Annotated in this window: 50 protein-coding genes and 1 pseudogene; 18 read left to right on the top strand and 33 right to left on the bottom strand. The window is 56.8% G+C overall.

What is annotated here, in order from left to right; all coding sequences use genetic code 11:
• The 4 genes and pseudogenes from pyrB to QZ725_RS11120 form a co-directional block, all read right to left on the bottom strand.
• Positions 1-469 (bottom strand): annotated as a pseudogene (gene pyrB, locus QZ725_RS11135) (aspartate carbamoyltransferase catalytic subunit); the annotation flags it as partial.
• Positions 462-974 carry a bifunctional pyr operon transcriptional regulator/uracil phosphoribosyltransferase PyrR gene (gene pyrR / locus QZ725_RS11130; RefSeq protein WP_293779491.1) on the bottom strand — a complete coding sequence of 171 codons (513 nt, stop codon included), beginning with the start codon at positions 972-974 and terminating at the stop codon, positions 462-464. The pseudogene pyrB and the gene pyrR, both read right to left, overlap by 8 nt.
• Positions 955-1,344: a Holliday junction resolvase RuvX gene (gene ruvX / locus QZ725_RS11125; protein ID WP_293779489.1), complete on the bottom strand. Its 390-nt coding sequence runs from the start codon at positions 1,342-1,344 to the stop codon at positions 955-957. Before ruvX ends, pyrR begins: the two co-directional genes overlap by 20 nt.
• A 21-nt stretch (positions 1,345-1,365) precedes the next feature.
• Positions 1,366-2,025: a YqgE/AlgH family protein gene (locus tag QZ725_RS11120; protein ID WP_293779487.1), complete on the bottom strand. Its 660-nt coding sequence runs from the start codon at positions 2,023-2,025 to the stop codon at positions 1,366-1,368.
• Positions 2,026-2,153: 128 nt separating this feature from the next.
• Here QZ725_RS11120 and QZ725_RS11115 point away from each other — a divergent pair, with 128 nt between their 5' ends.
• Positions 2,154-3,629, top strand: coding sequence for a deoxyribodipyrimidine photo-lyase (locus QZ725_RS11115; protein WP_293779485.1), 1,476 nt, complete (start codon positions 2,154-2,156; stop codon positions 3,627-3,629).
• A 163-nt stretch (positions 3,630-3,792) separates the two neighbouring features.
• On the opposite strand, the gene QZ725_RS11110 is transcribed toward QZ725_RS11115, so the two are convergent.
• The 6 genes from QZ725_RS11110 to QZ725_RS11085 all read right to left on the bottom strand — a co-directional run bounded on the left by QZ725_RS11110 (position 3,793) and on the right by QZ725_RS11085 (position 13,983).
• Positions 3,793-9,807: an Hpt domain-containing protein gene (locus QZ725_RS11110; protein ID WP_293779483.1), complete on the bottom strand. Its 6,015-nt coding sequence runs from the start codon at positions 9,805-9,807 to the stop codon at positions 3,793-3,795.
• A gap of 69 nt (positions 9,808-9,876) precedes the next feature.
• A complete protein-coding gene (locus tag QZ725_RS11105) occupies positions 9,877-12,168 on the bottom strand; it encodes a methyl-accepting chemotaxis protein (protein WP_293779481.1) in 2,292 nt (763 codons plus the stop codon).
• 54 nt (positions 12,169-12,222) lie between these two features.
• Complete coding sequence (locus QZ725_RS11100) at positions 12,223-12,780, bottom strand: chemotaxis protein CheW (protein WP_293779479.1); 558 nt, start codon at positions 12,778-12,780, stop codon at positions 12,223-12,225.
• Positions 12,781-12,789: 9 nt separating this feature from the next.
• Positions 12,790-13,155, bottom strand: coding sequence for a response regulator (locus tag QZ725_RS11095; RefSeq protein ID WP_293779477.1), 366 nt, complete (start codon positions 13,153-13,155; stop codon positions 12,790-12,792).
• A 20-nt stretch (positions 13,156-13,175) separates the two neighbouring features.
• Positions 13,176-13,574 carry a response regulator gene (locus QZ725_RS11090; protein WP_293779475.1) on the bottom strand — a complete coding sequence of 133 codons (399 nt, stop codon included), beginning with the start codon at positions 13,572-13,574 and terminating at the stop codon, positions 13,176-13,178.
• Between the two features lie 214 nt (positions 13,575-13,788).
• Positions 13,789-13,983 carry a rubredoxin gene (locus tag QZ725_RS11085; protein ID WP_293779473.1) on the bottom strand — a complete coding sequence of 65 codons (195 nt, stop codon included), beginning with the start codon at positions 13,981-13,983 and terminating at the stop codon, positions 13,789-13,791.
• A 54-nt stretch (positions 13,984-14,037) separates the two neighbouring features.
• On the opposite strand from QZ725_RS11085, the gene QZ725_RS11080 reads away from it, so the two are divergent.
• Together QZ725_RS11080 and hemL are read left to right on the top strand one after the other, a co-directional pair.
• On the top strand, positions 14,038-14,883 hold the full coding sequence (locus QZ725_RS11080) for a hydroxymethylpyrimidine/phosphomethylpyrimidine kinase (protein WP_293779471.1): 846 nt from the start codon (positions 14,038-14,040) through the stop codon (positions 14,881-14,883).
• Between the two features lie 15 nt (positions 14,884-14,898).
• The gene (hemL, locus tag QZ725_RS11075) at positions 14,899-16,182 is read left to right on the top strand and encodes a glutamate-1-semialdehyde 2,1-aminomutase (protein WP_293779469.1); all 1,284 of its coding nucleotides are present in this window, start codon (positions 14,899-14,901) and stop codon (positions 16,180-16,182) included.
• Between the two features lie 178 nt (positions 16,183-16,360).
• Here hemL and corA read toward each other — a convergent pair whose 3' ends face one another.
• The 8 genes from corA to mpl all read right to left on the bottom strand — a co-directional run bounded on the left by corA (position 16,361) and on the right by mpl (position 25,066).
• The gene (corA, locus tag QZ725_RS11070; RefSeq protein ID WP_293779467.1) at positions 16,361-17,326 is read right to left on the bottom strand and encodes a magnesium/cobalt transporter CorA; all 966 of its coding nucleotides are present in this window, start codon (positions 17,324-17,326) and stop codon (positions 16,361-16,363) included.
• Positions 17,327-17,756: 430 nt separating this feature from the next.
• Positions 17,757-18,461 carry a monofunctional biosynthetic peptidoglycan transglycosylase gene (mtgA, locus tag QZ725_RS11065; protein ID WP_293779495.1) on the bottom strand — a complete coding sequence of 235 codons (705 nt, stop codon included), beginning with the start codon at positions 18,459-18,461 and terminating at the stop codon, positions 17,757-17,759.
• Positions 18,462-18,483: 22 nt separating this feature from the next.
• The gene (gene aroE, locus QZ725_RS11060; RefSeq protein WP_293779465.1) at positions 18,484-19,323 is read right to left on the bottom strand and encodes a shikimate dehydrogenase; all 840 of its coding nucleotides are present in this window, start codon (positions 19,321-19,323) and stop codon (positions 18,484-18,486) included.
• Positions 19,324-20,211: a TonB family protein gene (locus QZ725_RS11055; RefSeq protein ID WP_293779463.1), complete on the bottom strand. Its 888-nt coding sequence runs from the start codon at positions 20,209-20,211 to the stop codon at positions 19,324-19,326.
• 153 nt (positions 20,212-20,364) lie between these two features.
• A complete protein-coding gene (locus QZ725_RS11050; RefSeq protein ID WP_293779461.1) occupies positions 20,365-22,434 on the bottom strand; it encodes a ribonuclease catalytic domain-containing protein in 2,070 nt (689 codons plus the stop codon).
• Positions 22,435-22,539: 105 nt separating this feature from the next.
• Entirely contained in the window at positions 22,540-23,115 is a 576-nt protein-coding gene (locus tag QZ725_RS11045; protein WP_293779459.1) for a chorismate lyase, read from the bottom strand.
• Positions 23,112-23,690, bottom strand: a complete 579-nt coding sequence (locus QZ725_RS11040; protein ID WP_293779457.1) for a YqiA/YcfP family alpha/beta fold hydrolase — start codon at positions 23,688-23,690, stop codon at positions 23,112-23,114. The genes QZ725_RS11045 and QZ725_RS11040 overlap by 4 nt, the downstream gene beginning before the upstream one ends.
• Positions 23,687-25,066, bottom strand: a complete 1,380-nt coding sequence (gene mpl, locus QZ725_RS11035; RefSeq protein ID WP_293779455.1) for a UDP-N-acetylmuramate:L-alanyl-gamma-D-glutamyl-meso-diaminopimelate ligase — start codon at positions 25,064-25,066, stop codon at positions 23,687-23,689. The genes QZ725_RS11040 and mpl overlap by 4 nt, the downstream gene beginning before the upstream one ends.
• Before the next feature lie 101 nt (positions 25,067-25,167).
• Here mpl and QZ725_RS11030 point away from each other — a divergent pair, with 101 nt between their 5' ends.
• The 8 genes from QZ725_RS11030 (at position 25,168) to QZ725_RS10995 (ending at position 32,165) form a co-directional block, all read left to right on the top strand.
• Positions 25,168-25,803, top strand: a complete 636-nt coding sequence (locus tag QZ725_RS11030) for a hypothetical protein (RefSeq protein WP_293779453.1) — start codon at positions 25,168-25,170, stop codon at positions 25,801-25,803.
• On the top strand, positions 25,803-26,324 hold the full coding sequence (locus tag QZ725_RS11025) for a TlpA disulfide reductase family protein (RefSeq protein ID WP_293779451.1): 522 nt from the start codon (positions 25,803-25,805) through the stop codon (positions 26,322-26,324). Before QZ725_RS11030 ends, QZ725_RS11025 begins: the two co-directional genes overlap by 1 nt.
• 84 nt (positions 26,325-26,408) lie before the next feature.
• Positions 26,409-26,846, top strand: a complete 438-nt coding sequence (gene aroQ, locus QZ725_RS11020) for a type II 3-dehydroquinate dehydratase (RefSeq protein ID WP_293779449.1) — start codon at positions 26,409-26,411, stop codon at positions 26,844-26,846.
• 77 nt (positions 26,847-26,923) lie between these two features.
• A complete protein-coding gene (gene accB / locus QZ725_RS11015; RefSeq protein ID WP_293779447.1) occupies positions 26,924-27,385 on the top strand; it encodes an acetyl-CoA carboxylase biotin carboxyl carrier protein in 462 nt (153 codons plus the stop codon).
• A gap of 66 nt (positions 27,386-27,451) precedes the next feature.
• Positions 27,452-28,813, top strand: coding sequence for an acetyl-CoA carboxylase biotin carboxylase subunit (gene accC, locus QZ725_RS11010; RefSeq protein ID WP_293779445.1), 1,362 nt, complete (start codon positions 27,452-27,454; stop codon positions 28,811-28,813).
• 177 nt (positions 28,814-28,990) lie between these two features.
• Entirely contained in the window at positions 28,991-29,911 is a 921-nt protein-coding gene (prmA, locus tag QZ725_RS11005) for a 50S ribosomal protein L11 methyltransferase (protein ID WP_293779443.1), read from the top strand.
• A 15-nt stretch (positions 29,912-29,926) separates the two neighbouring features.
• Positions 29,927-31,168 (top strand): DUF3426 domain-containing protein, encoded by a 1,242-nt coding sequence (locus QZ725_RS11000; RefSeq protein WP_293779441.1) that lies wholly within the window; start codon positions 29,927-29,929, stop codon positions 31,166-31,168.
• Positions 31,169-31,229: 61 nt separating this feature from the next.
• A complete protein-coding gene (locus QZ725_RS10995; RefSeq protein ID WP_293779440.1) occupies positions 31,230-32,165 on the top strand; it encodes a carbohydrate kinase family protein in 936 nt (311 codons plus the stop codon).
• Positions 32,166-32,353: 188 nt separating this feature from the next.
• On the opposite strand, the gene QZ725_RS10990 is transcribed toward QZ725_RS10995, so the two are convergent.
• Positions 32,354-32,893 (bottom strand): YggT family protein, encoded by a 540-nt coding sequence (locus QZ725_RS10990; protein WP_293779439.1) that lies wholly within the window; start codon positions 32,891-32,893, stop codon positions 32,354-32,356.
• Between the two features lie 96 nt (positions 32,894-32,989).
• Complete coding sequence (locus tag QZ725_RS10985) at positions 32,990-33,502, bottom strand: histone H1-like DNA-binding protein (protein WP_293779438.1); 513 nt, start codon at positions 33,500-33,502, stop codon at positions 32,990-32,992.
• A 157-nt stretch (positions 33,503-33,659) separates the two neighbouring features.
• Here QZ725_RS10985 and QZ725_RS10980 point away from each other — a divergent pair, with 157 nt between their 5' ends.
• A complete protein-coding gene (locus QZ725_RS10980) occupies positions 33,660-33,995 on the top strand; it encodes a hypothetical protein (RefSeq protein WP_293779437.1) in 336 nt (111 codons plus the stop codon).
• On the opposite strand, the gene QZ725_RS10975 is transcribed toward QZ725_RS10980, so the two are convergent.
• The 7 genes from QZ725_RS10975 to ccsA form a co-directional block, all read right to left on the bottom strand.
• Entirely contained in the window at positions 33,982-35,145 is a 1,164-nt protein-coding gene (locus QZ725_RS10975; protein ID WP_293779436.1) for a ribonucleotide-diphosphate reductase subunit beta, read from the bottom strand. The genes QZ725_RS10980 and QZ725_RS10975 overlap by 14 nt on opposite strands.
• 157 nt (positions 35,146-35,302) lie before the next feature.
• Positions 35,303-38,194: a ribonucleoside-diphosphate reductase subunit alpha gene (locus QZ725_RS10970; protein WP_293779435.1), complete on the bottom strand. Its 2,892-nt coding sequence runs from the start codon at positions 38,192-38,194 to the stop codon at positions 35,303-35,305.
• A 340-nt stretch (positions 38,195-38,534) separates the two neighbouring features.
• Positions 38,535-39,152, bottom strand: coding sequence for a 1,6-anhydro-N-acetylmuramyl-L-alanine amidase AmpD (gene ampD / locus QZ725_RS10965; RefSeq protein ID WP_293779434.1), 618 nt, complete (start codon positions 39,150-39,152; stop codon positions 38,535-38,537).
• Positions 39,149-40,600, bottom strand: a complete 1,452-nt coding sequence (locus tag QZ725_RS10960; RefSeq protein WP_293779433.1) for a sigma-54 dependent transcriptional regulator — start codon at positions 40,598-40,600, stop codon at positions 39,149-39,151. Before QZ725_RS10960 ends, ampD begins: the two co-directional genes overlap by 4 nt.
• Positions 40,601-40,602: 2 nt before the next feature.
• Entirely contained in the window at positions 40,603-42,315 is a 1,713-nt protein-coding gene (locus tag QZ725_RS10955) for an ATP-binding protein (protein WP_293779432.1), read from the bottom strand.
• A 3-nt stretch (positions 42,316-42,318) separates the two neighbouring features.
• A complete protein-coding gene (locus QZ725_RS10950; protein WP_293779431.1) occupies positions 42,319-42,579 on the bottom strand; it encodes a PP0621 family protein in 261 nt (86 codons plus the stop codon).
• Complete coding sequence (ccsA, locus tag QZ725_RS10945) at positions 42,576-43,385, bottom strand: cytochrome c biogenesis protein CcsA (RefSeq protein WP_293779430.1); 810 nt, start codon at positions 43,383-43,385, stop codon at positions 42,576-42,578. The genes QZ725_RS10950 and ccsA overlap by 4 nt, the downstream gene beginning before the upstream one ends.
• 217 nt (positions 43,386-43,602) lie before the next feature.
• On the opposite strand from ccsA, the gene ffh reads away from it, so the two are divergent.
• Both ffh and QZ725_RS10935 read left to right on the top strand, forming a co-directional pair.
• Positions 43,603-44,973 carry a signal recognition particle protein gene (gene ffh, locus QZ725_RS10940; RefSeq protein ID WP_293779429.1) on the top strand — a complete coding sequence of 457 codons (1,371 nt, stop codon included), beginning with the start codon at positions 43,603-43,605 and terminating at the stop codon, positions 44,971-44,973.
• A 280-nt stretch (positions 44,974-45,253) separates the two neighbouring features.
• Positions 45,254-45,697 carry an SWIB/MDM2 domain-containing protein gene (locus QZ725_RS10935; protein WP_293779428.1) on the top strand — a complete coding sequence of 148 codons (444 nt, stop codon included), beginning with the start codon at positions 45,254-45,256 and terminating at the stop codon, positions 45,695-45,697.
• A gap of 91 nt (positions 45,698-45,788) precedes the next feature.
• Here QZ725_RS10935 and QZ725_RS10930 read toward each other — a convergent pair whose 3' ends face one another.
• The gene (locus tag QZ725_RS10930; RefSeq protein WP_293779493.1) at positions 45,789-46,397 is read right to left on the bottom strand and encodes a lytic transglycosylase domain-containing protein; all 609 of its coding nucleotides are present in this window, start codon (positions 46,395-46,397) and stop codon (positions 45,789-45,791) included.
• Positions 46,398-46,429: 32 nt separating this feature from the next.
• The gene (locus QZ725_RS10925) at positions 46,430-48,160 is read right to left on the bottom strand and encodes a proline--tRNA ligase (protein ID WP_293779427.1); all 1,731 of its coding nucleotides are present in this window, start codon (positions 48,158-48,160) and stop codon (positions 46,430-46,432) included.
• Positions 48,161-48,361: 201 nt separating this feature from the next.
• Here QZ725_RS10925 and QZ725_RS10920 point away from each other — a divergent pair, with 201 nt between their 5' ends.
• Both QZ725_RS10920 and QZ725_RS10915 read left to right on the top strand, forming a co-directional pair.
• Complete coding sequence (locus QZ725_RS10920; RefSeq protein WP_293779426.1) at positions 48,362-48,937, top strand: RNA pyrophosphohydrolase; 576 nt, start codon at positions 48,362-48,364, stop codon at positions 48,935-48,937.
• Positions 48,927-49,490, top strand: coding sequence for a CNP1-like family protein (locus tag QZ725_RS10915; protein ID WP_293779425.1), 564 nt, complete (start codon positions 48,927-48,929; stop codon positions 49,488-49,490). Before QZ725_RS10920 ends, QZ725_RS10915 begins: the two co-directional genes overlap by 11 nt.
• A gap of 95 nt (positions 49,491-49,585) precedes the next feature.
• Here the strand turns inward: QZ725_RS10915 and proB are convergent, their stop codons facing one another.
• The 4 genes from proB to rplU form a co-directional block, all read right to left on the bottom strand.
• Positions 49,586-50,704, bottom strand: a complete 1,119-nt coding sequence (proB, locus tag QZ725_RS10910; protein WP_293779424.1) for a glutamate 5-kinase — start codon at positions 50,702-50,704, stop codon at positions 49,586-49,588.
• A 59-nt stretch (positions 50,705-50,763) separates the two neighbouring features.
• The gene (cgtA, locus tag QZ725_RS10905; RefSeq protein WP_293779423.1) at positions 50,764-51,873 is read right to left on the bottom strand and encodes an Obg family GTPase CgtA; all 1,110 of its coding nucleotides are present in this window, start codon (positions 51,871-51,873) and stop codon (positions 50,764-50,766) included.
• Between the two features lie 91 nt (positions 51,874-51,964).
• Positions 51,965-52,222 carry a 50S ribosomal protein L27 gene (gene rpmA / locus QZ725_RS10900; protein WP_293779422.1) on the bottom strand — a complete coding sequence of 86 codons (258 nt, stop codon included), beginning with the start codon at positions 52,220-52,222 and terminating at the stop codon, positions 51,965-51,967.
• Positions 52,223-52,258: 36 nt separating this feature from the next.
• On the bottom strand, positions 52,259-52,570 hold the full coding sequence (rplU, locus tag QZ725_RS10895; protein ID WP_293779421.1) for a 50S ribosomal protein L21: 312 nt from the start codon (positions 52,568-52,570) through the stop codon (positions 52,259-52,261).
• A 289-nt stretch (positions 52,571-52,859) separates the two neighbouring features.
• Here rplU and ispB point away from each other — a divergent pair, with 289 nt between their 5' ends.
• The gene (ispB, locus tag QZ725_RS10890; RefSeq protein WP_293779420.1) at positions 52,860-53,795 is read left to right on the top strand and encodes an octaprenyl diphosphate synthase; all 936 of its coding nucleotides are present in this window, start codon (positions 52,860-52,862) and stop codon (positions 53,793-53,795) included.
• 135 nt (positions 53,796-53,930) lie between these two features.
• On the top strand, positions 53,931-55,658 hold the full coding sequence (gene pilB / locus QZ725_RS10885) for a type IV-A pilus assembly ATPase PilB (RefSeq protein WP_293779419.1): 1,728 nt from the start codon (positions 53,931-53,933) through the stop codon (positions 55,656-55,658).
• Positions 55,659-55,662: the final 4 nt, after the last annotated feature.

The raw sequence follows: 55,662 nt of genomic DNA, 5'->3' as shown, positions 1-55,662 counted from the left end.
TGTCCAGCAGCCCCTGCGTCGGGTGCGCATGGCGACCATCACCAGCATTCACGACGTGGACGTGTGGCTGCCTGGTGTCGTTGAGATGCTTGGCGATCAGGTACGGCGCACCGGACTGCGAATGGCGCACCACGAACATGTCGGCATGCATGGCCGACAAGTTGTCGATCGTATCGAGCAGCGATTCGCCCTTGCTCGAACTCGATGCCGCGATATTCAGATTGATCACATCGGCCGACAGGCGCTTGGCGGCAATCTCGAAGGTCGTGCGCGTGCGCGTCGAATTTTCGAAGAACAGGTTGAACACACCCTTACCGCGCATCAGTGGCACCTTCTTCACTTCGCGATCGCCAATGCTGACGAACGACGATGCGGTATCGAGAATGTGCAGGATATGTGCCTTTTGCAGGCCTTCGATGGTAAGCAGGTGTTGCAGCTCGCCATTCTTGTTCAGTTGCGGATTAAGCATGATCCACCGTCAGGGAAAAACGGCCGTCATCGGCGCGTTGCAAGACCAGCAAACGCTGATCGGGAAGAGAAATGGTTTGCGCCACGAAATCGGCAGCGATCGGCAGTTCGCGTCCGCCGCGATCAGCCAGTGCCACCAGCATCACGCGTGCCGGGCGGCCATAGTCGAACAGTTCGTTGATGGCAGCGCGTGTGGTGCGTCCCGTATAAAGTACATCGTCGACCAGCACGATATTGGCACCTTCGACATCAAAGGGAATCTGCGTCGATTTGACATCCGACTTCAAGCCTTTCTCGGCGTAGTCGTCGCGATGAAAAGACACATCGATGAAGCCGAGCCGTTCGCTCAGTTGCAGATCGGCGGCGAGCCGTTCGGCCAGCCATGCGCCGCCGGAGTGGATACCGACGATGGCAACATGTTCGACTTGCGCAAGGCCGGCTTTTACCTGCTGCAGCAAGGTCGCATACATCGCCTCGGCATCGAAATCAGGAATGGGATGGGTCATCGAAGTATTGTTGGAGGATGATTGCAGCCGCCCGATCATCGATCGTTTCGCCGCGTTGGTGGGAAATCACGGCAGACGAATATCGCTCGTCCACCAGAACCGTGGGTACATCGAAACGTCCATGCAACTGATTGGCAAAGCGACGGCAGCGCACGGTCATTTCGTGTTCGCTGCCATCAGGATGAGACGGCAGACCAACCACGCACAGGGTCGGCTGCCATTCTTCGATCAAGACGGCAATTTCGGCAAACTTGCCGTCATTGGTCGCCGCACGAATCACCGTCAGCGGTTGCGCCTGTCCGAGAAGGGTATTCCCTACCGCGACGCCGATACGCTTGAGTCCGAAATCGAATCCGAGCACGGTATCCACTAGCGCGCGTCACCTTTCATCTCAGGCATGTCCGGCCTCGGCACTGAGCATCAGTGGATCGATACCGAGCAGCTTGAGTGCCGCGGCAAAGCGACGCTCAAGCGGCAATTCGAACAGGATCGCCGGATCGGCCTTTACCGTCAGCCAGCCATTGCGGGTAATTTCGTCTTCCAGTTGTCCTGCACCCCAGCCAGCGCACCCCAGGCTGACCACGACACGGCTTGGCCCTTCGCCACGTGCGACGGCTTCCAGAATGTCCTTGGATGTGGTCAGTGCAACCGCGTCGGTCACCGGCATGGTCGAGGTGAACTTGCGCTCAGGCGCATGCAGCACGAAGCCACGATCCGACTGCACCGGGCCGCCGTACAGCACGGTATCGCGCACACTGGGCAAAGCCGGCGCAATTTCGAGCTTGAGATCGATACGGCTCAATAGGTTCTCGACGGTCATGTCGGTCGCCTTGTTGATGATCACGCCGAGCGCACCTCCGGTATTGTGCTCGCACAGATACACCACGGTGCCGCCAAAAACGGGATCGAGCATGGATGGCATCGCAATCAGGAAATGATCGGCGAGGCTCAATCCGGCGGGCGACACTTCAGAACGGGAGGAAAAATCGGGAGAGTCCGGGGAAGGATCCGGCTCGGGCGAGGGTTTGCTGGTCTTTTCGTGCTTCGACATGGCCGCTATTTTAGCAGTTTTGCCCGCGCATTCCAGACGCTTTCCCTGCCCGATATGTGCGGTTTCCACCTGCAGGCATGAAGGTTTTACGGCATAGTGTGCCTTCCTTTCCTTTCAGCATCCTTCGCATGCCGCAATTCGATACCACTCTGGTCTGGTTCCGCCGCGATCTGCGCAATTTCGACCATGCCGCCCTGCATTACGCACTCGCACAAAGCCGTCAGGTGTATTGCGTTTTCATTTTTGACAAGGACATTCTCGAATCTCTGCCACGCCGCGACCGCCGCGTCGAATTCATTCACGACAGCGTGCATGAACTCGATACAGCACTGCAGACCAGCGGTGGCGGCCTGATCGTACGCCATGCACGTGCCATCGAAGCCATTCCGCAACTGGCCGAAGAACTGGGTGCCGATGCCGTTTTCGCCAACCGCGATTACGAACCTGCGGCAGTGCAGCGCGACGAAGCCGTTGCAGGCGCACTCACCAAGGCCGGCCGAGCGCTGTATACGTTCAAGGATCAGGTGATCTTCGAACGCGGTGAAGTGCTATCGCAATCAGACTCGCCTTTTTCGGTTTTCACGCCTTACAAGAATGCGTGGCTGAAAAAACTCCACGGCGGTGGCGAAGACTGGCTGCAAGCCTATGACACCGAAAGTGAAGCGTCACATTTGGCAAAAGTACCAGACACAATGCGCGAGATTCCCTCATTGCAGTCGCTAGGCTTCGAGCAAACCAATCTGCACGCACTGGCCATTCCAACCGGCATGTCTGGCGCGCAAAGCTTGCTGGATGATTTCATCGAACGCATGCCGCATTACCAGCAGGCGCGCGACTATCCGGCAGTCAAGGGACCATCCTATCTGTCCGTGCATCTGCGCTTCGGCACCGTATCGATCCGTGGCCTTGCGCGCATTGCGCTGGATGCCATGCGCACGAATGGCAACGCCAGTAGCGGCGCTGCCACCTGGCTGTCCGAACTGATCTGGCGCGAATTCTATTTCATGATCCTGCACCATCATCCCCATGTGGCAGAAAAGGCCTTCAAACCCGCTTATGATGCAATTCGCTGGGAAACCGGCAAACATGCAGACCAGTTGTTTCAAGCCTGGTGCGAAGGGAGAACCGGCTATCCGCTGATCGATGCCGCAATGGCACAGATCAACCAGACGGGCTACATGCACAATCGCCTGCGCATGGTCGTCGCCTCGTTTCTGATCAAGGATCTGGGCATCGACTGGCGCTGGGGTGAATGCTACTTTGCCGAACAGCTCAACGATTTCGATCTGTCTGCCAACAATGGGGGCTGGCAATGGGCCGCCTCATCCGGTTGCGACGCGCAGCCCTACTTCCGCATCTTCAACCCGATCACGCAATCCGAAAAATTCGACGAAGAAGGCAAATTCATTCGCCGCTACCTGCCACAACTGGGCAAGCTGCCGAACAAGTATCTGCACGCGCCTTGGAAAGCACCGGTCAGCGAATTGCAACGCGCGGGGATTCGTCTTGGCATCGACTATCCCGAACCGATCATCACGCATGATGAAGCCCGTGCCCGCACGCTAGAACGCTATGCGGTTGTGAAAAAAGTGACTAAGGACTAGACGCCACACCACAAAGCATCGGACTCGACGTATTACTTCGACCTTAACCTTTGCTTTTGCAATAAGAACGCATCATGAAAAACGCCGCTGTGAAGTCAATCACAGCGGCGTTTTAAATCAGGCGAAAGTAACGAGAGAACGCAGAAAACCCATCAGAAGACAATCACTCGATCGATTCGTAACGACCGACAAATCCTGCAATCAACTCGAGCAGACGGTCTTCCTGATACGGCTTGCCGAGATAGGCATTGACGCCCAATGACATTGCTACGTTGCGGTGCTTGGCCGCCGTACGCGACGTAATCATGATGATGGGAATCTCGCGAGTGCGTTCATCATCGCGCACGTTGCGCGTCAGGTCGAAACCATCCATGCGCGGCATTTCGATATCCACCAGCATCACATCCGGCGTTACCGACTGCAACTGCTGCAAGGCATCGACACCATCCTTCGCCACCACGACCTGATAACCTTCGCGCGTCAACAGGCGTTGTGTAACGCGCCGCACCGTCAACGAATCATCGACCACCATGATGACCGGCACGCTACGCAAACCCTGTACCGGATCGCTACCCGACTTCTGTGTGGCGACAGTCATCTCAGCCACAGCGCCCATGTCGGCAGGTGCATCCGACACCGACATGCGTGGTGCGCGCAGATTGTCGGCCAGCGCACGTTGTGCCAGCGGCACCGGATTGAGGATCAGCACAATCTCGCCCGAACCCAGCACGGTCGCACCGGCAATCCCGATCATGCGCGACAGTTGCGGACCGATGTTCTTGACGACGACTTCACGCGAACCGATCACTTCGTCCACGTGGACGGCCACACGCTCGCTACCGCTCTTCAGAATCAGCACCGGTGAATACTGCTGCGTCACAGGCGCGGCCTCTTCGTCACCCAACAAGGCAGACAGGAAATACATTGGCACCCGTTGCGACTGCCAGAAAATGGCACCGTCATTATAGGCCTGCGTCAGCGGCCCGGATTTCAATTGCTGGACCTGTTCGACCAGCACGGCTGGCACTGCAAACAAGCGCCCGCCTGTCGATAGCAAGACGACTTGCGTGACGGCCAGCGTCAACGGCAAATGAATGGTGAAACTGGCACCGGCACCGCGTGCCGATTGCGTGATGACACGACCACCGAGCGAAGCGGCTTCAGAACGCACCACATCCATGCCGATACCGCGTCCGGCCAGCTCGGTCACTTCATCGGCAGTCGAGAAGCCCGGATGGAAAATCAGATCGCTCGCTTCGGCCTCGGACAAGGGTGCATCCTGTGTCAGCAGGCCGATGCTGGCCGCCTTGCTGCGGATGCTGTCGAGGTTGAGCCCCTGCCCGTCGTCCGAGAATTGAATGACGACTTCATTGCCCTCTTGGCGTACTTCCACACGCAGCTCGCCAATATCGTTCTTGCCAGCCGAACGACGTTCTTCACGCGATTCGATACCGTGCACAATGGCATTGCGCAGCAAATGTTCAAATGGACCTGTCATGCGCTCCAGCACACCACGATCGATTTCGACTGCACCGCCGCGAATGTCTAGGTTGACGCGTTTATCGACTTCCTTCGCCGTCTGGCGCGTCACGCGATAGAGACGTTCGGCAATACTGGCGAACTGCACCATACGCACGCGCATCAGATCCTGCTGCAGATCGCGCGTAAGCCTCGCCTGCGATGCCAATCCGCTGCTGGCACTTTCCAGTGTCTGATTCAGCGATTGCTGCACGGTACCGACGTCGCTGACGCTCTCGGCCATCATGCGCGTCAATTCCTGCAAGCGTGTGAAGCGATCGAATTCGAGCGGATCGAATTCACGTTCCGCCGACAAACCCAGACTGGAAGAAATCTGCGACTCGGCCTGCATCTCGATCTCGCGCAACTGATCACGCAAACGTGCAACGTTTTCCGATAGTTCGCCCAATGACTGCTTGATCGTTCCCACTTCATTTTCGAGGCGCGAGCGCGAGATCGAAACCTCACCCGCCTGATTGACGAGTCGGTCGAGAATATCGGCGCGTACACGTACCATCGACGAAGACGTCGGTGCCGTCACCGCTTGTGTCGCAGTTGGAGATGGCACACCCGTACGAGGTACCGGCGCCAAGACCTCGGATAGCACAACCGGCTGTTGCGCATGCACTTCACCAGCCGTGCGCGACGTCAGAGCCTGGCTAGGCGTTGCAGCACCGCCATTCTGCAATTGCTCGAACAACTGCAATGCCTGGTCATAACGCCACAGCAAATCGTCCAGTGCGAGAGCTGCGGGCTGTCCCACATGCACGGCATTCTCGATATAGCTTTCCATCTCATGGAAGTGCTGCCCCAGCGTCATGGCCCCTGCCATGCGCGCACTGCCCTTCAGCGTGTGCAACAGCCGCAATACAGCCTGCGATGCGAAAACATCGTCGGTCTGATGCTCCCAGGCGCGCAACAATTCACCCATTTGCGGCAATATGTCGCGACCTTCTTCAATGAAGACCGGCAACAGATCGGCATCGATCTCGTCACGCAGCAACAACGCGGCTTCATCGCCTTCTTCCGATGCCGCCGACATGGGAACACTCTGCAACGCACCATGATCGGGTTCATCGGACGGCACCGATATCGCAACCGTTTGAGTAACGTCATCCTGCTGCGTGATCACTGCAGAATCGGCGGCAACCAGCGAACGGTATTCGAAATCGTCCAGCATGCCTTCCAGTTGCTGTACCTGTTCGCGTGCCTCTGACGGCATCTCGCCCAGCGCAAAATGCTGCAACATGCTGCGCACTTGTTCGAGCGCCTGATCAAGCAAATCGTATTCGCTCAGGATCAGTTTCACCGGTTTGCGCGACAAATACTGAAGAACGTTTTCCAGCGCATGCGCCAGACGATGCAAGACGGCAAAACCCACCGTGGCAGAACTGCCGGCCAACGAATGCGCCGCATGCACGGCTTGTGTGCTGACCTGCCGCTCCGGTTCATGACGCCACTCACTGAAATCCTGCTCCAAGCGACGCACGAGTTCATCCGTCTCGGACAAATAGATAGTATGCAAAGGAACACTGATTTCGATATCGCCGATACGACGAATATTGTCTCCCGCACGCGCCACGGCAATCGGATTACCGGGGAAATCGATCACATCGGCGCTGGCTTTTTGTGGAGCGACAGGCGCTGCATCTGCGAATTCGACCGACTCTTGCCGCTCGTTCGATGCTGACGTCGCATCAAGTGTCTCTTCGGCGGCCGCATCTGACACCTCGGCAGATGCCGCTTCGCCATCCGCCATGACGGCTTGCTCATCATCCAGGAAGTGTTCGATTGCCGCAGCAGCGTTCTCTTCCAGCTCTTCGTCAGATGCAGAAGCATCGACGACGTCCTCTACGAGAAGATCATCCTTACCATTGCTCTCAGCCAGCGCTTCTTCATTCCCTTCGGCAATCGGCTCTTGCGCCGTCAGCCCGGCCGCGTCCTCCACGCCCGCATCTGACAGGTCAAAGACGTCTTCCTGCTCCAAGAGTGGTGCGTCGCTATCAGCGACAGCAGATGCGTGCTCTGGCAATGCCGAAAGCGCATCGAGTTCCGCCTCCTGCACAAACGCTGGCTGCGCTGGCTCGGCCGCATCGTCAATCGGCTCGCCACGCTTGACACGTTCTGCCATGGCGATCAGCGCGTGTCCGTCCCGCTGCGCCGAACCATAAATCTGCAAATCGCTGACCCAGGCACCCAGCAACTCGGTCGCCCGTGCCAACAGGACGTACATGGCCTGATCGCCGCCCTTGCCTTCGGCAAGTCGCAGATTCAAGACCTGTTCGATACTCCATGCCGTCTCGCCAAAGGCATTCAGGCCGACCATGCGGCTACTACCCTTGAGCGTGTGGAAACAACGACGCAAGGTGGTCAGATATTCCTCGTTGTGCGGGGCAAGGCGTGAAGCAGGCAAATTCTCTTGTACGCAAGCCAAAACCTCGACCGCTTCGCTGAGGAAAATCTCCAGCAATTCGGCATCGATTTCGGCTTCGCTCTCCGGTGCCGGCAGCGGCGTGATTTCCTCGATCTCATCGTCAATCGTCGATGCATCCAGCAAACCGATTTGTTCGAGTGCATCTTGCGAAGGGATGAAATCCGGCGAAGCCAGCTTGTCGATCATGCTGCGCGCACGATCGCCGGCATCGGGATTGTCGACCAGCGTCGCATCCATGCGCACCTGCTCCAGCGATGCTTTCAACTGATCCTGCAATTGCGCATTGTCCGGTTCGGCAGCCAGCGAACGTGCCAGCTCCTGCGATGCCAGTTGCCGATCACGCAGTTCGTCTTCGACCGTCTGCAATTCCAATTCAGGTGCGACAGACTCGTCCTGCGTCGCGACAAGGTCGGTAGTCGTTTGTACATGCTCATCGGTTTCTGCAACCACCTCTTCCGCTGGTGTAAGGTCTACCCACTGCGGTTCCGAGGATGCTGGCGCAAGTTCGGTCAAACCGGCATGAAACAGTCCCGTCGCGTCGTCAAAACGAAAACGTTCTTGCAGATGCCCATCGGCCTGGCCCAACGCATCGATAAAAAAACTCAAGGCCCCGACGTTCTGTGCGACCTGCTCGAAAGCATGCTGCGGTGGCGTGCTGTCGGCGTCCACGAAAGCACGCACACATTGCTGGACATGGCGCGTGGCGCGCAAGGCTTCATCCTGATCCAGCACTGCCAAGGCACCCGCAATCTGGTACAGAATGCCATCGACTTCTTTCAGCTCGTCATACTGCAAGGGATCGCGGAAGTAGGCATCCAGCCGCTTTTCCACTTGCCGGAGACTAGTCTGCAACTCGCCTGCCAGAACGTTGATGGTTTGCCGTTGCTGTGCCTCACGTGAAATATCGTCCAGCCATGCAGCAGACGAACCCAGGGATTCACCAGCAACCGCTGATAACAGGCGCGCCGTCAAGGCATCTGCGCGCTCGGCAAAACCTTCGGGCAAATGGGCAATCTGTTGCAACGCCTGCTCGATGAATAGCAGACTGGTCGCAATTTCAAGACTCAAGGCATCGCCGGGCGTCGTGTGGGCGGCATGGCGTGCAATACCGCTCAATTCGCGCAACAGCTTGGCCAATGCCGGCGCATCCAGACGGACTGCTGCCTCGGCCAGCGCAGTGATTTCCGTTTGAAATGCCGTCGCACCGGCCACATCACCGGCCGCAATCCGATTCCATAAAAGCTTGGCCTGCACCAACCGTTCACGTGCCATCGCCAGCGCTTGCGCGTCGATCTTTCCATAGCGCCGTCGTTCGTAGTCGTGCGGCACCATGCCGTCGAGTCGATAAGCTGCACGAATCTGCTGCGCCAGGGGTGCAGGATCGGTAACGTACGCAAGGAAGAACAAGGCATCGTGCAGCAAGCGTTCGGCAATACTTTCGGAGCCATCTCCCAGTCGACGAATCTGCAGATTGATACGCGCTAGCAATTGCTTGGCATATAAATCCGCCGTCAGATTCCCCTGCGCGATCGCATCCAGAAAACCTGCCAGCACCCACCAGAACACGCGTGCCTGCGGCTTGAACTGCGCCTGTTCGACACGTTGCAGCACATCGCACATCAGACGTGCGCCAGCCTGACCACTCGCAGCATCGCCCTTCAAATAAAGCAGCAAGCCGCGCTCGAAGCGCTTGCGCAAGGCAACGTAGTCGTCCTGCGCCAGCGCCTGTGGTGCCACTGGCAACTGCGGGCGAATGGAAAGATTGGGGAAAAACAAATCGGCCGGATGAATTCGCTCGACCCCGCGCGCTTCCAGCAAGGCGCGGTAATAGGGAAACAAACGCACAGGCTGATGTGGTGTACCGGCCAGCAATTCTTCCAGATATTCGAGCAAGGCTTGATAAGCCTGCACGATCGTTTCGGTGACTGCGCCGTCGAGTTCGATCTGGGCGTTGTTGAATCCATCGAACAAGGCTTCCACGGCTTCCGTCAACAGCGTCACGCCATCGACATCGATGATCTGCAAGGCACCGTGTGCCTGATGCAGATAGCCGCGCGACTGTCGCAACGTGGTCGAACGTGTTTCCGTGTCCTGCAGCAGGGCTTCGCAGAGGAGATCACGCGAACGCGTCAAGGCCTCACGAATTTCACCGATCACCCAAGACAACGGACCGGTATCGAAACGACTCTTGCCGTCTGAAGACGGATGGGAAGAAGAAATATGCATGACTGCCTCGCGCTACGGCGGGACCGCGAGACGCTGCGGCCGCCACCAGATTCTGGTCGGACTAGGCGATCACGCCGTCACGCGGAAACGCGACACCGAGTTTTTCAGCTCCTCGGCCAGCTTCGACAGTTCACTAATCGAATACGCGGTCTGTTGCGTACCTTCCTGCGTCTGTTCCGTAATGGTCAGAATGCCCTGAATGTTTTGCGCCACGCCGTTCGCCGACGTTGCCTGTTGCTCGGTCGCGGAGGAAATACTTTGAATCAGTTCTGCAAGACGGTTCGACACGCGACGGATATCGGCCAGTGCCGTGCCCGCCGCGTCGGACAGACGTGCACCTTCGACCACACCCTGCGTGGATTTTTCCATTGCGGCGACGGCATCGTGGGTATCGGTCTGAATGGTACGCACCAGTGCGCCGATCTGCTTGGTTGCCTCGCCCGAGCGTTCTGCCAGTCGCTGCACCTCTTCTGCAACCACCGAGAAGCCGCGCCCTGCTTCGCCTGCCGACGCCGCCTGAATTGCGGCATTCAGTGCCAGCACGTTGGTCTGTTCGGTAATGTCGGAAATCAGTTCGGTGATTTCGCCAATCTCTTGCGAAGATTCACCGAGTCGTTTGATCCGCTTGGACGTTTCCTGGATCTGTTCGCGAATCTCGTTCATGCCCTTGATTGCGTTTTCCACCGCGCGCGCACCCTGCTCTGCTGCCGACACCGACTGCCGCGCCACCTCGGCGGATTCGTTTGCCGAACGCGAGACATCGGTAATCTGCACTGCCATCTCAAGCACCGCCTGACCGGTTTCCTGAATGTTGCGTGACTGCGTTTGCGATGCCGCCAGCAGTTCGCCCGAGATCGTCTGTGCCTGATCGGATGCCGACGTCACCTGCTCCGCCGTATGCGTTACACGTCCGACCAGCCCGCGCAACTCTTCTACCGTGTAGTTGACCGAGTCGGCAATCGCACCAGTGATGTCTTCCGACACCGTTGCCTGCACCGTCAAGTCACCATCGGCCACTTCCTGCAATTCGTTCATCAGTCGCAGAATCGCCGCCTGATTCTGGTCGTTCGCCTGTTTGGCTTCGATTTCCTTTTGCAACGCTTCCAGACGCTGGTTTTCCGCTTCGAGTCGGCGTGCTTCCGCTTCCTTGGTACGGTTGCGGCTGTCCTGCAGCAGAACCAGCGCAATCCCGGCAGCCGAGACCAGCGCCGTTATCACGGCCAGCAACATCAGCCAGAACGGCAACGTCAGCGAATCCTGTTCGGCGCGGTAACTTTGCTGGATGTCGGTCAAACGCTGCTTGAGCGCTTCGTTTTCCTTGAAGATCAGTTCTTCAGCCTGTTTGGCGGCAATGAAGTTCTGCAGATTGCCGAGAATCAGTGCAATCGATTTCTGGTATTCGCCGAATGCGGTTTGCAACTCCTGCAGCTTGTCGCGCGTTTCCGGTTCGGTGACGCGACTCAGGCGCAATTGCTCGCTACCATTCAGGAAGCCTTCGATGATGTCGCGGAACGTATTGGTGTCCTTGCCAAGCAGAAAGGCCGTTTCCGGGTTAACACCTTCAGAACTCAAAAATTCGTTCGCGCTACGTGCCAGACGTTGTGTCAGCATCACGAGCTGGCCCGCGGCGGCAATCTCTCGCGGCGATGCGCCACTCTGCGCCTTGAGGTTGGAAATCTGCTCACTCAGTTCAAGCAAGGTCGGCGAAATGCTGTTCATGCTTTGCAGCGTCGTACCGAAACCGGTCAGGACTTTTTCCAGCTTGAGGATATTTTCTGCAGCCTTGTCGGTGCCCGCCCACAAGGCCTGCGTTTCCTTCAGCATGCCTTCCATCTGCGCATCAGGCGCACTGATGCTGCGCCCCTGATAGACACCGCCTTGCGAGAGGATCGTCAGATCGTTGTTGAATTCCTTGCGGCTATCGGCCAGTTGCTTGAAAGCCTCCGGGTTACCCTGAATCGCATTCGGTGTCGCCTTACCGACACGCTGCGAGTGCATCAGGGCATCACCTGCGATTTGCGTCTGCGTCGATGTCAGCGCCGAGGAATCCGCATTGAGCCAGACGAACAAGGCACCCAGCACCAGCGAAGCACCCAGAGAAATCAGCAGGATACGAACCTGTTTCTGTAGCGGCAGCTTGCCGATCACAGGCAGCGTGATATCGCCGCTCTTTTGCAGCACGTCACCGATGTAGGTCGCATTCGGATTGATGTCGCGGCGTGCTTCCTCGATGCGCGCAGAGGTCATTGGTTCACGTTCGGCGGACGTTTCTCTCTCCTCATGCCCAAGCTCGTCAACACCTTCCATCTCTGGCGAAGCGGCTTTCTTTTTTCTGGAAAAGAGCGGTAATGTGAACGCCATCGGTAATTCTCCTGACTCTGTTTTTTGTATGCCGCCTGCTGTTTCGAAAAAAGACTAGCGGCTGATATTCAAGAATTCGGGTTGCTGAACCAGTTTATGCAGATCCAGTTCGTGCCATACATGCGCTTCGTGATCCACATATTGCGTGCTGGCCCAAATCAGGGTTTCATCGGCCTGGTGCACACGCATCTCATCGACGTGACGCAAACCGAGCACACGCGAAACCAGCAAACCGCAATTGAATCCGAGTGCCGGGCTGAGTGCCACGATGCGGCTATCCTTGTCGAGCACGGTGCGCTCTCCTCCCTGAAAACGCGCCAGATCGACGATGCCCAGCAAATTGCCGCGCAGATTGATGAGCCCCAGATACCAAGGCTGCGTCAGCGGCACGGAAGTAATACCTTCGGCCGAGACGATCTCACCCGCCGACTGCAAATCGAGCAGCCAACGCGTGCCGCCGATGATCACCCCGAGGCGATTCGCCTGCATCGCATCGCTATCGCGTGCGGTCTGCATGCGCTCGACTAGCTGCGCCTGAAACTCGCGCAGACGCGTACGACGTCCACCCTGATCGGACGCGTCGACCTGCAGGTCGGAGGAAAAGGAGTTCATCAGAATGGATTAGCCAAGGGCAGCGATCTTGGCCAGCAATTCGGCAGGATCGACCGGCTTGACGATGTAGTCGCGCGCACCTTGGCGCAAACCCCAGATGCGATCGGTTTCTTGGCCCTTGCTGGTGCAGATGATGATCGGCACATGCTGCGTTTCCGGATCGCGTGCAATGGAGCGCGTCACCTGAAAACCGTTTTGTCCCGGCATCACGACATCCATCAAAATGAGTTCAGGCTTGTCCGCCTTGATTTTCTGCAGCGCTTCTTCGCCGCTCTCTGCGGTGGAAACCGAATAGCCTTTCTTGACCAGAATATCAGTCAGGAAATAACGCTCGGTCGGAGAATCATCGACGATAAGAACTTTTTGAATAGCCATCAGCAACCTTTGAATCGAAATTATTTTGCCACCGCGGTGACGTAGTCACGCACAGTCCTGAGCAGACTGTCTTTGGTGAATGGCTTGGTAAGGTAGGCGTCGGAACCGACCATCGCGCCACGCGCACGGTCGAATAATCCGTCCTTGGAAGACAACATGACAACCGGGGTGCCATGGAATCTGGCGCTTTTCTTGATCAGTGCGCAGGTTTGATAACCATCAAGGCGCGGCATGAGGATGTCGCAAAAGATGAGAGACGGCTTGTGGTCATTCATTTTGGCCAGAGCATCGAAGCCATCGCCGGCCAGAACGACCTTGTAGCCAGCCTGCCCCAGAAAAATTTCCGCGGATCGACGAATGGTACTGCTGTCGTCGATCACCATGATTTTCATCTCAGCGTTTTCTGGTGCCGTCGTCATGATTCATCTCATTGAATTGTGACCACAATATACGGCGCAATAATGCCAAATGGCAAGATTGTTGAAACCTTTCACGATGCCGACAGTCGGCAAGCCGTGGTTTTTCGACACAAATTGTTAAACAGGTAAGCTCGCGAACAAAACCGTCGTCCGAAACGATCGCGACTTACCTGCACAATTGCATCTTGTTGCACTGAAAAGAGACAAACCGCTATCAGACCGCGACCATTTCGAAGTCTTCCTTGCGTGCGCCGCACTCCGGGCAGGTCCAGTTGATCGGGACGTCGGCCCAACGCGTGCCTGGCGCAATGCCTTCTTCCGGCAAACCAGCGGCTTCGTCATAGATCCAGCCACAAATCAGGCACATCCAGGTCTTGAATTCTTCATTCGATGTTTCGTTATTGCTCACGGCAGGCAGTCCTTCAAGTTAAAATGCATAGTCAGCTATCTTAATATACCCGCCGTGCAAAACCAAACTTCCCCGCTCATTTTGACCTTCGGTCCCACGGATCCGGTCGGTGCGGTCGGCATTCAGGCTGATCTGGCGTCTTTCGCTGCCATGGGTTGCCACGGCTTGTCCGTCGTGACGAGCCTGCTGATTGGCGACACGGCACGCATCGAAGACATTCAGCCTGTCGATGCCGACTGGGTGGCCGATCAGGCGCGCGTGGTACTCGAAGACATGCCGGTTTCCGCCTTCAAGGTCGGCGTGGTCGGCAGTATCGAAAACGCCTCGGCAATTGCCGAAATCGTCTCCGACTACCCCGAGGCGCCGCTGATCTTCGATCCTTTCCTCTCGTCCCAGCCCGACCAGGGCCCGGATGGTGAAGAACTCATCATGGCCCTGCGTGAATTGCTGATTCCGCAAACCACGCTGCTCGTGGTGTCGGCAGTCGAACTGTCACGTTTGGCCGAAACCTGGCGCGAACCATCGGAAGAAGACATGCTGGCCATCGATGTGATGCGTCTGATCGAAATGGGCTGCGAATATGTCTTCGTAACCGGTACGCCAACCGATCTGACGGACGTCGCCAATACGCTGTTCAATAGCGACGGCGTGGTCCGCCATGACAACTGGCAACGCATTTCCGGCTCTTACAGCGGTGCCGGCGCCACGCTTTCCTCGACTATCGCCGCCTTGCTGGCAAACGGTCTCGATGTCCCCGAAGCCGTACTGGAAGCACAGGAATTCACGATTGCCTCGATCGCCAATGCACAACGATTAGGCATGGGTCGCCTCGTTCCCGACCGCTACTTCTGGGCACGCGAAGCCGAAGGTCCCGGCGAAGTGGAACCACCGATTCAGTAACACCCATTTATTTTCATGACCTCCCATAACGACACCCTGTTTACCCGCGCGCAGCAAAGCACGCCGGGCGGTGTGAACTCGCCAGTTCGCGCCTTCCGTTCGGTTGGCGGCACGCCACGTTTCATCACACGCGCCGAAGGCCCCTACTTCTGGGATGCCGACGATCACCGCTATATCGACTACATCGGCTCGTGGGGACCGGCCATCGTCGGCCATGCGCACCCTGATGTAGTGCGTGCCGTGCAGGAAGCCGCCGCGCGCGGCCTCAGCTTTGGCGCGCCGACCGAAGGCGAAATCGACATGGCCGAACTGATCTGCCAACTCGTTCCTTCCATCGAACAGGTACGCCTCGTTTCCAGCGGCACCGAAGCCGCCATGAGCGCGTTGCGGCTGGCACGCGGCGCGACCGGTCGCGACATGATCGTCAAATTCGAAGGCTGCTACCACGGCCATGCCGACTCCTTGCTGGTCAAGGCTGGCAGTGGCCTCCTGACCTTCGGCAATCCGACCTCGGCGGGTGTGCCCGAAGATTTCGCCAAGCACACACTGGTACTGGACTACAACGATCCGCAACAACTGGAAGACGTGTTCGCTAGGATGGGCGATCGCATTGCCTGTGTGATCGTCGAACCCGTCGCCGGTAATATGAACCTGCTGCGCGCCACGCCGGCATTCCTGCAAGCCATGCGCCGACTCTGCACGCAGCATGGCGCCGTGCTGATTTTCGATGAAGTAATGTCAGGCTTTCGCGTTGCCCGCGGCGGCGCACAATCGTTGTACGACATCAAGCCCGACCTCACCGTGCTCGGCAAGGTGATCGGCGGCGGCTTGCCGGTAGCGGCATTCGGCGGCCGCGCCGATTTGATGAAGCATCTGGCACCACTCGGTGGCGTCTACCAGGCCGGTACGCTGTCTGGCAATCCGGTTACCGTCGCCGCCGGCATGGCCACCCTGAAACTGATTCAGGCTCCCGGCTTCTATGAAAACCTGTCAGCACAAACCGAAAAACTGGTGCAGGGTTTGCAAACTGCGGCGAACGACCAGGGCATCGACTTCTGTGCAGATGCCGTCGGCGGCATGTTCGGTCTTTACTTCCGTAAGGAACAACCGACTTCCTATGCAACCATGATGACGTGCGACAAGGAAGCCTTCAATCGCTTCTTCCATGCGATGCTGGATGCCGGTGTGTATCTGGCCCCTTCCGCATTCGAAGCCGGCTTCGTTTCGGCACAGCACGACGATGCCATTCTGGAAGCAACATTTGCTGCTGCACGCAAGGCATTTTCTGCACTGAAGTAATTGCGCCGACCATCAAGAAAAAAAGCCTGCCGTCTCTTGCAAGAGACGGCAGGCTTTCTTGTTTTAACGAACATGCTTCTAGCCGATAGCACCTCAGCTCGTCGGGACTGACTGCACATTGGGCAAAAATCCGGCGACCAGTACAAGTACCAGATGCGAAAACGTTGACTGGCGCGCTTTACTTGAGCCAGCCACGCCGGCGGAAATACCAAAACGGCGTGACAGCCGAAGCCAGCATCAGCAGGATCGCCATCGGATAACCAAAGCTCCAGTCCAGTTCCGGCAAGACCTTGAAGTTCATGCCGTAGATACTGGCGATCAGCGTCGGTGGCAGGAAAGCGACCGACGCGACCGAGAAGATCTTGATGATCTTGTTCTGGTTGATGTTGATGAAACCGACCGTGGCATCCATCAGGAAGTTGATCTTGTCGAACAGAAAAGCCGTGTGACCATCCAGCGATTCGATGTCACGCATGATCTGACGCGCCTCTTCGAACTGTTCGGAATTGAGCAGACGCCCACGCATCAGAAAGCTGATCGCACGGCGTGTATCCATCATGTTGCGACGGATGCGACCGTTCAAATCCTCCTCGCGTGCAATCGAGTTCAGTACCCCGGCCGCGTCTTCATCGCTGAGTTCTTCCTGCAAGACACTGCGACTGACATCTTCCAGCGTCTGATATACGCCTTCCAGAATGTCGGCTGAATATTCGGCATCGGTAGCGTACAGATCGAGCAGCACATCCTTGTAATCGGTGATGGAGCCGGGCCGCGAGCGCGCACGCATGCGCACCAGACGGAAGATCGGCAAATCTTCCGAGTGCACGGCAAACAGGATGTCCTTGGCGAGAATGAAGGCCACCGTGATGATGCGCGACGGGCCGTCGTCTTCCTCGATCAGGAAGTCGGTGCGCAGGTGCAGGTCCCCGTTGTCTTCTTCGTAGTAACGCGCAGAGGCTTCAATATCCTTGACCTCGTCTTCATCCGGCAAGGTCACACCGTACATGCTCTTGACCCAGCTACGCTCCTCGTCGTTCGGATCGCGCAGATCGACCCAGACCGGCGACACTTTTTCGAGATCGGCACGAGTCTCGATGTTGACCTGGTTCAACCGGCCGTTCTGCAGTACGAATACATTGATCATCATTTCTCCCCACGCCGCGCATCGCAAGGATGAATGCGGCAAGCCCGCAGCGCACCGACGCCTGCAGGCAATAACATTTCACAGGGGACACGACCGGCTGACGCCGGGACGCGACCTCCCACCAGATCCGGCGAGAGGCGCAAGGAAGGCAGGGAAGCCTCCGCTTAGGCAGGGACTTTCATGCAGACTGGCACGGACTCGCCGAATTGACCGTCATGCAACGGTCGGCAACATGGACTGGGACTACCCAAGACGGGTCTCCGATAACAAAAACAGCGCAAGTGTACTGATAAGTGCAAGGGCTAGCAAGCCGGATCGAAACGTAGACCACAACTTTATCGATCCCGTTCATCCAACCCATATTAGGCAGTCAATATGACCGGCAAATGAAGCGAAAAAATGGTGAAATCGACCGTGCGATGAAGGTGCTTCAAGGCAGTGCTGCCGAATTCATGCGCCTCAGGATCAGGTCGGTCCGACGTGCCAGATAGCCGGAACCGCGATTGACATCATAGAAACGCGGATTCGGCAGCATCACTGCCAATCGCGCAGCCTGATAAGGATTGAGGGCGGCGGCCGAGATGCCGTAGTAATGCCGCGCGGCCGCCTCGGCACCGAACACGCCAACGCCCCACTCGACCGAGTTCAAATAGATTTCAAAGATGCGTTCCTTGTCCATCCAGAATTCGAGCATGTAGGTGATGATGACTTCCTGCCCCTTGCGCAGGTAGCTGCGCTCGCCGGACAAGAAGAGATTCTTCGCCAGTTGTTGCGTGATGGTCGAACCGCCGGCCACTACGCGTCCTTTCTTCTGGTTCTTTTCGTAGGCTTTCTGCAGCGCCTCCCAGTCCACGCCTTCATGCCCGGAGAAATTCGCATCTTCGGACGCGATGATGGCGCGTTTCAGATGATTGGAAATGCGGTTGTAGGGGACCCACTGGTGCTTGAGTTCGGCCTTCGGATTTTTCTCCTGAAGAATCGACAGTTGATGCCGCATGAAGCTCGTCGAATTCGGATCGAAACGCGTCCACCAGCCGATCTGCAGGAAGAAATACAGTTGCAGCAGCAACACCAGCAGAATCGGCAAGGCGATCAGCCAGAACAGGAATCGGCGCAAAGGACGTTTTTTCTTCATGACGCAATAAGGATGCAGAACGCTATTGGAGTTGCGCACGCAAGGCTGCGAAGACTTGCGCCGTTTGCGGCCGGACGTTGAGCCACAGATAAAACGATTCGGCCGCCTGCTCCACCAGCATGCCCAGCCCGTCGCGCGTCTGTGCACCGTGGCTGGCGGCAAATTGCAGGAAGCTCGTCGGCTGAGCGCCGTACATCATGTCATATGCCAATGTCTGCGTGGTGAAAACAGCAGGTGAAATCGGCGGCACCTCGGAAGAGAGGCTGGCCGCAGTGGCATTGATGACGATATCGAACGACTCTGCCAGCGCATCGAATGCCATCACCTCGATATGCCCTTGCGCGGCAAACTGCTGGGCAAGTTCGTGCGCCTTCGACAAAGTACGATTGGCCAGCACCAGACGCGCCGGCTTTTGCTCCAGCAACGGCATTATCACGCCGCGGGCTGCGCCGCCCGCGCCCAGCAGCAGAACCGATTTACCGGCAACCGACACGCCGGCGTTATGCACGATGTCATTGACCAGACCGACACCGTCGGTATTGTCGCCAATGATCGTGCCCTGTGCGAACAGTAAGGTATTCACGGCGCCGGCTGCTTGCGCACGCGCAGTCAACTGCTGCGCCAGTGCATGCGCCTCGAGCTTGAAGGGCACCGTCACATTCATGCCCTTGCCACCGGCACGCACGAATTCCGCAACCGTCGCCGCAAAACCATCGAGCGGCGCGAGGAGACGTTCATAAACGAGATGCTGCGCCGTCTGCGCGGCAAAGCGCGCATGAATGTCGGGCGACTTGCTGTGCGCAATCGGATTGCCGATCACGGCATAACGATCAGGCGGGCTTGTATGCGATGAAGTGCTCAATCAGTTTCCTCGAGTTTCGGTTTGCAGGGCATCGTCGCGCGTGAAATTGAAGCGCGTGATGATTTCCCATACATCGTCGTGATTGGTCGAACGCATGTTATCGGGGAAACGGCCAAACGGTGCCGCACGCCGCACGATGGCCAATGCTGCCTCATCCAGCGCACGATTGCCCGACGAGCGCTCGATACGCGGCCCGCCTTCTTTCATGTACAACGTGCCGTCCTGATAGATCGGAATGTAGACCGTCATTTCACCGTACAGCTTTCGTCCATCCTTCTGCGGGAAATTCAGCGTGCCGATACGTTCAATGCGATCCTGCAACGTCTTGTAATACGCGGCATAACCGACTTCGCGCGTGCTTGGCGTGACCTGCGTTTTCTTGGGCCGCTTGTTGTAATCCTCGATGCTGCGGGCAATTTCCGCCTCACGGCGCAACAGCGCGCGTGCATTATCGATCAGCTCGGCGGCGGTCGGTTGCGGTGCGGCCTTGTTGGGTTCGGCATCCGTGGACTTTTGCGTGCGATGCGATTGCTTGCTTTGCATCTGTGCCAACAGTTGCTGCTGCTGACGCTCCAGATCCTCGATCTTGCGACGCGAGGTTTTGGTGCTGTCGCCATCGGCTGTGCGCCGCATGTCGGGCAACGGCGATTTGGCCCGGCCCGCATCGGCATTGCCGCCGCCATCGAGATTGGCTTGCGCCAGTGCATCCGCCTTCAGAGGGGCACGATCATGCTTGGCGTTGACCAGAATGACTTCGAGCCCCGGATCGGTCGGCTGAAACTTGAATGCCTCGGGCGCAACGAACCGTACGGTCAGCAGCACCGCATGCACCACCACGGAAATCGCGATGGCGATCGACAGCGTGCGATTTTTGGCAAACAGTTTCACGCGTCTGGCTACGAAAAAGATGGATAAAAAGGATGGATGAGAAGAGTCGGGAGATTGTAAGTCAAACCCGGGACGACCTGTCACGATCTTCCCGGCTTTCCTGCTACCTGCTTGCGGTCTGCACCTGATTGCGGCAGCGCATTGCACGCATGGTCATTTATCGGCAGACGCATCGACTGGTGTTTCTGCCACATCGCCCTGCACATCCGTCGCTGCGGCAATTTCCGCTGCCTCGTCAGGTACAGGCTCGGCATCGCCTTCCTGCAACTCCTCCGACATGTCTTCGTCGAGTTCTTCGGCCATGCCGTTACTCGCTGCCTGCTGGATTTCCAGCACACGTGCCTCGACTGACAGATCGACCTCATCCCAGCGCAACAGATCGAGCCGCACCTGCGCACCGCGCGCAGCCTGCGGCATGCCGGGCAGACGAATCACGAGTGGAATATCCGTCAGGCGCACGATCTCATCCTTGAGCACGACGGCATCCACCTGCATCGATACAGCATCGCCTTTTTCCTGCGCCAGCCAGCGCAGACACCAGTAACGCTCCATATCGCTCTGGAACGCGGCGTAGGCGCTATAGGCAGCATCGAACGCCGAAACAATGGCAAACAGATCGGCATCTTTGGGTTTGAAGGTCGCTACCAGCGGTGCTGTCACGCCATGCTCGGCGCAGGCGAGGATTTGCCATTGATTGACCAGATCGGTGTAGCGGCGCAGTGGCGATGTGCTCCAGACATACTGGTCCACACCCAAGCCCTGATGCGGCGCCGCGTGCGTGACCATGCGCACCTGCATACGCGCCGCCCAGCCCTGCCCCATGCCCTGGCTGCGATAGATGCCCGGCACACCATGATCGTGCAGGAACCTGCCCCAGGTACTGTTGGCGAAGATCATCAGTTCGGCGACGATCTTGTCGAGCGGGGCACCGCGTTTGCGACGCAGGATGGACACCACATCGTCTTCGACGTAGAAGTTGTAATCGACGCGGTTGTTCTGCTCCGGCTTCAAGCCGAACGCTTCGCGCTTGGCCATGCGGCCTTTTTCCAGCACCTGCACCCACTGCCACAGAATCGCGAAATCGTCCTTGTATGGATAATCGCCCGCATTGTTGGCCAGGTTTTCTTCCGTCACCAGATCGTCGAGATGGTTATGCCGCAGATTAGCCGCAATCGGAACGGCTTCGGCACGCGTTTCTGTAGCAATGACTGTCCAGTCGCTGGTATCAACCGTCGCATACAGGGAGAGCGCCGGACAGACCTTGCCTTCAGCCAGCGTGAACGCCTCAACCAACTCATCCGGCAACATGGTGATCTTGTCGCCCGGCATGTAGACAGTGGACAAACGCTGACGCGCAATCGCGTCGAGCGCATCGCCACGCTTGATGCCCAGCGCCGGTGCCGCGATATGAATACCGATCTTGACCTTGCCATCGGGCAGGCGCGTGACCGACATCGCATCGTCGATCTCGGTGGTCGTCACATCATCAATCGAAAAGGCTTGTACGTCGGCGACCGGCAATTCAGGCAACGCGGGAATCTCGACGGGCGGGAAGCCGATCCCTTTTGGGAAGGATTCGAACAGGAACTTGGCAAAGTGCAATTCCTTGGCAGATGCGATGCCGCCATTGGCCAGCATCAGGCGCGAAGGTGCCATCTGCAGTTCGTTGCAGGCAGTATCCAGCGCCTTGTATTCGATCGTGTTCTTGTCTGGCTTGAACAGCAGTTGATGCACGATGTTACGCATGGCATCGGGCAGGCGATTGGCTTTCAGCTCTTCCACATACTGCGCCTGGATCAAGCCCTGCTGGCGTTTCTTTTCGATACCGGCCAGAGCGGCCTTGAGTGCCGTTTCGGCCGCCGCCTTGTAGCGTCCCTTGCCTTTTTTCTGAAAGTAGATCGGCGAGGAATGCATGCGCATGATCAAGCCGGCGGCTTCGTGCGGCTTGGGATCGTGGCCGAAGTATTCTGTACCGAGTTCAACGAAACCGAATTCATCCTGCCCCGCGACTTCCCACAAAAAATCCAGATCGATTTCTTCGGCAATCGCCTTGGCCTGTTCGAGAAAGGTCGCCGGTTCCGGCGCTGTGAACTGCAAGACCACATCCTTGGCGCGCACCTTGGTACGCTTGCCGGTTGGCAGCTCGACCTGATAGGCCTCGCCCTGTTGCGACATCACCGCGCCCGCCTTGAAATCGCCGGACTCGTCAAAAAAGAGATTCATCAATTACTTTCTGTTGCGTCGGCGCGTACCACACGCCCGACTTGTTGCCGCGTCAATCGACACGGCAGATTGTTCATTTCCTGTTTCCGCTCAGTTCAGCGCAGATCAACTCAGCGCCAGTACAGACTGTGCGATCCCGGCAATCTGCGGCAGGAATACTTCCGTCACCAACAACCAACCCCGATGACGACGATAAAGACAGCGACGCGCGTATAACGGCGTCGTCAACGTCATGCCGATCGCAGCAGCAGCCCGCAGCATCAGCGGATGTCCAACCGGCAGCCGTGCATACTCGAGTTGCCCGCGCTGTACACGTGGATCACCGAACAATGTCGTCCCCAACGAACGATCACCCAAGCGACCGAAAAAAGGCCAATCGGCTGCCGTCGCACTCAAGGGCACCACGGTATGCGCATACACCACAGGCTGTTCATCGCAACGCAGCAGTACTTCGCGCTGCTGCACGGCGACGCGTCGCGGCAATTGCAATATGGCGCGTTCATCGGCCAGCACGCGTGCGTGGCCCTGCATCAGACGCTGCACGCGAAAATGGCCGCAGCGCTGTATCAGCTTGCGCGTCAGCGACATCTGGTCAGTCAACCAGAACGCCATCGCCTTCGGTGCCTGCACATGATTGACGTGGGCTTTCCAGCCAGCCAGCCTTGCCGCTTTTCGCGTCACGCACGTGCTCCGATACCGCAGAAGGCCAATACCTCATCGGCATACTCGGCAAAATCCGAGATGCCGTGATCGCTGCCCTGAATGATGTGCTGCTTCGCTCCGGCGAACAGCGCCACCATTTCGTGCCAGTCAAGCAATTCGTCGCCAGTGGCCGCGATCAGGAAATAGCGTTCGGGACGCGTGATCTGCGCCACTGCAAGCTTCTGCAACTCATCTATATAAGACGCCTTGAATTCGAAAGGCTCATTCGAGTGATATTGCGTCTTGACGCCCACCTGCGATGCCAGATCGCGCGCGGCATGCACAGCGGGATTAAGCATCACGGCACGACAGCCAAGCCGTTCGGCCAGCCACGTCGCATAGTAGCCGCCGAGCGAAGAACCGATCAGCGTCAGCGTGGCGGGATCGCACTTCTGGGCAATCTCTTGCGCCAGCAAGATCGCCTCGCGTGGCGAGGGCGGCAGCTGCGGACAAACATATTCGTCGGCGCGCCCTAACGCGGCCATGCGTTGCGCTAGCAAACTGGTCTTGAAGGATTGCGGCGAGGAGCGAAAGCCATGCAGATACAGAATCATGATGCGAGTGCGTCCAGAATCTTTTGATGCACGCCGCCAAAACCGCCATTGCTCATGACAAGGATGTGATCGCCCGGACGTGCCTGTGTTGTCAGCGCCTTCACGAGTGTCGGCAAATCGTTGAAGGCCTGCGCCTTGGCACCAAGCGGTGACAACGCGGCCGCCAGATCCCAGCCCAGCGCATCCTTGCCGCTGCCAGTCGCACCGTAGCCGAATACCAGATCGGCATCGGCAAGGCTGGGCGGCAAGGCTTCTTTCATGGTGCCCAGCTTCATCGTGTTGGAGCGCGGTTCGAGCACGGCCAGAATGCGTGCCGCGCCGACTTTCTTGCGCAGACCGGCAACCGTGGTGGCAATCGCGGTCGGGTGATGTGCGAAATCATCGTACACCGCAATGTCATTGACCGTACCGCGTAACTCCATGCGGCGCTTGACGTTTTCGAAGCGGCCCAGCGCAGCAATCGCCTGCGCCGGTGGCACGCCAACATGGCGCGCTGCGGCGATGGCAGCCAGCGCATTCATGCGGTTGTGCTCGCCAGTCAATTGCCAATCGCCAGTGCCTTGCTTTTCGCCCTGGAACAGCACATCGAAACGGCCATCCTCAAAGGTCGTCAGCGTCCAGTCGCGCGGTTCGGCGCTGCCGAACCATTCGGTTTCGCTCCAGCAGCCGCGCTGCATGACGCGTTGCAAGGCCTCTTCACGCGCATTGACCACCACGCGTCCCACACCCGGCACCGTGCGCACCAGATGATGGAACTGCGTTTCGATCGCCTGCAGATCTGGGAAGATATCAGCGTGGTCGTATTCGAGATTGTTGAGGATTGCGGTCTTGGCGCGGTAGTGCACGAACTTGCTGCGCTTGTCGAAGAAGGCCGTGTCATATTCATCGGCTTCGATAACGAAGAAAGACGATTGCGCACCACTACCCGACAAGCGTGCCGAGATACCGAAATTCATCGGCACACCACCGATCAGGAAACCCGGATCGTAGCCGGCGTCTTCGAGTATCCACGCCAGCATCGACGACGTGGTGGTCTTGCCGTGCGTACCAGCCACCGCCAGCACCCATTTGCCCTGCAGGATGTGTTCGCCTATCCATTGCGGCCCCGATACGTAGGGCAAGCCGCGATTGAGGATTTCCTCCATCAGCGGATTGCCGCGCGAGACGACATTGCCGATCACGAACAGATCAGGCTGCAAAGCGATCTGTTCGGGGCCGAAACCTTCGATCAGTTCGATGCCCTGCGCTTCAAGCTGCGTGCTCATCGGCGGATAGACGTTGGCATCGCAACCGGTCACTTTGTGGCCGGCAGCCTTTGCCAGAACGGCAAGACCGCCCATGAAAGTACCGCAGACGCCAAGGATGTGGATATGCATTGTAGAATTTCGGATTAAGCCAACCCCGGATTTTACCTGACGCCACTGATGCCCCGCATACGCAGTGCAATCATCGTGTCAGTCATTCCGCATTTATTTTCATGCCATCCAGCTTCCCCACCGATTCCGACCTGTTGCGCGCCGAAATCGCTGCCGCGGCGGCACGCCTGATCGCCGAAGAAGGTGCCGATTACGCCACCGCCAAACGCAAGGCAGCCCGCCAGATTCTCGGCAATAACAAGGTACGTGGCGATGTCCTGCCAGACAATGCAATGGTGGAAGACGAAGTACGCGCTTACAACGCCCTCTTCTTTGCCGACACCCAGCCGGCCCGCCTGCGCCATTTGCGCGAGTTGGCCGTGCGACTGATGCGCGAATTGCAGCAATTCCAGCCTTACCTCACAGGCGCCGTGCTCAATGGTACGGCGGGCGAGCATTCGGACATCCACATGCAATTGTTTGCCGACAGCCCCAAGGATGTCGAAATCTTCCTGCTCAACAAGGGCATCGATTTCGAAGTATCCGAAAGCCCGCATATCAATCGCCAGGAAGAAGTCGAGGTACTCAGCTTCCTCTGGCAAAATGAAGGCGTGCATCTTGCCCTATATGAAACAGATGCCTTGCGCGCATTCGGTACCAGCCGCAAGAACACCCGCATTGAGCGGGCAGCACTGCACGCCGTCGAAGTCCTGCTGGCTGCACCAGAATCAACCTCACCGGAAAGTACATCCTCATAATGAGCAAGAAAATCCTGCTGTTCGCCATCGTAGCCCTAGTATTCGGTCTAATCGGCAGCATGATCAGCGCCTGGCGCTACATGCCTACGCCACCCGAATCGCCGGCCGTCGCCACCCTGTTTCAGTTCAAGATGGAAGACACCAATGGACACAAACAGAAGTTGGCCTCGTTTCAAGGCAAAACGCTGGTATTGAATTTCTGGGCGACCTGGTGTGCGCCTTGCGTAGATGAAATGCCGGAACTGGTGGAGTTGCAAAACGAGCATGATCCGGAAAAACTGCAGGTACTCGGCATTAGCATCGATTCGCCCAGCAATGTGCGCGCATTTGCCGAAAAATACAAAATCACTTATCCGCTGCTGCTGGCCGGCATCGATGGCACCGAACTGGCACGACTGTTCGGAAATCAGGCCGGCGGACTGCCTTTTACCGTCATTATTACCCCTTCGGGCGCAGTGAAGAAGACTTATCTGGGGAGACTGAAAATGGAAGAGCTTCGCGCCGATCTGCGTGCAATTTGATGCCAAAAGACGCGATTTTTCCTTGCCAACCTTCGCCCCTTGGCGGCAAAATGCGCCATTCCTCATCAAAGGAGTTGTCCTTTCATGGCAAAAAGCCTGCTTCTCTTGAATGGCCCGAATCTCAATCTGCTCGGTACGCGCGAGCCGGAAGTCTACGGCCATACTACCTTGGCAGATGTTGAACTGGCTGCCAGAGAACAGGCCTCGGCTGCGGGTGCCACGTTACAGGTATTCCAAAGCAACCATGAAGGCGCGCTGATCGACCGCATCCACGCAGCAAAAAAGGAGGGCGTGGAAGCGATCATCATCAATCCTGGAGGACTCACGCATACCAGCGTGGCGTTGCGCGATGCATTGGCGGGCGTGGCCATTCCTTTTCTGGAAGTCCACATCTCCAACGTGCATCAGCGCGAAGCCTTCCGTCACCACTCGTACCTGTCCGCGATTGCGGTCGGCGTGATCTGCGGACTGGGCGTGCAAGGCTACCCGACCGCAATTGGATTTGCACTTAAAAATCTTTAAACTAACACTAAAATTCGACAATTATCATATAATTGCCGCCAATTTTATCTACAACAAAATTCCCGAGGGACTTATTCATGGATTTACGTAAGCTGAAAACGCTGATTGATCTCGTTGCCGAATCCGATATCGCCGAGCTCGAAGTGACCGAAGGTGAAAGCAAGGTTCGCATTGTCAAATCCGGCGGCCCACAAGGCCAGGTCGTCATGATGCAACCGCAAAGCGCACCGCAGCAGTTTGCACCGGCACCGGCTGCCGCCGCTCCAGCCGCTGCCCCGGCCGCACCTGCCGCCCCCGAAACCAAGGGCCATGTCGTCAAATCGCCTATGGTTGGCAGCTTCTACCGCGCTTCGGCACCGGGCGCTCCTTCGTTCGTCGAAGTCGGCAGCACGGTCAAGGAAGGCGATACGCTCTGCATTATCGAAGCAATGAAGCTGCTCAACGAGATCGATGCCGAAGTCTCCGGCGTGGTCAAGGAAATCCTGGTCGAGAATGGTCAGCCGGTCGAGTTCGGCCAGCCGCTGTTCATCATCGGCTGATTGCGGTGATGCGCGGCCCAGCGCTGCGCTACCTGCCATCGCTTCAACTCTTCAAGACGAGTTCCCATGTTTGAAAAAATTCTCATTGCCAATCGCGGCGAGATTGCTCTGCGCATTCAACGCGCCTGCCGCGAGATGGGCATCAAGACGGTTGTTGTCCACTCCGAGGCAGACCGCGACGCCAAGTACGTGAAGCTGGCCGACGAATCCGTTTGTATCGGCCCTGCGCCTTCGGCACAAAGCTATCTGAACATGCCAGCCATCATCAGCGCGGCCGAAGTGACGGATGCCGAAGCGATTCATCCGGGCTACGGCTTCCTGTCGGAAAACGCCGATTTTGCCGAGCGCGTCGAACAATCGGGCTTCGTCTTCATTGGCCCACGTTCCGATTCGATTCGCATGATGGGTGACAAGGTCTCGGCCAAGCAGGCGATGATCGCTGCCGGCGTACCGTGCGTTCCTGGTTCGGATGGCGCACTGCCTGACGATCCGAAGGAAATCGTGCAGATCGCGCGCCGTGTCGGCTATCCGATCATCATCAAGGCAGCCGGTGGTGGTGGCGGTCGCGGTATGCGTGTCGTGCATACTGAAGCAGCCCTGCTGAATGCCGTGACCATGACCAAAACGGAAGCCGGTGCAGCCTTCGGCAATCCCGAGGTCTACATGGAGAAATATCTGGAAAATCCTCGTCACGTGGAAATCCAGATTCTGGCAGACGAACACAAGAATGCGATCTGGCTTGGCGAACGCGATTGCTCGATGCAGCGCCGCCACCAGAAAGTACTGGAAGAAGCGCCAGCACCCGGCATTCCACGCAAGACCATCGAACGCATCGGCGACCGTTGCGCCGAAGCCTGCCGCAAGATGGGCTATCGCGGTGCCGGCACTTTCGAATTCCTCTACGAAAACGGCGAGTTCTACTTCATCGAAATGAACACGCGTGTGCAGGTCGAACATCCGGTGACGGAAATGATCACGGGCATCGATATCGTGCAGGAACAGATTCGCATCGCCGCCGGTGAAAAGCTGCGCTATCGCCAACGCGATGTGGTTCTCAGCGGCCATGCCATTGAGTGCCGCATCAATGCCGAAGATCCGTTCAAGTTCACTCCATCGCCGGGCCGCATCGTTTCGTGGCACGCTCCCGGCGGCCCGGGCATCCGTGTCGATTCGCATGCCTATGCCGGCTACTTTGTCCCGCCGAATTACGATTCGATGGTCGGCAAGGTGATCGCCTATGGCGCCACGCGTGAACAGGCGATCCGCCGCATGCAGATCGCGCTGTCGGAAATGGTGGTCGAAGGCATTCTGACCAACATCCCGCTGCACCGCGAACTGATGGTCGATGCCCGCTTCATCGAAGGCGGCACCAACATCCATTATCTCGAGCAACGACTGGCCGAACGACCAGATCTGCGCAAGGGTTAAGTACGAAAAATCTGTGTGCCTCGGCGAAAGCCAGATTGCACACATCACAAAACGCCCGGCGGTGCCGGGCGTTTTTCCATTCATCTCCGATACAGCGCATAGGGTGCTCCGCCCTTCCCTGCATCGCACAAATCAGCCATACTCTGGCTGCACTGCACCCATCGTCACCGAGGAATCATGAGCTGGACCGAAATCGTCATCGAAGTTGCCCGTAGCCACGCAGAACCGCTGTCAGATGTACTGATGGAAAATGGCGCACTTTCGGTATCGGTCGAAGATGCCGACCTTGGTACTGATGCCGAACAACCACTGTTCGGCGAACCCGGCATGGAGCCGACCGAAACCGCATGGGAACGCAGCCGCGTCGTCGCACTGACACCCAAGGACCTCGATCACGCCACGCTGATCGCCGACGCTGCGCAAGCGGTCGGATTGCCAACCGACGATCTGCAATACACGCTGCGCGATGTGGCCGAACAGGATTGGGTACGCCTGACGCAATCGCAATTCGATCCCATCCATATCGGCAAGAACATCTGGGTTGTGCCGAGCTGGCATGAAGCGCCTGATCCGTTCGCGCTGATTCTCGAACTTGATCCGGGCCTGGCATTCGGCACCGGCAGCCATCCAACCACGCGACTGTGCATGGAATGGCTGGAGGCGCATCCTCCAGTGGGCTTGAGCGTGCTCGATTACGGTTGCGGCTCGGGCATTCTGGCAATGGTTGCCAAGAAGCTTGGCGCACACGATGTCATCGGCATCGATATCGATCCGCAAGCCATCGAAGCCGCACGCGACAATACCCTGCGCAACCAGTGTGAAGTCAGTTATTACGTGCCTGACGACTTTGCCGAATCGGGCCATGAACATGCATTCGATGTGGTCGTTGCCAATATCCTGGCCAATCCGCTCAAGGTGATGGCACCGATGCTGTCGGCTCGCGTGAAGCCGGGTGGACGACTGGTGCTGTCGGGCATTCTGGCAACACAAGTGGAGGAATTGACCGCCATCTATCGCCCCTTCATCGAACTGTCGGTCTGGCAGGAGCTCGATGGCTGGGTCGCACTCGCCGGTAGCCTGCCGGCATCGCATACCTGACGGAATCGCGCAGCCATGGCACTAGCGACGCAATGTCCTCACTGCCAAACGACGTTCCGCGTCGTGCACGATCAATTGAAGCTGCGCGCCGGCCTGGTACGTTGCGGCTACTGCAAGGAAATTTTCAACGGCATCGAACACTTGCTGCCCCCTGATGACGCAACCGCGTCGGCAGGAACGACAGGCAGGGAAAAGGCCGTACACCATCAGCCGTACATCCCTCCACCTGTCAAACCTGCGGTCGCCACAACCGCCGCCAACAGGGATGTTTCCTCGTTCCTTGTCAGGGAAGCCAACAAGCCCTATACCACAGCCGATACCGACACGGCCCCCACGCAGGTAGCATCTCCGGCACAGGACAACAACGACGAAGTGCCACCGGCATTTACCGCAGCCGGCTCACCTTCGCCGGCATCTGTCATGCCGACCAGCCGCCTGTCGTTTTCGATGCCCGCGCATTTCGAGCGCGAACATCCACAGGCGTTGTCTGGACCTGTGTATGCGGCACATGATGAAAAGCCGAGCGATCCCCTGCAACGCATGACGTTGATGGACTTTGATCGCAAGCCGGCAGATACGCTGGACGATCTGGAATCGGATCAAGCCACGCTCGAAGCAGATGCGGCCAAGCTGGATCAGGCGATGGACGACCTGGAACGCAAACCCTGGCGTCGCCCTTCCGACAGGCAAAACGACGAAGATCTCGCGATTGATGAGGGGCTGGATCAGGAAGAACCGGCTTTCCTGCGCAAGGAGCGCACGCATCGCCAGATGAACCGCGTCGTACGCAACACGTTGATCGTTGCCTGCTTCGTTCTGAGCATTGCAGCCCTGCTGCAAAGCGCCTATATCTTCAGAAACCAGTTGGCAGGCATGTTTCCGGTCATCAAACCGGGCTTGACGGCAATCTGCAACGTCATCGGCTGCCGTATCGCACTGCCGACGCACATCAACGATGTCTCCATCGAATCCAGCGAACTGCAAACGCAAACCGGCAATACCAACGCATTCGTGCTGACTGTCTTGCTGCGTAACCAAAGCAGCATCGCCCAAGAATGGCCGCAACTCGAACTGACGCTCAACGATGCCAACGAAAAACCTGTACTTCGCCGTGTCTTCGCACCAGCCGAGTACGTCCGCGATCAGCAACAGCTACGCATGGGCTTTCCCGCCATGACCGAACGCACGGTACGCGTGCAATTCGAACTCAACGAGACACGGGCGTCCGGCTATCGCGTCTATCTTTTCTATCCCTGACCACGGCGCAGCCCGCTGTGCCGATACGGTTACTTCCTCTTTTTTACAACGCATCGTTCCCATGAAATCACTTATCTGCGGCTCGCTGGCCTTCGACAACATCATGTCTTTCGACGGTCGCTTCGCCGAAGCCATCCTGGCCGACCAGCTTCACAAGATCAACGTCGCCTTCCTCGTGCCAGGCATGCGCCGCGAATTCGGCGGCTGTGCCGGCAACATCGCCTACAACCTGAAATTACTCGGCGGCGATCCGCAAATCATGGCAACCATCGGCCAGGATGGCGTCCCTTATCGTGAACGCCTGAAACAGCTCGACATTTCGCAAAGCGGCATTCGCACTATTGATGATGCCTTCACCGGTCAGGCTTTCATCACGACCGATGCCGACGGTAACCAGATCACGGCATTTCATCCTGGCGCAATGAGCTTCTCGCATCTGAACAAGGTTACCGATGCAGGCAAAGTCGCCATCGCCATCGTCGCCCCTGATGGCCGTGACGGCATGTTGCAGCATGCACGCGATTGCGCAGAAGCCGGCATTCCCTTCATCTTCGATCCGGGCCAGGGCTTGCCGATGTTCAATGGCGAAGAACTGAAAGCCTTCATCGAACAAGCGACCTATGTGGCCGTCAATGACTACGAAGCCGAACTGCTCACCAGCCGTACCGGCATGACGCTGGAACAGATCGCCGAACGCGTTTCTGCCCTAATCGTCACACGTGGCGAAAACGGTGCCGACATCTTTACCGGTGGCGAACGCCTGGCGATTCCGTGCGTCAAGGTAGACAAGGTCATCGATCCGACCGGTTGTGGCGATGCTTTCCGCGCCGGCATGCTATACGGCCTGACCAACAACCTCGACTGGCCAACCACCGGCCGCCTGGCCAGCCTGATGGGCGCCATCAAGATTGCGCATCAAGGGCCGCAAAATCATGCGCCGTCACGCGCCCAGATCGAAGCGCAATTCGAGCAGGCATTCGGCTATCGCTTCGCATGAGAATGACGAAGTATCGAGGCAAGCGCCGGTAGATCGCTAACCGCGCCGCCCCAAAAAAAACGCCGCTACGGAGCGATTCCGCAGCGGCGTTTTTTCGTTATTCCAATCAAGCCGACATCAATCCGGCCTCAGACAAAAATCAGATAGGACCGGCGTTCTTACTCGCCGGCAATCTATCGTTCATTCCCTTACATGAGCGACGTCACCAGCATCGCAACGAGCTGAATCGCAATGCGCAATAGAATCAGCGCCACCAGCGGCGACAGATCGATCGAACCGATCAATGGCACGACACGGCGCAACGGACGCATTACAGGTTCGTTGAGCGCCCGCACGAAGGGCGCGAGTGGTGCATGAGGATTCACCCAGCTGAAAATCACTTCGATCAGAATCAATCCGATCAACCCGTATAGTGCCCAATGAATCACATTCATCAGCGCCAGCAAAAATAGAAACGGCACGGCAAAAACGCCACGCAACCAGATTTCAATCGCCGTAGCCACCAGCGCAATCAGAAATGCACCAAGCAGGCTGGCCCAGTCATAACCACCGGCGCCGGGCAAAATCCGACGCAAGGGCCGCACCAGCCAATCGGTCAATTGGTAGATGAATTGCGCAATCTCCATCGGCGGACGCACACGCACGACCTGTATCCAGAAACGCAGCAACAAGGCGCCAGCGAGAACGATGGCGATCGTATCGATGATCAGAGTGATGATGCTGTTCAAGAAAGGCACTCCTTAAATAAAAAACCGCTGTGCGACGCAAGCCGCACAGCGGGATTGTGCCTGAAATCAATCAGGCGCATCCAGTCATAGCTGGAATTACGGGCGATTCGTGCCCGTTGGGAACGGCCAGGCTGCTGCTGGATTGATGACCGTCTTGACTGCTGGAGCGGCCACGGCTGCTGGTTTCGCAGCAGGCTTGGCTGCCGGCTTTTTCGGCGCAGCAGGTTTTTTAGGCGCAGCTGGCTTCTTAGCGGCAGCTGTTTTTTTCGCTGCAGCAGCTGGCTTCTTGGCAGCGGCTTTTTTCGCTACTGGCTTTTTAGCTGCAACTTTCTTTGCTGCTGCTTTTTTAGCCACTGGCTTTTTAGCTGCAACTTTCTTCACTGCCGCTTTTTTAGCCACTGGCTTTTTGGCTGCAACTTTCTTCACTGCTGCTTTTTTAGCCACTGGCTTTTTAGCAACGGCTTTCTTTGCTACCGGCTTCTTGGCTGCTGCAGCTTTCTTCGCTACTGGCTTCTTGGCTGCTGGTTTTTTCGCTGCAACCGGCTTCTTGGCCGTAGCGGCTTTCTTTGCAGCGGGCTTTTTAGCCGCTGGTTTTTTTGCTGTTGCCATAATGTTTCTCCTTCACGTGATGGAAAAAATCAAGTTTCTAAAGTTGAAACCCGCCCACACCATCGCGATGGAATTGGCGGATTATTCATCGGCACAAGCGTACTGGTGCTTGCGCTAATGAATTCGGCTCCAGCTGAACTGCTGCATCTCCTCACTTATGCAGCACTTCAGCCTTACATGGCATTGCAACGCGCCAGCTATCGCGCGCAGCTATCGCCAAAAAAAACGCCAGCGCGCGCGCCGGCATTGGAATTCTGTTTCCGAAAGGACAAACCTTTTTCAAACGAAAAAGCCGCCACACCTGATTGAATCAGGTGAAGCGGCTTACTCAGCAGATGCGATCTTCTCGGTCTTCTACTGTTCATTAAAGTCGGTTGTTGCCTTTCCTGTTTTACGCAGAAGCGGCTCTTCGCCTCTGCCTGTTTTTTGTACTGCCTGTTTTTCAGGCAGCGACAAGATGGTCAACTTCGATGCTCAACTTAATCCCAACTGAGTGCGCCACCGGTTTGGTATTCGATGACACGCGTTTCGAAAAAGTTGCGTTCTTTTTTCAGATCGATCATCTCGCTCATCCATGGGAACGGATTCTCTTCCTGTTCGAACATCGGTTCAAGACCGATTTGCTGCGCACGACGATTTGCGATGAAACGCAGATAGCCTTTGAACATCGGTGCATTCAGGCCTAGCACACCTCGCGGCATTGTATCCTCTGCGTAACGATATTCCAACTCTACCGCGCGTAAAAACAACGATTTGATTTCGTCTCTGAATTGCGGCGTCCACAGATGCGGATTCTCGAGCTTGATCGTGTTGATGAGATCGATACCGAAGTTGCAGTGCATCGACTCGTCACGCAGGATGTATTGATACTGTTCTGCCGCACCCATCATCTTGTTCTGACGACCAAGCGCGAGAATCTGCGCAAAACCGACATAGAAGAACAAGCCTTCCATCAGGCACGCAAACACGATCAGCGAACGCAGCAAGGTCTGATCGGATTCCAGCGTGCCGGTCTTGAATTCAGGATCGGTCAACACGTCGATGAACGGAATCAGGAACTGATCCTTGTCGCGAATCGATGCGATCTCGTTGTAGGCGTTGAAGATTTCGCCTTCATCCAGTCCCAGCGATTCGACGATGTACTGATAGGCATGCGTGTGGATCGCCTCTTCGAATGCCTGACGCAACAGGTACTGGCGGCATTCCGGTGCCGTGATGTGGCGATAGGTACCAAGTACGATATTGTTGGCTGCCAGCGAATCGGCAGTCACGAAGAAGCCGAGGTTGCGCTTGACGATGCGACGCTCGTCTTCAGTCAGGCCGTTTGGATTCTTCCACAGCTCGATATCGCGCTGCATGTTGATTTCCTGCGGCATCCAGTGGTTGGCGCAACCGGCCAGATACTTGTCCCATGCCCATTTATATTTGAATGGCACGAGCTGATTGACGTCGGTCTGACCGTTGATCACGCGCTTGTCCGCCGCATCCATACGCTGCGTCGTTGCAGCCGCCGCCGGCTTCGCCATGACTGCAGGATTCAACGCGACATCCTGTTGTGCGCCAGCGCGCGGTTGCACGGCGGGCTGCAGTCCTGGCTGGGGCTGTGCGGGGGTTGGCTTGACTTCATCATCCCAACTAAGCATGACTTCTTCCTTTTCTGTTTGCTGCCACTGCTGTATCTGCTGTATCTGAGACAAAGCATGCAAGGGACGCGCCCTTTCATGCTTTGTCCGCATCACACGATGCAAGTTCAGTCGGCATGTCGTTACATGGTTTGTCCGGCCGTACCGGACAGGATTCTTATTGGCAGGCTTCGCATTCCTCGAAACCTGGATCGCCCGGACGCAACATGCATGCAGGACCATCCGTTTCCTGTGCCGCCGCAGCGGACGACATGCCTGCGCCGGAATCCACCGCATTCAAGGCACCTGCCTTGGAGGTCGATTTCTCGGTATGCGTGGCGCCGATCGTGCGCAGGTAATACGTGGTTTTCAGGCCGCGCAACCATGCCAGCTTGTAGGTTTCGTCCAGTTTCTTACCCGATGCACCGGCCATATAGATGTTCAGCGATTGCGCCTGATCGATCCACTTCTGACGACGCGATGCGGCTTCCACCAGCCATTTCGGCTCGACTTCGAATGCCGTTGCATAGATGTCGCGCAAATCTTGCGGAATACGATCGATCTTGGCCAGGCTGCCGTCGAAGTACTTGAGGTCGGAAATCATGACTTCGTCCCACAGACCGCGTGCTTTCAGGTCGCGCACCAGATACTCGTTGATCTCGGTGAATTCACCGGACAGGTTCGACTTGACGTACAGGTTCTGATACGTCGGCTCGATACAGGCGGAAACACCAATGATGTTCGAGATGGTCGCTGTCGGTGCAATCGCCACGCAGTTGGAATTGCGCATGCCGTACTGCTTGATGCGATCGCGCAGTGCGGTCCAATCCATGCTTTCGCTCGAATCGGCATCCAGATAGCCACCGCGTTCTTCAAGCAACAGTTTGAGCGAATCTTGCGGCAGGATGCCGCGATCCCACAGCGAACCGCGATACGAGCTGTAACGACCACGCTCTTCCGCCAGTTCCGTCGAAGCCCAGTAGGCGTAGTAGCAGACGGCCTCCATCGAGCGATCGGCAAATTCGACCGCTTCCTGCGAAGCGTACGGCACGCGCATCGTGTGCAAGCAATCCTGGAAACCCATGATGCCAAGGCCGACCGGACGGTGGCGCAGGTTGGAATCACGTGCTTTCTTGACCGCGTAGTAGTTGATGTCGATCACGTTGTCGAGCATGCGCATGGCGGTACGCACCGTGCGTTGCAGCTTGTCCAGATCCAGCTTGCCATCTTTCATGTGGGCCGGCATGTTGACCGAACCCAGATTGCAAACGGCGATTTCGGAATCGTTGGTGTTCAGCGTGATCTCGGTGCAAAGGTTGGAGCTGTGCACGACGCCCACGTGTTGCTGTGGCGAACGGATGTTGCATGGATCCTTGAAGGTGATCCATGGATGGCCGGTTTCGAACAGCATCGACAGCATCTTGCGCCACAGGTCGTTGGCTTGCACCTTCTTGAACAGCTTGAGTTCGCCGCGTGCAGCTTTTGCTTCATAGCCGGTGTAGGCTTCCTCGAAGGCGCGGCCGAACTTGTCGTGCAGATCAGGCGTATCGGATGGGGAGAACAGGGTCCATTCGCCCTTTTCCATCACGCGCTTCATGAACAGATCGGGAATCCAGTTCGCGGTGTTCATGTCGTGCGTACGGCGGCGATCGTCGCCGGTGTTCTTGCGCAGGTCGAGGAATTCCTCGATATCCATATGCCAGGTTTCCAGGTAGGCGCAAACCGCACCCTTGCGTTTGCCGCCTTGGTTGACTGCCACGGCGGTATCGTTAACCACCTTGAGGAACGGCACCACACCTTGCGATTTGCCGTTGGTACCCTTGATGTGCGCACCCAGCGAACGCACAGGCGTCCAGTCGTTACCCAGACCGCCGGCATACTTTGCCAGCAGGGCATTTTCCTTGATGGCTTCGTAGATGCCGTCCAGATCGTCGGCCACTGTCGTCAGATAGCACGACGACAGTTGCGAGCGTTGCGTACCGGAATTGAACAGCGTCGGCGTCGAGCTCATGAAGTCGAACGAAGACAGCAGGTTGTAGAACTCGATGGCACGTGCTTCGCGGTCGATTTCGTTGAGCGACAGGCCCATTGCCACGCGCATGTAGAACGCCTGCGGCATTTCGATACGTACGTCACGGATGTGCAGGAAGTAACGGTCATACAGCGTTTGCAGGCCGAGGTAACCGAATTGCAGATCGCGTTCCGGCTTGATGGCATCGGCCAGCTTCTTCAGATCGTACTGACCGAGCTTGGCATCCAGCAGATCGGCTTCGATGCCTTTCTTGATGAACTTCGGAAAATATTCGAGGTATTCGGCAGGTGCATCGGCTTGTGCCACTTCCTTGCCAAAGACTTCCTTGCGGATCGTATGCATCAGCAAGCGTGCCGTGACGGTGCTGTAGGCAGGATCCTTTTCCATCAGCGCGCGGGCAGCCAGGATGGACGATTTGTGCAGTTCTTCGACCGGAACGCCATCGTACAGATTCTTGAGGGTCTCGTTGATGATGGCCGACGCATCGACGTGCTTTTCCAGACCTTCGCAAGCGGCGTTGATCAGATTACGCACTTCAGCCAGATCGAGCGGACGACGCTGGCCGTTTTCGATCACATGCAACTGGTGCGATTGTTCGGCTGGTTGCGTCGCCTGCTGTTGCGCGCGCTCTTCCATGCGCTTGGCGCGATAGAGAACGTAGGCGCGGGCCACATCATGCTCGCCCGAACGCATCAGCGACAGTTCAACCTGATCCTGAATGTCTTCGATGTGGAAGGTGCCGCCTGCCGGCTGGCGACGCACCAGCGCATTGACAACGTTGGACGTCAGTTGTTCGACCAGTTCGCGCACGCGTGCCGAGGCTGCGCCCTGACCACCGTTGACCGCCAGGAAGGCCTTGGTGACGGCGATGGAAATTTTCGATGGCTCGAAACCGACGACGGAACCGTTACGACGGATAACGCGGTAGCTGGCCAGACCGACCGGATTGCTGGTCGGCGTGGAAGAGGAAACGGCGAGTGCGCCAACGTTGGCGATATCGTTCGACGACTTCGCCGAAATTTCTTGTGCAGAGTGCATGAAGACTCCTTCTAGCGGATGCAGGCACGAATGCCCTGCTTGATTAAGAGAAAACCGGCCGTATTGCCAATTCGCGAAACACTTCATGGAAGCAGTACCGCCGCATCTGGCGGGGCGCTGCCCATTCTGCTGCTGTATTTATGCATCGGCCCAAACACTGTTCTATATAGAGAAGAGAACGTTTTGGGCAAATGAGAGAACGCCGATAACCCACTACATCTAGTGCAGAAACCGCGATTGGCACTAATTCTAGTACCTCGATTCTGGATGTGCAATGCCTTTACGCGGATTTTTCGAGATTAATTTGGTGCGTTGTAGCTGTACTTAAAATGTAAATTTTTCAATCGCCGTAAAACCGGAGATCGTCGCGCATCTTCCCGGCTTTTCCCGCCTTTCCATCAAAAGCAAGACGATACAATTTTCGATAGTTTTGCCAATCAAAAAACGGCCCAGGATCGGTTTTTCTGCCCGGCGCGATCTGCTCATGTCCCGTCACATCCTGCAAGGGACACACTTCCTGCAAGGCAATCGTCAGCGCCGTCAGGGCCGCATATTGTGCGTCCTCGAACGGTTCGAAATCGGTGCCTTCGAGTTCAATGCCGATGGAAAAGTCATTGCAACGCTCGCGCCCGCAAAAAACGGATGCCCCTGCGTGCCAGGCTCGATCAAATGCCGAAACGAACTGGATGATCTGGCCATCGCGCCGGATCAGGAAATGCGCCGAGACGCGCAAGGCACGCAACTGATCAAAATAAGAATGCGCATCGTAATCCAGCCGGTTCAAAAACAGATCGGCAATATATGGCCCGCCAAACTCTCCCGGCGGCAAGCTGATGTTGTGTACCACCAGCAAGCCGATCGGCATGCCTTCTGCGCGCTGATCGAAATTGGGCGACGGCATGCGCAGCACGTTATCCGCCCAGCCGGTCGTATCAATGGCGATGGCGGGGAAGTTCATTCGGGTTCCTGGATATCCAGTCGCTGCATGCGATAGCGCAACTGGCGAAAGCTGATGCCCAGCAATTCTGCCGCCTGCGTCCGGTTGAAGCGCGTCTTTGCCAGCGCACGACAGATCACCTCGCGCTCGACCGCGTCCAGATGATCGGGCAAGGAAGCCGGCAAGGCCTCTTCAGAGTCGGCGACAGGATGTGGTACTGCCGCAAATACTGTCGGTGCCGGCACTTCTTCCCCCCGCGCTGCAGGCGGTTCGAAAAAACTGGCAGGCATAGCCGACAATGAAGGCCTCCTGTCTGCTGCAACATCCTTGAGCAGCAAATCGCCAAGCTCGATGCGCCCTTCACCGGCAAATGCCAATGCGCGTTCCAGAATATTTTCCAGCTCACGGACGTTGCCGGGAAAGTGATAGCCATGCAGGGCAGCCAATGCGTCCGCCGATAACGAAACCGGCATGCCGCCCGCCAGACGCTGCAGGATCACGTCTGCCAGCAAGGCCACATCCGCCAGTCGTTCACGCAAAGGCGGCAAGGTTAGTTCGATCACATTTAAACGGTAGTACAAATCCTGCCGGAAACGGCCCTGCTGCACGCAGGCATGCAGATTCTGGTGCGTGGCGCTGATGATGCGTACATCGACCGGCTCTTCGGTCGTCGCGCCCACCTTGCGCACCCGGCGCTCCTGAATGGCGCGCAACAGCTTGACCTGCATCGCAAGCGGCAAGTCGGCCACTTCATCGAGCAACAAGGTTCCGCCATTGGCAGCCTGGAAGAAACCGTCGCGATCTTCCATTGCGCCGGTGAATGCGCCCTTGCGATAACCGAAGAACTCCGCCTCCATCAACGCTTCCGGAATGGCGCCACAATTGACGGCAATGAACGGTTTATCGGAACGTGCGCTTTGCGCATGGATATCGCGTGCGGCCAGTTCCTTGCCGCTGCCCGATTCGCCACTGATGGCAACCGGCGCCATGCTGCGTGCGAGCTTGGCGATCTGCGCGCGCAAGGCTTGCATCGCTTGCGACTGCCCCATCAGTCGCAAAGGCGTCTGGGTTGTCGGCTGTGCTGCGACCGCTAGGGGCTTTTCGCTGATACGCAAGGCGGTACGCACCATCGCGCGCAATTGTTCCAGCCCTACCGGCTTGGAAAGATAGTCGAAGGCCCCAGCCTTCAGGGCTACAACCGCATTGTCAGCACTGCCAAATGCGGTAATCACCGCGACCGGAGTATGCCGATAATGCGTAGCAATTTCCTGCACCAGTTCAATGCCTTGCCCATCCGGAAGCCGCATGTCGGTCAAGACCAGCGCGTACGCCTTTTGCTGCAACAGGACGCGCGCAACCGCCAGCGATTCCGCGCTATCGACATCCAGCCCCATGCGAATCAGCGTGATCTCCAGCAGCTCACGCAGGTCGGCTTCATCATCGACGATCAGTATTCGGGGCGTGCTCATACTTAATTGGGCAAGATACTCGGTTGATCGGCACCATCATTCGTGGCGAAAGTGATCACGAAACGCCCCGACGGCGCGCCGTGCTCGCCTTCGCTGCGGAACTCGTAATTCAGCATGGCACCATTATTGAGGCACAACTCCCTCGCAAGATACAGACCAAGACCGGTTCCCTTGCTGGACGTCGTGTAAAAAGGTTCGAACAAGTGTGCGCGCACGGCAGACGTCATTTGCGGACCATCGTCTTGCACGTGCAACTCGACACGTGCCGCACCGCTGACCATGATCTGCAAGCGAATGCTACCAGCGCCACCGCTGGCGTAGCGTAACGCATTTGTCAGCAGGTTGAGGATGATTTCACGCAAGTGCAATGGATCGAAACGTACCAGAACATCCTGCGGACCATTAAGGGAAATCACTTCAGGTTTGATACCTTGCAGATCACGCAATTCTTCCAGTAATTCGCCAATCAATGCACGCAGATCGAGCGGTTTCTGATCGCGATTGGCCTTGCGCGACAGCTTGAGAATGTCTTCGATCATGCGATTGAGCCGCGCCACATTGTCGTCAATGATCTTGAGCAAGCGACGACGGCCCGCATCGTTCTCATCTTCATTGAGCAAGGCGGCGGCGTGCCCGATCGCTGCCAGAGGATTGCGTACCTCATGTGCAATGCTGGCCGTCAGGCGCCCCATCGCGGCCAGTTTCAGTTGCTGTGCGCGATTTTCAATCTCTGTCACGTCTTCGAGAAAAATCACCACACGACCTTCCTGCGCCCCACCCGTATCGACGCGCACGAAACGCAACTTCAAATGGGTAGACGGTTCATGTCTGGCACCGATAATGGTGGCGCCACCTTGCAGGGTCGTATCGTCTGCCGGCAATATCCGCACAAAGACCGGTGTTTCCATCTCGACGATGGCCCGTCGCCTGGCCTTGTCACGCCACTCAAGATAAGCCTGCGCAATCGGGGACAACCCGGGCAAGCGATCCAGTTGCCCAAATTCGGCATGTGCGCCAAAGCTCAAGCCCAGCAAACGTTCCGCTGCCGGATTGCCGGTCAGGATACGACCGTGACGATCGACCACCAACACGCCATCGTCCATGTCTTCGATGACCAGACGGTTGATCGCCTCCTGCACCTGCAACGCCTTGCCGCGGCCTTGTGCCAGGGTTTCCTGCTTGACGAGACGATCCGCCAATCGATTCACGGCAATGATCACGATGAAAAATGCCGCGCAGTACAAACCGACCTGCGTCGAGGAAATATCACCGTTTGCGTTCAGTAATTGATAGCCGTTTTCGGCCAGCATGACGAACGTCGCAATCGAGACGAAGAACAATGCCAGCACCAGCGGTGCCAGAATCGCACCGCCAGCCAGAGGAAACAGATAAAGGATGGCAAGCCCGCTTTTGAGTCCGCCAACCGAGAGATAAAGCAGCGAAATGACGGCCAGATCCACCAGTATCTGCACCGTTACCTGCAGCAAGAAGCGGCGGCGACAATAAGAGGCAAACAGGACGAAAGCCAGTGCCAGCAGCATGTAGCCGACACAGATAATCCAGAAATATTCACCACTGCGTGCAGCGCGCGCGCCCACCCAACCGAAATACCCCAGCAAGGCGGCAACGATCAGCGTGCGCGTAAAGGCAAAGGTTTGCAGCGTGCGCCAGAACGTATTGCGCACGTCATGAGAGATGGCCGTGGCCGAAGTCATGGATTAATGACCGAGATATTGCTGGCGATGTTCGATACTGCAAAAACTGTGTCGCCCGGATGCGTCACGTACCGCCTCGGAAACCGGAAAATGCACACCACATTCTCGGCAAATCACCATGACTTCCGCATCAGCTTCCGTGTGCATTGGCGCATCGGGCCGGGCAGCCTCGAAATCGCGAGCAGCTTTTTGCCTGGCCTTGGCCTTGCTGCGCAAAACCCAAATCACGGCAAAGATCAGAAGTGCCCAGGCCAGCAGCTTCATACAATGCTCCGGTGCAGAACAACTTCCAGCACAAAACGGCTACCGACATACGCCAGCAGCAGCATGCCGAAGCCGCCGAGGGTAAATGTCAGCGCGGTCTTGCCGCGCCAGCCGCGCAAATGACGGCCGACAAGAAGGATGCCAAACACGAGCCAGGACAGCATGGTGAACGTGGTCTTGTGATCCCATTTGAATGCCTTGCCGAAAACCTCTTCGGAAAAAACCACGCCCGATAACACCGTCAGCGTCAACAAGACGAAACCGAAACCGATCAGACGGAACAGCAACTTTTCCATGGTCAGCAAAGCAGGCAGGCGTTCGATCGCCAGCGCAAACAGTCCGACCTTCTTTTCAGGCGAGCGCGTATGCAGACGCGTTTCCTGAATTGCCATCAACACGGCATGGAAAGCGGCGATCGTAAAGGTGCTGTACGCCAGCGTTGCAATCGCAATATGCCAGGGAAACAAAACTGAATGCTCTTCGAGAGGCACCAGACTGCCGGGAAAAACGAGTGGTAACAGCACGCCAACCGCGGCGCACGGCAACACCAGAATGCGTAGACCATCAAGGGTCAGATTGCGATTTTCGAGCCAGTAGGCCGCGACCGAAATCCACAAGGTGGCAGACAGCATGAGCGCAAAGCCAAGTCGCAATGAACTCGGTGCGATGACGTCCATCCACAATGCCGCTCCGTGCAACAGCCAGCCGATCAACACGCCCACGCCAATGATCTGGCGTCGCTGCGAAGGCAGGAAAGCACAGACCGCGTAGCACAGCGCAGCAAGCACGAAGAGAGAGGTATACATTCAGGCGAGTTTACACCATGTCCTGCATTGGCTTGCGTCCTGCACATGGAAAAACTGCCTGTAGAGGCAAACACCATCACAAGCCTGGCCGTCTGGAAAACGCGTCCACGCAGCCCGGCCCTGGCGCCTCAATCGCACGAGCGCACGAAGGCATCGGGTAGAATGGCGGATTGAAAAATCGCATCGTGCGATTGCCGCCTGACTAGAACTGATCACCATGCTCGATAACCTGACTCAACGCCTTGCCAAGGTCGTCAAGACCATGCGCGGCGAAGCGCGCCTGACCGAAGCCAATACGGCAGAAATGCTGCGCGAAGTACGCCTTGCCTTGCTGGAGGCCGACGTTGCCCTGCCGGCCGTGCGCGAATTCATCAATCGCGTCAAGGAAAAGGCGATGGGCGAAGACGTCATCGGTTCCCTGACGCCAGGCCAGGCGCTGGTTGGCGTGGTACAGCGCGAACTCGCCGCCATCATGGGTGCCGATCTGGGACGCGAAGCGTCGCAACTCAATTTCGCCACGCAGCCGCCTGCGATCATCCTGATGGCCGGCTTGCAGGGTGCCGGTAAGACCACCACCGTCGGCAAACTGGCCAAATACCTGCGCGAACAAAAGAAAAAGAAAGTCCTGACGGTTTCTGCCGACGTCTACCGTCCAGCGGCAATCGGCCAGTTGCAGACCGTGACGGAACAGGTCGGCGCCGACTTCTTTCCATCGCAGCCGACCGACAAGCCTGTCGATATTGCACGCGCCGCTGTCGATCACGCCAAGCGTCACTATCACGATGTACTGATCATCGATACTGCCGGTCGCCTGGGTATCGACGAAGCGATGATGCAGGAAATTCGCGCTCTGCACGATGCCGTCAACCCGATCGAAACGCTGTTCGTGGTCGATGCCATGCTGGGTCAGGATGCCATCAACACCGCCAAGGCATTCAGCGATGCATTGCCACTGACCGGTATCGTGCTGACCAAACTAGACGGCGATTCGCGTGGCGGTGCCGCACTGTCGGTGCGCCATATCACGGGCAAGCCGATCAAGTTTGCCGGCGTCGCCGAAAAGATGGATGGTCTTGAAGCCTTCGATCCGGCGCGCATGGCCGATCGTATTCTCGGCATGGGCGACATCCTTGCACTGGTCGAAGAAGCGCGTAAAGGCGTGGACATCGAAGCGGCACAAGGCCTGGCGCAAAAGATCAAGGGCGGCGGCAAGTTCGATCTGACCGACTTCCAGCAGCAACTGGCACAGATGAAGAAGATGGGCGGCATGGCCAACCTGATGGACAAACTGCCGGCACAAATGCAGATGGCTGCCAGCGGTGCCAACATGGGCATGGCCGACAAGCAGGTCGCACGCATGGAAGGCATCATCAATTCGATGACGCCGGCCGAACGCGCCAAACCCGACCTGATCAAAGCATCGCGCAAACGCCGCATTGCAGCAGGCGCTGGCGTGCAAGTGCAAGAGGTAAACCGCATGCTCAACCAGTTCGAGCAGATGCAAACCATGATGAAGAAACTCAAGGGCGGCAACATGGCCAAGCTGATGCGCGGCATGAAAGGCATGCTGCCACCGGGCATGCGTTAGTCCGATTCCTCGATCAAAAAAAGCCCGGCTTCGTCCGGGCTTTTTTCATGGTGCAGTGCGCCATCGAATCAAAATGCGTGCAGCGCCGAACGCACATTTTCGATGCCGTTTTCTCTCTGGTGAACTTCCGCATTTTCTTCTTCGAGAAACGGCGTGGCTGGCAGCCGACAAAACGCCGGGGACACGCATAAAAACACTTGCACAGTGGGAAAAACCGCACCACTATTAGCGTTGCGTGTATTGACGCAATTACCCAACACTCTGTGAAGGAGGCTTTAAGATGGCAACAGCCAAAAAACCAGCGGCCACTAAAACGGCCGCCAAGAAACCAGCTGCAAAGAAACCGGTAGCAGCGAAGAAAGCAGCACCAGCCAAGAAAGCTGCACCGGCAAAAAAAGCCGCGCCAGCCAAAAAGGTCGCAGCAAAGAAACCAGCCGCTAAAAAAGTCGCAGCGAAAAAGCCAGCAGTTGCCCGTAAGCCAAACGCCGCCTTCATGAAACCAGTGACCCCATCCGCCGTATTGGCTGCCGTCATTGGCGCAGCACCAGCACCGCGTACCGAGATCACCAAAAAGGTCTGGGACTACATCAAGAAGCACAAGCTGCAAAACCAGGAAAACAAGCGCCAGATCGACGCGGACGACAAGCTCAAAGCCGTGTTTGGTGGCAAGAAGCAGGTTTCCATGTTCGAAATGACCAAGCTCATTTCGGCACACCTGTCGTAATCCTTGTCAGCACCAAACAAAAACGCCCGCATCGCGCGGGCGTTTTTGTTTTTACGATGATCTTTTGCGATAGCTAAAATCTGTACGGCCATCAAGGCCGATGCTCCCAGCTACGCCATGCAGCACGTACTGCATTCGGATATTCAGGACGTCCACGGCTACCGTTATACCGCCCCAGCGCCAGATAGTAATCGCCCTTTTCCATATCCAGATACATGCGCAGGATGGAACAGCCGTAACGCAGATTGGTTTGCATCTGGAACAGCTTGCTGCGATCGCCATCACCGATCACGCGTGTCCAGAACGGCATGACCTGCATGTAGCCATGCGCGCCGACATGGGAGATCGCATATTTGCGAAACGCGGATTCGACCTGGATCAAGCCCAGCACCAATGCCGGATCCAGCCCCGCACGCCGCGCTTCATACCAAAGCGTTTGCAGAAATTCGAGACGGCTTTGTCGATCCGGGATACGTCGCACCAGCCGATCCGACATGTCGCCGAGCCACCGTAAATAAGACAGGCGCTCATCGATATCGATGAAATCCGGCTTCGGCGGACGTGAATCGGAAATCGCACGCGACAGCGCCATGCGTACACCATCGGCCAGTGCCTCCTCCTTCTGATTCCCGGCATGTGCCGGCAGCCAAAGCAGGAGCAAGAGGCTGGCGCAGAAAAAGCACCGCCCTGTTCGCAACACCGTCCTGCCGAGGTGCGACCGCACGTAACCGATCAGCCAGCCAGACGTGCCTGCACGAAGGCCACGGCATCTGCAGGCGCTACACCTGTCGCCTCGGTATCGCGACGTCCCTGATATTCGAGCTTGCCTTCCTTGAGACCACGATCCCCGATCACGATGCGATGCGGAACGCCGATCAGTTCCCAATCGGCAAACATGGCTCCCGGACGTTCGCCACGATCATCGAGAATCACATCGACACCGGCTTCGGTCAAGGCAGCATACAAGCGCTCAGTTTCCGCCTTGACGGCTTCGCTGCGGTCATATCCCATCGGGCACAGAACGACTTCAAACGGTGCCAGCGATGCCGGCCAGATAATGCCCTTGTCATCGAAATTCTGTTCGATGGCAGCACCAAGAATACGCGTCACGCCAATACCGTAACAGCCCATCTGGATCGGTTGCGGCTTGCCGTTTTCATCGAGGAAAGTTGCTTTCATGTCCTGCGAATAACGCGTACCGAGCTGGAACACGTGTCCCACTTCGATGCCGCGCTGGATCGACAGCGTGCCCTTGCCATCCGGCGATGCATCGCCTTCCACCACATTGCGCAGATCGGCGACCGTTGCCTCAGGCAAGTCGCGCTCCCAGTTGACGCCCGTGTAGTGGAAATCCGCTTCGTTGGCACCACAGACGAAATCGTTCATGACAGCTACCGTGCGGTCGGCCACGATGCGTACCGGTTTCTTGGTATTCAACGGACCGAGATAACCCGGTGGCGAACCGAACCATTCGAGGATTTCCGATTCACCCGCAAAACGGAATTCCGTCAAGCCCGGCACCTTGGATGCCTTGACCTCATTCAACTCGTGATCGCCGCGCAGCAGCAGCAGCCACACTTGTTTCTCTGCTTCGCCTTCTTTCGGATCGGTCACGAGCACAATGGATTTGACGGTTTGCGTCAACGACAGGCCGAGGCAAGTTGCCACATCTTCGCAACGCTGCTTGCCCGGCGTTGACATCTTGGACAGCGCCTGCGTCGCTGCACCGCGTGCAGTCGTTGGTGCCAGCGCTTCGGCTGCCTCCATATTGGCGGCGTAATCCGAATCGGCGCAGTACACCAGCGCATCTTCGCCAGTATCGGCAATCACGTGGAATTCGTGCGAACCCGAACCACCGATGGCACCGTTATCGGCTGCCACCGCACGGAACTGCAAGCCAAAGCGCGTGAAAATCTTGGTGTACGTATCGAACATGATCTCGTACGAGCGCTTGAGGCCGTCGATATCACGGTCGAAGGAATACGCATCCTTCATGGTGAATTCACGACCGCGCATCAAACCGAAACGCGGACGACGTTCGTCGCGGAACTTGGTTTGCACATGATAGAAATTGACCGGCAACTGACGATATGAACGGATTTCGGTGCGAACCACGTCGGTAATCACTTCTTCGGACGTCGGCTGGATTGCAAAATCGCGACCATGACGATCCTTCACCCGCATCAATTCCGGCCCCATCTTGTCCCAGCGACCGGTTTCTTGCCAGAGTTCGGCAGGCTGGACCAACGGCATCAGCAGTTCGATTGCACCCGCCTTGTCCATCTCTTCCTTGATGATGGCTTCCACCTTGCGAATAACACGCAAGCCCATCGGCATGTAGGTGTAAATGCCGGAGCCGAGACGCTTGATCATGCCGGCACGCATCATCAGTTTATGGCTGACGATTTCAGCATCGGCAGGAGCTTCTTTGAGAGTGGAAATGAAAAAACGGGAGGCGCGCATGAGGATGTGTCTTGTTAAAAAGAGAGCGGGGTTATAATCGTTCCAATTTTAAAGGATTAGCTGGCTGATGCGTCCCCTCTTCATGCAATTGATAACCCTCTCCCCCGGCGCGTGCCTATTGCAGCAACACGCCGTGGCCGGATAGTTGCCGCATCGCTTCTGCATCGGGGACCGATCAGCCGCAGAAAGTACAGGTGCAACATGCTGGATCGTGAAGGCTTCCGCCCTAACGTCGGCATCATTCTGCTCAATGCGCAGAATGAAGTGTGGTGGGGCAAACGCGTGCGCGAGCATTCGTGGCAATTCCCGCAGGGCGGCATCAAGTTCGGCGAAACGCCTGAGCAGGCGATGTATCGTGAACTCGAAGAAGAAGTCGGGTTGCGCGCAGAGCATGTGAAAATCATTGGTCGCACACGCGACTGGCTGCGCTACGAAGTCCCCGACCATTTCATCAAGCGCGAAATCCGTGGTCATTATCGCGGTCAGAAGCAGATCTGGTTTCTGCTGCGCATGGTCGGGCGCGATTGCGACGTCAACCTGCGGTTGAGTGAACATCCTGAATTCGACGCCTGGCGCTGGCATGAGTATTGGGTGCCGCTGGATGTGGTCATCGAATTCAAGCGCGACGTCTACCAGCGTGCCTTGCAGGAACTGTCACGCTTTCTCAACAAACCACAGCAAGGGAATGCATCGCGCTATTTGCGACAAAGTCACCCACCGCGCAAACCAACGTCCCCCCACGCACAACGCGAGAAAAAATCCGAACATGAGCAGTAATCCACTTTTCACTGTCCGTAACCTGTATCGCACCGCTCTGCTCTCCGTGGGCGCGCTGCTGGTCATGCAAACCGCCTGGGCACAATCGCAATTCGAAGAAGATTTCGATGACGAGAACAAGCCATGGGAAGAAATTGCCGTACAGATGCCGCCAGCGCCTAAGGCCGAAAATCTGATCGACTTCTATGTCGGCCCAACCACCACACAGAAATTCGCAATCGACGCCAAGTCACTGGCAATCGGCTCCGATGGCGTGATTCGTTACACTCTGGTATCGACCAGCCAGGCTGGCGCAAAAAACATCAGCTACGAGGGCATTCGTTGTGCGACTTTCGAGCACAAGCTTTATGCCTTCGGTCGTGAAGATGGCTCCTGGGGACGTTCGCGTCGCGACAAATGGGAAGGCATTGTCCGCGGCAAAACCAATCGCCAGCATGCCGCACTTGCCCAAGATTACTTTTGCAGCAATCTGATGATCATGGGGAATGAACAGGACATGCTCAAGCGACTGCGCAGCAAACAAACGCTGATCGATAACCTGATGCGCGAATGATGCGCTTGTCCACCGTAGCCGCGCTCACAATCAGGCGGACAAATGCAAAAGCCTGCATGAAGCAGGCTTTTTTATTTTCGGCATCCGATTGCTATTCAGAGCAAAACTAGATTATCGCGATGAATCAGTTCCGGTTCTTCGACAAAACCAAGAATGGCAGCAATTTCCGATGACGGTTTGCGCACGATGCGTCGTGCTTCCGAACTCGCGTAATTGGTAATGCCACGCGCAACCGCCCGCCCAGTGGCATCGACACAAGTAATCACATCGCCACGCCCGAAATTGCCGGCAACATCGGTCACGCCGATCGGCAACAGCGATTTGCCTTCCTGCGTCAGTTTTGCGACGGCCCCCGCGTCAAGAACGACCTTGCCAGCCGTCTGCAAATGATCGGCCATCCACTGCTTGCGTGCCGTCAGTTGCGCAGTCTGCGCTGTCAGTTGCGTGCCGATGGCTTCGCCTTGTGCCAGCCGTGTCAGAACGTTGTCTTCCCGTCCCCAGGCGATCACCGTATGCGCACCGGAAAAAGCGGCGCGCTTAGCGGCAAGAATCTTGGTCAACATGCCGCCGCGACCGAGGCTACTACCGGCGCCACCGGCCATCGCTTCCAGCGAGAGATCGCCAGCCTTGGCTTCATGCACGAATTGGGCATCCGGATTCTTGCGCGGATCCGCCGTGTAAAGACCACGTTGATCCGTCAGGATGATCAGCGCATCAGCCTCGATCAGATTGGCGACGAGTGCGCCGAGCGTATCGTTATCACCGAACTTGATCTCATCCGTCACCACCGTATCGTTTTCATTGATGATCGGCACCACGCCAAATCGCAGCAAGGTAAACAGGGTGGAACGGGCATTCAGATAACGCTCGCGATCCGCCAGATCGGCGTGCGTCAATAACACCTGCGCGGTACGCACGTCATAACGACGGAAACTGCTTTCGTAAATTTGTGCAAGGCCCATTTGCCCAACTGCGGCGCACGCCTGCAATTCATGTACGCCCGTCGGACGCTTGTCGAATCCAAGACGTTGCATACCTTCTGCAATCGCCCCCGAACTGACCAGCACGACTTCCTTGCCCAAAGCACGCAATTGCACGATTTGTTCAGTCCATTTTTCAATGGCCTGCGCATCGAGCCCCTTGCCGTCGTTGGTAACCAGCGAGGAACCGACCTTGATGATGACGCGCTTGGCGTCCTGAATCACGGATTGCATGGATGTCCGGTGCGTTTTTATTGGGAGAAAATGCCGAACGGTCAAAGACCGGGAACTGCCTAGTCGATCACCTTGAAGCGCGGATCGTCGGGATCGATCGAATCGATCGCACGTACGTCTTCCGCAATCTGCGCCGTATCTTCCGAACGCTGCTCGCTTTGACGTTGCTGCGACAGGTAATCGTAGATTTCCAGGATCAGATCGTTGCAGCCATCGCGCGTCAGCGCCGAAATCTCGAACACCGGGCCTTTCCAGCCAAAGCGCTTGATGAAATCCTTGACGCGTTTGGCACGTTCGTCTTCCGGCACCATGTCCAGCTTGTTCAGCACCAGCCAGCGCGGCTTGTCGAACAGCGATTCATCGTACTTCTTGAGCTCCTTGACGATCGCCTTCGCTTCCTTGACGGGATCGACATTGTCGAACGGTGCCAGGTCAACGATGTGCAACAGCAAGCGTGTGCGCTGCAAGTGACGCAGAAATTGATGACCAAGACCGGCACCATCGGACGCACCTTCGATCAGGCCTGGAATATCGGCAATCACGAAACTCTTTTCGTGACTAACGCGAACCACACCCAGATTGGGATGCAGCGTAGTGAACGGATAGTCGGCAATCTTGGGACGTGCGTTGGAAACCGCGGTGATGAAGGTGGATTTACCCGCATTCGGCATGCCGAGCAAGCCGATATCGGCCAACACCTTCAATTCCAGACGCAACTCGCGACGCTGACCTTCCTTGCCTTCGGTTTTCTGGCGCGGCGCGCGATTGGTCGACGACTTGAAATGAATATTGCCCCAGCCGCCTTCACCGCCTTCCGCCAGCAAAATCTGCTGACCATGCTCGGTCAGATCGGCAACCAGTTCGCCATCGTTCTGATCGATCACCAGCGTGCCGACCGGCATGCGCAGGAAGATGTCATCCGCGCCCTTGCCATAGCAATCGGAACCGCGACCATTTTCGCCATTCTTCGCCTTATGGATCTTCGAATAACGGAAATCGACCAGGGTATTGATATTGCGATCAGCAACTGCCCAGATACTGCCGCCCTTGCCGCCATCACCACCATCTGGACCGCCGAACGGTCTGAATTTTTCGCGACAAAAAGAGGCGACGCCGTTGCCACCATCGCCGGCAATGACTTCGATTTTTGCTTCGTCGATAAATTTCATGCAAACCGTCCGTAAAAACTAAAAAGGCTCCACCAGCGGCAGAGCCTTTTGATTGAAGGCTTTCGCCTTGCCTTGCTGAAGTGCGCCTCGATTAGGCTGCAACAACCGTCACATAGTGACGCTTCAGTGCACCTTTGGTCACGAAGGCAACTTTGCCATCGGTCAGTGCAAACAGGGTGTGATCCTTGCCGATGCCAACGTTCTCGCCTGCGTGCATTTTGGTGCCGCGTTGACGAACGATGATGCCGCCAGCATTGATCGATTGACCGCCATAAACCTTAACGCCCAGACGTTTCGATTCCGAATCGCGACCGTTACGCGTAGTGCCGCCGCCTTTTTTATGTGCCATTTCTGACTCCTTGGTATCTGGTTGACTGATCCGGAATTAACCGTTGATCGAGACGATTTGCAATTCGGTGTAGTTTTGGCGATGACCTTGGCGCTTCTGGTAGTGCTTACGACGACGCATCTTGAAAATCTTGACTTTGTCGTGACGACCGTGGGAAACAACCGTGGCAAGGACCGTCGCACCTGCGACCAGGGGAGCGCCAAACTTGATGGCTTCTCCAGCGCCCACTGCGAGCACCTGATCGATGGTGATTTCGGATCCAATGTCAGCCGGTATCTGTTCTACTTTAAGTTTTTCGCCAGCGACAACTTTATATTGCTTGCCACCGGTTTTTATGACCGCGTACATGTGAAACCTCATCAAATGATTTAGGAATTAATTTTTTCGCCGCCCGCAAAATATACGCAGAAACGGGAAAACCCAAAATTATACATGGACTTACACACCCGGTCAAAGTGATTCACCACAAGTGTGGCGGCCTTCCGACGCCCAATGCCAGTGCACCGATTTGGCAAGCCGCCTCAATTCGAGTGGGCATCGTATAATTCAGCAACTTCCACCTCCCCTCTTGCGCAGGCTCACCTTGGTTTCCGCTACCGCTCCATCCGCCCAAACCCAGCTTATTCAGCCCATTTCCATGGATTTGCAGGCAGTTGATGCCGTAATCAGGCAAAAACTGCATTCCGAAGTCGCGCTAGTCAACCAGATTGCCGATTACATAATCAGTGCCGGAGGCAAACGCATTCGCCCGGTTCTGGTGCTGCTGGTGGCAAATGCTTACGGTTATCAAGGCACCGCCCATCACCAATTGGCTGCCGTCGTGGAATTCATTCACACGGCCACACTGCTGCATGATGACGTCGTTGACGAATCGGCATTGCGGCGCGGCCGCCAGACTGCCAATGCCTTGTTTGGCAATGCAGCTTCGGTACTCGTTGGTGATTTTCTGTATTCGCGCGCCTTCCAGATGATGGTTTCGGTCGGCAACATCCGCGTCATGGAAATCCTCGCAGATGCCACCAATGTGATTGCGGAAGGTGAAGTGCTGCAGTTGCTGAACATGCACGATCCGGACGTCTCCGAAGAACGTTATACGCAAGTCATTCGCTCCAAAACGGCAAAACTCTTCGAAGCCGCCGCCGAACTCGGTGCCCTGATTGCCGGCGCCAATGACGATCAGATCGAAGCTGCCGCCGAGTATGGACGCTCGCTGGGCACCGCTTTCCAGCTCATCGATGACGTGCTCGATTACTCCGGGCAGGAAGCCGATATCGGCAAGAACGTCGGCGACGATTTGCGCGAAGGCAAGGCAACCTTGCCACTGATCTACCTGATGGAACACGGTACGGCCGAACAGCGTGAGCTGGTTCGCTCATGCATCGAAAACGGCGATGAAAAGCATTTCGATGCGGTACTACAAGCCGTAACCAGCTCGGGCGCACTGGACTACACGCGCCGCAAGGCAGAGGCCGCATCGGCAGCCGCCACCGCCGCCATTGCCGAGTTACCCGAAAATGCATTTAAGCAGGCACTCCTCAAACTCAGCGATTTCGCAGTCAACCGTAACCACTAAATTGGCACGGCACACGACAGTTGTGCCGCACTCGCCACGCCGAAGTAACAGCCTCAAGCTCTTTCCTTTACAAAATAGATGCCGGGAGGCATTATCGAATCACCCTTCGTGCTTCGATAATGCCTTGGCATAACTATGGCTGCTGTACTCCCCAACTCCACGATGAACACCAACATGCCGGGCTTAGCCCGCGCCTTGCTGCAAGGGGGGAAGTTATCACAACAGCAAGCCGAATCGCTTTCACGCCAATCGGTCAGTGAGAAACTGCCATTCATCGATGTTTTGTTGCAAAGCGCGACAATCAACTCCAGCGAGATGGCCGCGTTTTGCTCGGAAGTGTTTGGCTATCCATTGCTGGATTTAAATGCTTTCAATAGTGCGCTGCTACCGGACAAGATCGTCGATGCCAAATTGATGCAGACACAGCGCGTCGTGGCACTGAATAAACGTGGCAACAAGGTGTCGATTGCCTTGTCCGACCCGACCAACTCCGCCGCGCTCGACCAGATCAAGTTTCAAACGCAATTGAACGTCGAGCCGATCATTGTCGATCACAGCCTGCTGCTGAAGCTGATCGAAAAGCTGACGCAAACTGCCGAACAGGATCTGAATGAACTGATCGGCGACGATCTCGACAATATCGACTTCATCGAAGACGAAGCCGCTGCACCGATTGATGCCTCGACCGTCGATATCGACGATGCACCGGTCGTCAAATTCCTGCAAAAAATTCTGATCGATGCAATCAGTCAGGGCGCATCCGATCTCCACTTCGAGCCATTCGAAAAGTTCTATCGCATTCGCTTCCGTGTCGATGGCGTGTTGCGCGACATCGCCCAGCCACCACTGGCGATCAAGGAAAAACTGGCATCACGTATCAAGGTCATTTCCAAGCTCGACATTTCCGAAAAACGTGTGCCGCAAGATGGCCGCATGAAACTCGTGATGTCGAAAACGCGCTCGATCGACTTTCGCGTCAGTACCCTGCCGACATTGTTTGGCGAAAAGATCGTCATGCGTATTCTCGACGGCTCGCAGGCACAAATGGGCATCGAAGCGCTCGGCTACGAGGAAGAGCAGAAAAACACCCTGCTCGAAGCCATCAATCGGCCATACGGCATGGTGCTCGTTACCGGACCAACCGGCTCCGGCAAGACGGTTTCGCTATATACCTGCCTGAATATCCTGAACAAGCCTGGCATCAACATCTCGACCGCGGAAGATCCCGCCGAGATCAACCTGCCGGGCGTCAATCAGGTCAACGTCAACGATCGCGCCGGCCTGACTTTCCCCGTCGCACTCAAGGCATTCCTGCGCCAGGATCCCGACATCATCATGGTCGGCGAGATTCGCGATCTGGAAACGGCAGACATTGCCATCAAGGCAGCGCAAACGGGTCACATGGTGTTTTCCACGTTGCACACCAACGATGCGCCCGCCACGCTGACGCGTCTGATGAACATGGGTGTGGCACCGTTCAATATTGCCTCATCCGTCATCCTGATCACGGCGCAGCGACTGGCAAGACGCTTGTGTTCATGCAAGCAACCCACCAGCATTCCTGACGAAGCGCTGATCGAAGCCGGCTTCGACGAAAGCGATCTCGATGGTACATGGCTACCATATAAACCTGTCGGTTGCGAGCGCTGCAACGGTAGCGGTTACAAAGGTCGTGTCGGCATCTACCAGATCATGCCGATTACCGAAAACATCGAACGCATCATTCTGAATCATGGCACCGCGCTGGAGATCGAAGAACAGGCGCAACAGGATGGCGTCAAGAATTTGCGCCAATCGGGTCTGGTGAAGGTCAAGCAGGGACTGACCAGTCTCGAAGAAGTGCTGGGCTGCACCAATATCTAAAGTC

The sequence above is a fragment of the uncultured Oxalicibacterium sp. genome (assembly GCF_913776015.1).
Classification (GTDB): Bacteria; Pseudomonadota; Gammaproteobacteria; order Burkholderiales; family Burkholderiaceae_D; genus Oxalicibacterium.
The sequence above is the reverse complement of the archived record's forward strand: the minus strand, read 5'-3'. Positions and strand labels throughout refer to the sequence as shown.

What these genes read in the sequence shown, in the direction of transcription:
- pyrR (WP_293779491.1), bottom strand. Translation starts at nt 974, where the DNA reads ATGACCCATCCCATTCCTGATTTCGATGCCGAGGCGATGTATGCGACC.
- QZ725_RS11120 (WP_293779487.1), bottom strand. Translation starts at nt 2,025, where the DNA reads ATGTCGAAGCACGAAAAGACCAGCAAACCCTCGCCCGAGCCGGATCCT.
- QZ725_RS11115 (WP_293779485.1), top strand. Translation starts at nt 2,154, where the DNA reads ATGCCGCAATTCGATACCACTCTGGTCTGGTTCCGCCGCGATCTGCGC.
- QZ725_RS11110 (WP_293779483.1), bottom strand. Translation starts at nt 9,807, where the DNA reads ATGCATATTTCTTCTTCCCATCCGTCTTCAGACGGCAAGAGTCGTTTC.
- QZ725_RS11105 (WP_293779481.1), bottom strand. Translation starts at nt 12,168, where the DNA reads ATGGCGTTCACATTACCGCTCTTTTCCAGAAAAAAGAAAGCCGCTTCG.
- QZ725_RS11100 (WP_293779479.1), bottom strand. Translation starts at nt 12,780, where the DNA reads ATGAACTCCTTTTCCTCCGACCTGCAGGTCGACGCGTCCGATCAGGGT.
- QZ725_RS11095 (WP_293779477.1), bottom strand. Translation starts at nt 13,155, where the DNA reads ATGGCTATTCAAAAAGTTCTTATCGTCGATGATTCTCCGACCGAGCGT.
- QZ725_RS11090 (WP_293779475.1), bottom strand. Translation starts at nt 13,574, where the DNA reads ATGACGACGGCACCAGAAAACGCTGAGATGAAAATCATGGTGATCGAC.
- hemL (WP_293779469.1), top strand. Translation starts at nt 14,899, where the DNA reads ATGACCTCCCATAACGACACCCTGTTTACCCGCGCGCAGCAAAGCACG.
- corA (WP_293779467.1), bottom strand. Translation starts at nt 17,326, where the DNA reads ATGATCAATGTATTCGTACTGCAGAACGGCCGGTTGAACCAGGTCAAC.
- mtgA (WP_293779495.1), bottom strand. Translation starts at nt 18,461, where the DNA reads ATGAAGAAAAAACGTCCTTTGCGCCGATTCCTGTTCTGGCTGATCGCC.
- QZ725_RS11050 (WP_293779461.1), bottom strand. Translation starts at nt 22,434, where the DNA reads ATGAATCTCTTTTTTGACGAGTCCGGCGATTTCAAGGCGGGCGCGGTG.
- QZ725_RS11040 (WP_293779457.1), bottom strand. Translation starts at nt 23,690, where the DNA reads ATGATTCTGTATCTGCATGGCTTTCGCTCCTCGCCGCAATCCTTCAAG.
- mpl (WP_293779455.1), bottom strand. Translation starts at nt 25,066, where the DNA reads ATGCATATCCACATCCTTGGCGTCTGCGGTACTTTCATGGGCGGTCTT.
- QZ725_RS11030 (WP_293779453.1), top strand. Translation starts at nt 25,168, where the DNA reads ATGCCATCCAGCTTCCCCACCGATTCCGACCTGTTGCGCGCCGAAATC.
- QZ725_RS11025 (WP_293779451.1), top strand. Translation starts at nt 25,803, where the DNA reads ATGAGCAAGAAAATCCTGCTGTTCGCCATCGTAGCCCTAGTATTCGGT.
- aroQ (WP_293779449.1), top strand. Translation starts at nt 26,409, where the DNA reads ATGGCAAAAAGCCTGCTTCTCTTGAATGGCCCGAATCTCAATCTGCTC.
- accB (WP_293779447.1), top strand. Translation starts at nt 26,924, where the DNA reads ATGGATTTACGTAAGCTGAAAACGCTGATTGATCTCGTTGCCGAATCC.
- accC (WP_293779445.1), top strand. Translation starts at nt 27,452, where the DNA reads ATGTTTGAAAAAATTCTCATTGCCAATCGCGGCGAGATTGCTCTGCGC.
- prmA (WP_293779443.1), top strand. Translation starts at nt 28,991, where the DNA reads ATGAGCTGGACCGAAATCGTCATCGAAGTTGCCCGTAGCCACGCAGAA.
- QZ725_RS11000 (WP_293779441.1), top strand. Translation starts at nt 29,927, where the DNA reads ATGGCACTAGCGACGCAATGTCCTCACTGCCAAACGACGTTCCGCGTC.
- QZ725_RS10995 (WP_293779440.1), top strand. Translation starts at nt 31,230, where the DNA reads ATGAAATCACTTATCTGCGGCTCGCTGGCCTTCGACAACATCATGTCT.
- QZ725_RS10985 (WP_293779438.1), bottom strand. Translation starts at nt 33,502, where the DNA reads ATGGCAACAGCAAAAAAACCAGCGGCTAAAAAGCCCGCTGCAAAGAAA.
- QZ725_RS10980 (WP_293779437.1), top strand. Translation starts at nt 33,660, where the DNA reads ATGCAGCACTTCAGCCTTACATGGCATTGCAACGCGCCAGCTATCGCG.
- QZ725_RS10975 (WP_293779436.1), bottom strand. Translation starts at nt 35,145, where the DNA reads ATGCTTAGTTGGGATGATGAAGTCAAGCCAACCCCCGCACAGCCCCAG.
- QZ725_RS10970 (WP_293779435.1), bottom strand. Translation starts at nt 38,194, where the DNA reads ATGCACTCTGCACAAGAAATTTCGGCGAAGTCGTCGAACGATATCGCC.
- ampD (WP_293779434.1), bottom strand. Translation starts at nt 39,152, where the DNA reads ATGAACTTCCCCGCCATCGCCATTGATACGACCGGCTGGGCGGATAAC.
- QZ725_RS10960 (WP_293779433.1), bottom strand. Translation starts at nt 40,600, where the DNA reads ATGAGCACGCCCCGAATACTGATCGTCGATGATGAAGCCGACCTGCGT.
- QZ725_RS10955 (WP_293779432.1), bottom strand. Translation starts at nt 42,315, where the DNA reads ATGACTTCGGCCACGGCCATCTCTCATGACGTGCGCAATACGTTCTGG.
- QZ725_RS10950 (WP_293779431.1), bottom strand. Translation starts at nt 42,579, where the DNA reads ATGAAGCTGCTGGCCTGGGCACTTCTGATCTTTGCCGTGATTTGGGTT.
- ccsA (WP_293779430.1), bottom strand. Translation starts at nt 43,385, where the DNA reads ATGTATACCTCTCTCTTCGTGCTTGCTGCGCTGTGCTACGCGGTCTGT.
- ffh (WP_293779429.1), top strand. Translation starts at nt 43,603, where the DNA reads ATGCTCGATAACCTGACTCAACGCCTTGCCAAGGTCGTCAAGACCATG.
- QZ725_RS10935 (WP_293779428.1), top strand. Translation starts at nt 45,254, where the DNA reads ATGGCAACAGCCAAAAAACCAGCGGCCACTAAAACGGCCGCCAAGAAA.
- QZ725_RS10925 (WP_293779427.1), bottom strand. Translation starts at nt 48,160, where the DNA reads ATGCGCGCCTCCCGTTTTTTCATTTCCACTCTCAAAGAAGCTCCTGCC.
- QZ725_RS10920 (WP_293779426.1), top strand. Translation starts at nt 48,362, where the DNA reads ATGCTGGATCGTGAAGGCTTCCGCCCTAACGTCGGCATCATTCTGCTC.
- QZ725_RS10915 (WP_293779425.1), top strand. Translation starts at nt 48,927, where the DNA reads ATGAGCAGTAATCCACTTTTCACTGTCCGTAACCTGTATCGCACCGCT.
- proB (WP_293779424.1), bottom strand. Translation starts at nt 50,704, where the DNA reads ATGCAATCCGTGATTCAGGACGCCAAGCGCGTCATCATCAAGGTCGGT.
- cgtA (WP_293779423.1), bottom strand. Translation starts at nt 51,873, where the DNA reads ATGAAATTTATCGACGAAGCAAAAATCGAAGTCATTGCCGGCGATGGT.
- rpmA (WP_293779422.1), bottom strand. Translation starts at nt 52,222, where the DNA reads ATGGCACATAAAAAAGGCGGCGGCACTACGCGTAACGGTCGCGATTCG.
- rplU (WP_293779421.1), bottom strand. Translation starts at nt 52,570, where the DNA reads ATGTACGCGGTCATAAAAACCGGTGGCAAGCAATATAAAGTTGTCGCT.
- ispB (WP_293779420.1), top strand. Translation starts at nt 52,860, where the DNA reads ATGGATTTGCAGGCAGTTGATGCCGTAATCAGGCAAAAACTGCATTCC.
- pilB (WP_293779419.1), top strand. Translation starts at nt 53,931, where the DNA reads ATGGCTGCTGTACTCCCCAACTCCACGATGAACACCAACATGCCGGGC.